The organism is Nostoc sp. 'Peltigera membranacea cyanobiont' 210A (assembly GCF_002246015.1).
Lineage (GTDB): Bacteria > Cyanobacteriota > Cyanobacteriia > Cyanobacteriales > Nostocaceae > Nostoc.
In genome coordinates this window covers 381,980-431,798 of record NZ_NOLJ01000007.1, presented here as the reverse complement: position 1 = coordinate 431,798, position 49,819 = coordinate 381,980, and the positions used below count along the sequence as shown (strand labels likewise).

The window sequence follows — 49,819 nt, the reverse complement described above, 5'->3', positions numbered from 1 at the left end:
TGGAGAGCAAAGGGGAGCAGGGAGCAGGGAGCAGGGGGAAGACAACAAAATATTATCTGAGTAAATTGGATAATTTATTTTCTGGAAGTCCCAAAAATAAAAGGTAAAAGAATGAATTTTGCCTTTTCCTTCATCCCTTTACCTTTTTTATGTACCTGATGCTTATTTCATGTTAGCCCTTGCGTCCTTAACTGCGGCAAAGAAAAATAATCCTGTGAGTGGAATGCTCAATACCAGGATAATTGCCGTGGCTGTGAAACCAAAATCTGGTTGTCCGTAACCGAGTTCAAAAATCGAACCGACGGCGGCGATCGCACTTACACAAGAACCACCGAGAAATAAACTGCTTTTTGGAGTTAAATACACTATTGCCCCCCTATGCTATTGGTTTCACCGCTTGATACGAGAAGCCATTCTTAGATAGCTCCTGGGCTAAAGTCAAGGAGTTTTCTACACGGTCTACAAATACCACGCCGTTAAGGTGATCCATCTCGTGCTGAATGCAGCGTCCCAGGAGGTCATTAGCTTTTAATGTCCGAGGACGACCATACTCGTCTTTATAGGCAATTTCTACGACTTCGGGGCGCTTCACGTCTAAATATACGTTGGGAATACTCAAGCATCCTTCTTGGGCAACAGAGAGGTCGCGGCTGACTTGTTTAATGGTGGGGTTAATCAACACCAAAGGCTGATTAGCTGCGTTCTCTGGTTCCAGGTCGATGACAATTAATTGTTTGTGAATTCCTACTTGGGGCGCAGCCAAACCAATGCCATCTTTGCTGTACATAGTTTGCAGCATTTCGCGCACTATTTGGCGAAGTTCGTCATCAACTTTAGAAATCCGCTTTGCAGCTTGACGCAGCACGCGATCGCCTAAATAATGAAGCTCCAAAGGTGGATTTTTTAACTTTTTTTTCTCGACAGCAATTTCAGAGGGCATGAGTCTCGATGGCTAGATGGTGAAAATTCCGTACTATTTTCATTCTATCAATCTCAGTTAGAGGATGTTTAAAAAGTCCTGGAGTATAGCAAAAACCCATCTGCCATTCCTCTTTTTGCTTGCCTAACGGCAGGCTGATGCCAAGAGTGAGAGGCTGTGAAACCCTTATTTATTATAAATAAAGCTTGCTAGGAGGGTTACGTCTCCGAGTTTGTATTGTTAGCAATAATACTTTTTAAACATCCCCTTAGACGTAGTACCAATCTCCAAAATAATTATTGTGAAGTCACGTTGCACCATACTTGGAGCGATCCTTTTATCGAGGCTGACATCATTAAACAGTACTTTTAAATGTGAAATTGATTGTCAGTCGTTCACCAGTCTATTTCTGATTTACATCTGATTGCAACTAGAATTTCTCTACAATTTTTCTTAGCAAAAAGATTTTTTCAATCTATTTTTTGATGTAAACCTATGTTTAACAATATTTTCTGGCATCCTCACCACATTCATTGACTAAATATAATAAACACTTAAAACGAAGACCAACTATCTGTTCATAAAGAGGGTTCAATTTACATAAAGGTGGAATGCGAAGCAGAGTCCGACCGAAAACTGTAACGGTTCTTTCAAAAGGGCAATTGGAAGGAATGATCTTGCACAATAGTCTGGCTAGATTAGAATTATGTATTTCTACGGACTCAAGCTGATAGCGGATCTGGTTTAAGAAGCTATTGTCCAAATTGGCTTTATTTAATAAGTTCATGGTTTAACTTTCCTTAAATCAATCTGTTTCTCCCTATCAAATTACTACGATCTCCAGAGAAAAACATCGTATAAATACCAAACTATTTCCCCACTTTTTGGAGGTCAGTTTAAAGAACAGTAGAATTGCTGAGAAACTAAAACAGCTAGCCAATTATTATCAATAACTGTTAGAGGCAATAGTGAATATATCTATGGCAAATGGCATGAAGAGCGAGTAAATGGTCAAGGCAGCAGGAGGACAGAAGAAGGAAGTAGCAATAAATAAAAGCTGAGATATTGGCAAACTTTGCACCATTGACTATAAATAGTGGTGTTATTGACGCAAAGACGCAAAAGCTGAACTTATTGCTTTGGCGTTAAGTTCAAATTCTGAGGTGATGTGTGTTTAAATCTTTCACGAAACTTGATTATCTGCTGAAAGAAACTTTCCTCGGTTTACTGCGGGGAGGTTGGATGAATTGGGCTGCTGTCAGCACTGTGACGGTGTTACTGTTTTTATTCGGCTTGAGTTTGCAAACCTCTTGGCAAGTTGAAAAACTTCTCTATCAGTTTGGTAGCCAGCTAGAAGTATCAGTTTATCTCGAACCGGATACGCAAATTGAAAGTATTGAGCCACTAATCGCTAAAATGCCAGAGGTGGCGGCGATAAAAACCATTACCAAAGAAGAAGCTTGGACTAAGTTAGTTAAGGAAATGAGAATTTCTGATATTGAGGGTGCTACCCAGCAGTTAGGTGAGAATCCTCTGGTTGATGAGATGAAGGTAAAAGCACGTAATTCTCAAGTTGTACCAACCTTAGCAACACAGTTGGCTAAATTACGAGGAGTTGAGACGGTGCAGTATGTCGATGAAGCCGTTAAACGCATTGCCCAGTTGCACCGGGGTCTGAACTGGATTACTTTAACAATTACGATGATTCTGACTTTAACAGCGATCGCAGTGACTACCACCACAATTAGGCTGATTGTCATGGCGCGTCGCCAGGAAATTGAAATTATGCAACTAGTGGGAGCGACTTCTGTTTGGATTTACCTCCCGTTCATTTTACAAGGAATTGTCTTTGGTTTGGTTGGTGGTGCGATCGCTTGGAGTTTCATTTCTGTAATTCAACAGTTTCTCGGTAAGTTGCTAGTCAATCAACCTGAGTTTATCCAAGTCATCACCAACAGAGTGCAACTCACGCCAGCAGAAATTTTATTATTGCCCCTGATTCTTTTGAGTTTCGGTGCAGGTGTAGGATTAATGGGGAGCTTATTTGCTGTCCGACGTTTTGCTAAAGGATAGTCATTGGTCATTAGTCCTTTGTCATTGGTCATTTGTCCTCTGAACTCGGAACTCCGACTTCTGAACTCGGAACTTCGACTTCTGAACTCGGAACTTCGACTTCTGAACTCGGAACTCCGACTTCTGAACTCAGAACTTTGACCTCTGAACTCGAAATTTTCAAAATTTTAAAAGAATAACTGAAGTTTTGCTTGAACGAATATGAAATTAAACCTATATATCAACTTAACAGGGCTAATCAAATGACAAATAACAAATGATATCATGTCCGCTTGATTACTTATCAAACCCGAAGAACCCCACCCCGCCAAAGCTACGCTTTGTCTCCCCTCCCCGCAAGCGGGGAGGGGATTAAGGGGTGGGGTGCAATGACTGTGGGAATCATAAACTAATTATGCGGACATGATATGACCAATGACCAATGACCAATGACAAATGACCAATGACAAATAACAAATGACAAAATCACTATGAAATCGCAATGGGAATGTTTTTTGCAGAATCTCGGTGTTTGGGAAGGTTCATTTACGAATTTTTCTCCCCAAGGAACACTTTTGAACGATACTCCTAGTCGTCTTTCCCTAGAAGGTTTGAACAATAACCAGACAGTGCGTTTAACTCTATGCCGTTCTGGACGAGATGATTTAGTTAAAGAATATAGTTCTCTGGGGCGGAGTCTACTATTTTTTGAAAATGGTTCCTTTTCAGAAGGTTTAATTCAGCTAGGGCCATTTTCCGAATTTGGTGGAGAACTTGCTTTTGTTCATGAAAATCGCCGCTTGCGTCTGGTACAACTGTTTGATACTACCGGTCAGCTAAAGGAATTAATTTTAATTCGAGAACATCTCGCTGGAACCCCAGCAACAGAACGTCCAACTTTACAGATAAATGATTTGTTGGGAGAATGGCAAGGTCAAGCAGTAACAATATATCCAGATTGGCGATCGCCTCATACTTACTCTACAACTTTAAAATTACAACTTGATGATGCTGGGCGATTAATTCAAAATACATCTTTTGCAGAACGCACAATTACCTCAACTGCTACCATCAAAGGCCCCATCGTTCTCTTTGACCAAGATCCAGAAAAGCAAGTGCAAGTATTATTTTTACCAGATGGCGCTTCTGCAACTTCACCTCTCAAGGTGCAGTTACGTCAACCATTTTTTATAGAAGCGGGTTGGTTAATCCAGCCAAACCTGCGCCAGAGGATGATTCGCAGCTACAACGATAAAGGTGAATGGGTTAGTCTGACATTAGTTATTGAAGAAAGAAAGCTTTGATATAGCGGTTTGCAGTTGAGTTAAATACAGACCTAACCCCCAACCCCTTCGCTACCTCTCCCTAACCCTCTCCTAAGAGGCTACGGTGTACACACAAGTCGAATTACCCCCCTTAATCACCCCAATAAACAGGGGGAAAAAGAAATCTAGTTCCCTCTCCTAAGAGGCTACGGTGTATACACAAGTCAAATTACCCCCCTTAATCCCCCCTTGGAAAGGGTGGAAACAGGAATCTAGTTCCCTCCCCAATACATACGGGGAGGGTTAGGGTGGGGTAAAACTGACGCGAAAAGCCAGGTGAGTAAACTATTTCAGACTTGTGTATACACCGTAGTCTCTAAAGGAGGGTTAGGGTGGGGTAAAATCCAGGTTTGCAAGCTATTTCAGCGATCGCATTTGTTACTTCGGGGTTCGCATTTGCTATTTCGGGGTTCGCATTTGCTATTTCGGGGTTCGCATTTGCTATTTCGGGGTTCGCATTTGCTATTTCGGGGTTCGCATTTGCTATTTCGGGGTTCGCATTTGCTATTTCGGCGACAGCATTTGTTATTTCGGCGGACTCATTTGTTATTTCGGCGTGTCCATTACGCACCCTACGAAACTACGAGAAGAGTTGAAACCTATGCTGGTCATACTTATGTGTATACCCTAGCCTAAGAGCAGAGGGAAGCAGAAAAACTTTTGTTGCTAGAAGGGGATTAAGACTCAAAACTGTACTGTACCGAATGGCACTAAGAAAAGCTGAAACCTCCTTGCTGGCAGGGTGTGGGAGGTGTGGGGGGTGTGGGAGGCAATGCAGCGTTCATTGATGTGCAGTTATTCAATTTCTCCTCTTTCTCCCCACCCTCCCCACACCTCCCACACTTCCCACTCTCCCCACACTCAAAAATCTTGTTATATCAGGGCTTTGCGATTAACTTAGTGCCATTCTGTACTGTACCCAAGCGAGAACCGCTATATCATGTCCGCATAATTTATTGTCTAACAGTATTTTTACTGGTTACACTTATTAAAGGTGTATATTGTTTGACAATTAGTTTGTTTTGCAAATAACCTGGATAATACAATTTAATTTTATAGCTATACTTACGCATTTAGAATAAATTAAGTTGTAATTACTACTTATTTCTGCTTAAAACTATTTGTTGATGGAGGTTATACTTGACTCAGAAGCAATGGAAATCTAGAACAGCATCTGTAATTATCGCTTTGGCTGCATTAGGAGCTATAAACTTACCTCAGTTAGCCGATACAAAAGCGATCGCTCAAACTCCATCAGTGGAACCTCTATGTAATGAAACAGACATTAAACAGTATATTCAGCAATTAAATGAATTTGAAAAATTTGAAAATGTTAATTTTAATGCCTTAGTCGCTTGCAACTCAAAAGCAGTTCCTGCTCTCATCAAAGCCCTAGAAAATCAGGATGAAGACTTTCGGATTATTACAATTGCTGCGCTCGGTGAAATTGGCACGAAAGCAGCACCAGCTGTACCTCTATTAACTAAATCATTAGAAGATACAAGTAAGGATGTTAGGGTAATGGCTGTCCATGCTCTTAAGCAAATTGGTCAAAACCCAGTTCGCCCTCTTGTTCAAGCTCTTAAAAGTAAAAATTTGATTATTCGTTACAGGGCTGCTAAAGCTCTAGGACAATTTGGTATAGAAGCAAGACATGCTGTTCCGGCTTTGTTGAAGACTGCTCTAAAAGATACAAGTGCCAAAGTAAGTTATGCAGCTGTGAATGCTCTTAGAGAGATTAACGCAGCTATAATAATTTACGAATCTATAGACATATTTGAACTTGACTTATGCACGACCTGTAGTGATTCTAGTCATATATCACGAACAGTAAAAAAGCGTCTAAGTGCTAACTCTCCTGTAATGTGCAGAATACCAGCAATCGGGGATCTACTAAGATGGAAATGCCCTAGAGTGCAACGGGTAAACAATAATGGTAGATGAATTTCACCGTGCTAGTTTACAGGGTGCAGATTTCCGGGGAAAAAACCTCGCAGCCGCGAACTTCAGCCACGCCGATATCCGAGGTGCAGACTTCCGTGATGCTATTTTAATTGGTGCTAACTTCCGCAATACCAAAGCAGGTTTACCAATTTTTTGGGCGATTGGCTTAGTTGTATTGTCACTAATTTTATCATTATTTGCAGGATTAATCTCAGCTTATGCTGGTGCTTTTATCGCTGATTTATTAAGTGATAATATTTATGAAAATTTATTTTTCGGTATTCTTTCCTTAATCACCTTAGCGATATTTTTGATTATTATTTTCTGGCAAGGATTAGGAGCAATACTAACAATACTAGCTGAAGTAGTAGCTGCTTGCTTAATCGCAGCACTGGCTTTTCTTCCAGAAAATGAAACGGGAAGAAATTTAGTAATTGGTGCAGTATTTACTACCCTAGCTTTAACTGGTGTGCTTGCCGGAATTGGCAATATGGCTGTAGCTGTAGCTGTAGCAAGAGTAATGACTTTACCAAAAGCGAGAACTTTAGCAGGAGTAATGGCTTTTATCGGTGCTGTACTTGGCGTTTTACTAGGAGTTAGGTCACAGGAGTCAGCTTACCTTATAGCGGGGTTGATTGGTTTAGCTGCGATCGCATCTGGTATTTATATTGGTTGGCAAGCCATAGCTGGAGAAAAAAAATATTCGCTAATTCGAGTGCTGGCAATTGGTATGGTTGCTCAAAAAGGAACCAATTTTCGGGGTGCAGATTTAACAGATGCTGACTTTACCCAAGCTACCCTCAAAAGTGTGGATTTGAGAAAAGCTACCCTTACCCGTACCTGTTGGTTTGGTGTACAAAAACTAGAACAAGCTCGTGTTGAAGGCACATATTTAGAACATCCAAAGGTGCAACAGTTGCTAATCACTAAAGATGGCCGAGAGCAAAAGTTTGATCGCCTAGATTTGCGAGAACTCAACCTTAAAGATGCTAATCTGCAAGATGCTAGCTTGATACGTGCTGATCTCAGCGCAGCTACTTTACAGAATGCTAATTTATCAGGGGCAAAACTTGCCCAAGCACAGCTATATGATACTAACTTAACGCAAGCTTGTTTAACTGGAGCCTATATTGAAAATTGGGGTATTTCCACTGACACCCAACTAGATGCGGTAAAGTGCGAGTACATTTATATGCAACTACCGACTAAGGACGACCCAGATCCTTGTCGTAAACCTGATAATCGACAGGAAACCTTTAATGAAGGAGATTTTGCTGATTTTATTGCCCCGATTCTTAAAACTCTTGACCTGTACCAAACTCAAAATGTTGATTTGCGCGACATAGGCAAGAAGTTCAAAACTCTTGACCTATTTCACTATGAAGGGATTGATCCAAGTGCTGCCGCTATTGCCATTACACAGTTAGCAGAGAATCACCCAGAAGCTGAGTTAGAAATAGTAGCACTGGAAGGTAGAGGTCAAGAAAAAGTTCGACTTCAAGCTAAAGTTGCTGGTAATGCAAATCGCTCTGAACTATACAAAGAATATTTTCAGAAATATAGTGAAATTCAATCTTTACCTTATAGTGATTTACAAGCACTTTTGTTAGGAGTCCAAGAAAAAGATGAAAGAATTAGGAGTTTGGAAAAACTCTTAGAGAGTGCCATTCATCAGCCCAAATTTTATGTAGAGACTTATCAAAATCAAGGAGAATTTATTATGTCAGAAAGTAAAGGTAATGTTAATATTAGCGGAGTTCAAGGAAGTGTTAGTGGTGTTGCAGTAGCAGGTGAAAACCAAACTATGACCGGAGTTGCAATTGGAGCAATTAGCGGCTCAGTCACCAATACTATTAGTCAATTACCAGACTCTTCTGAATCAGGCAAAGTTGGCATCAAAGAGTTGTTAACTGAACTACAAGCAGCTATTGAGGCAGAATCAGATTTACCTGATGAAGATAAAGTAGAAGCTTTAGAGCAAGTAAAAGCTTTAGCAGATGCAGGGCAAAAGCCTGAAGATGGTGCGCTTCAAAAGGCTGCGAAAACAGCCATGAAGATTTTGAAAGGTACTGTTTCTAGCTTGCCTGAAGCAGCAAAACTTGCAGAGGCATGTACTAAAATACTGCCGATAATTAGCAAAGTTTTGCTTCTAGTATAAACCTGTTTAAATAAACATTGTTTCTGAAAGTAAATGAATAACAAGATAAAACCTAAAAGTAGTTATCTTAATACTTCATCAATGTGCGATCTGCTCTATTTTTATAAGTGAGATACATGTATTCATGCTAAGTGAGTTGTAATGAATACGCATTTTTTTAATAAGTGTTTTTTGCAGGAGGTTGTTTTGATTGAGAATCAATGGAAATCTGGAACAGCAGCTATATTTATGACTTTGGCTGTGCTGGGAGCTATAACCTTACCCCAGTTTACGAATGCAACAGCACTCGCTCAAACTCCATCGGTTCAACCTCAATGTACGGAAGCAGACATTAAACAGCATATTCAGCAATTAAACAAAGGTGAAAGCACTGATATAAAACTGTTAGTAGCCTGCGACTCAAAAGCTGTTCCTGCTCTTATCAAAGCCCTCGACGAAAATAAAGACGAAAACTTTAACATCATCACAATTGCTGTACTTGGTGATATTGGTGCGTCAGCAGCACCAGCAGTTCCTGTATTAAATGGATTATTAAAGGATACAAGACAAAATATTCCTATTGTTGTTGTTTATGCTCTAGGACAAATAATTGGTAAAGACGCTGTTAAACCTCTAATTCAGGCTCTCAAAGATAAAAATGAGGATGTTCGTTCCAGTGCTGCTAACGCACTTGGACAAATTGGTAAAGATGCAGTTCCGGCTCTCATTATTGCTCTAAAAGATCCAGATAGTAATATCCGCGCTGGTGCTGCTAATGCTTTAGGGCAAATTGGCGCAAATGCAAAAGATGCAGTTCCCTATTTAAACACTGCTCGTATAGATAGAAATGGTAAGGTACGCTCTGCAATAACTAATGCCCTAAAAGAAATTAAAATAGCTATGAATGCCGTAGAAGATGTTAAAAGATATAATTCAAGATTAAACCTGGTATGCCGAGGTTTTCCCCTGCCTGGTGAACCCCAAACTCACTGTCAGCATTCGTATACTTTAAGAGAAGAAACAGTCCTTTATCTGAAAAAGAAACCCCCTGTAATGTGCAAAAATCCTGTAATCAAAGCTGTACTTAGATGGAAATGCTCCTGAGTGCAACTGGTAAAGAATAATGACAAATCAATGTCCGCGAAATCACCTGTAATAAGCAGTTTATAGTGCAATACAGTTCAGTTAAGCATTTCTTTCTTCTCTCAGTGTCCTCTGCGCCTCTGTGGTTCGTTAAAAAAATTGACTTTGACAAAGAGTTTTAGCCTTAACTGAACCGTATTGGTTTATAGTGGGGGCTTCATTCCCCAAAGCCAGGACTCAAGTCCTGACTACGAACGAATATTTTTTATTCAGCTTGATGAACCGGACATGATATTACGGGGTGCAGACTAGCTATTAGTGACAACTTAAAAGGATATTTTCAAGATAGTCCTGTCGTAATGGGACAATTTAACTGTTCCCAAAATGCGGGTAATGATAAAACTTTATTTATGCGTATTCAAATAGCTGTAGTTGCGATCGCAGTCATCTTAATAGCTGGAGAAAATCTAGAGGCCGTTGCAGACTCTCAATCTTCTACCGAAGATAGCACTAGTAGTATTGTGGCAACAAAACCAACATTAGAGATAGAAGGAGGGTATGCAAAATATGGTGATTATATCGGATTAACTCCAGTAGATACCCAGTCTGTGGAGTTTTCTCAGAGAATTGTCAAAGATATCCAGATTCGTTTTGTCAATAACAAAGATCAATTGATCGATGACAAAGGTCAGCCGATCAAAGGACGCACTCAAAAAGAGTTTATCATTGGTCTGCTGAAACTCAAACCTGGTGAGGTATTCCGTGAAGATTTACTGGAAACAGACTTGCAACGATTGCGGAGATTAGAGTCATTTAATGAAGTCAATGTTTATCGACAAGAAGATGCCAACAGCGTTAATCTCATCTATGAAATTAAAGAGCGTAACTTCCCTTCTCTAATCTTAGGAGGCGGTAGTAACGAAGATGTTGGATTATTCGGTCGGGTGGGTTATAAAGATGAAAATATCAGCGGTCTTAACGATAAATTAGATACGACTGTACAAATCAGCGGTAAAGATGTCCAATTTAATGGTCAGTTTACTAGTCGTTATCGTCCTGAAGAACCAAACCGCTTAGGCTACAGCATCAAAGCTTTTCGTAATCGTAATATATCGGGAACCTTCAATGAAGATATCAAATTGTCTAACGGTGACAAAGTACGCGAGGGAAGGCTTGGCGGTTCTGTAGGAGTTTTACGATCTTTTGATGAGTGGGATGCAGGTATAAGTTTGAATTATACCAGAATTAGCCTACGCGATCGCGACTATAAAGTTGTACAGGTCGATAGTTTAGGGAATCCTTTATCTGTCAGCGGTACTGGTATTGATGACTTATTTACAGTATTATTTTCTGTATCCAGAGATCAACGCGATCGCCGAGAAAATCCGACTCAAGGATCGATTCTGACTCTCAGCACAGAACAAGCAATTCCGATTGGATTGGGTAATATTTCTAGCAACCGTCTACAGGGAGATTATATTCAGTATTTACCAGTCAGTTGGATCGGTAATGGTAGACCAACTGACAATCCAGAAATGTTGGCGATTAATTTACAAATTGGTACGACTATTGGCGACTTTCCACCAGCTGATGCTTTTAATATTGGTGGACTAAATTCTGTCAGAGGTTACGGCTATGGAAAAGTTGCCAGTGGTCGGAGTTATGGTTTAGCTTCTGTGGAATATCGGTTCCCAATTTTTTACTCAATCGGAGGAGTTCTTTTTACTGACTTCGCCTCAGATTTTGGGTCTAGCGAAACCGTGCTAGGAGAACCAGGAGTGCTACGAGATAAACCTGGAAGTGGGTTTGGTTACGGCTTAGGATTGCGCGTCAAGTCATCCTTTGGGCTGATTCGAGGTGATTTAGGAATTAGCGATCGAGGAGAACTTAGATTTGAAGTGACTACAGGTCAGCGATTTTAACGGGTGGCGGAAAAGTTGTAAAAAACTACTGAGGATTGCTTAATAACACACTCAGGGCTATTTGAGTGTGTCTAGTCCAAAAGGACATAATTTAAGACATTAGGATTACTTGCACATTTCTAACGTGCGGCGATCGCTGCTAGCGATCGAATTTAACCGATAAAAGTCTTGCAGAGCCAGGGAGTAAGCATAAGAATTGGACTCATCCTCACCAACCTTGGGCAGTCTATTGCTTGTAGCTACCTGATTCGATTGTTCAGAACTGGCTTCATTTGACGAACTATTAACCGTCATCGCCAACTCTCCTGATGGGTTGATTGTACCCTGAAAACAATTCAACTCTGATTGGGGCATATACAGCGCACCCCTCACCTTATCCTGCTGCTTTTGAAATATGATATAACCTTGACCAAGCTGGTTTGGTTTTGGGGATTGACCATAGAGGTAAATCCCATCTTTTACAGGAAAACTTGCTTTTGGTAAAACTCCTGCGCTTTTTGTAGTTCCCCCATCGCCTGGAACCAGCGCTGTGATTGTAGTTACTGTTTTTCCGTCTCCAGAAGCCGCATTCAGTTGACTTCTTTGATCTCGAACTTTTCTCAGCTGCGACAAAAGAGAGTTTTCGGAGGTTTTGTGAATCCGAGCCGATGATAATCGAGAATCTGTAAATGATATTACTTGAGTCTGCTTGGCTAGAAAGCCCAAACCGAGAAGTAAGCCTAAGCCCGCGAGGGGAATTCCCCACTTTCGGGGAGATAATAACTGATGAAGGTTGTTAAGCACCCTACTTCTCCTGTTAAAAAACTAACTAAGTTCTCTAGAACTTACCTAAATCATAACCAAGTCTTAATTGTCAAAGACTTTATTCACGACTTATATTACTATTGTCCAAAAAAGAAAACTGTCAAAAACAAAAGTTTTTATTGGATTTCGTTCTACAATCTTAGATTACCATCAGTTAGAGTCTTTCTAACAGAGGGCAGAAGGCGGTGTTTCGACTACGCTCAACAACCAGGTAGGGGGTAGGAGGTTTGAATTTAGATGAGGCTTCTATATGAGACGATCTCGCGTTCAACCCTATCTAATTGCAGTCCACCAAATCGGAGATTTTGGTGGGGTACTTAAACCCTTACTGCCTCTCTTGTTAAAAATAAACTTTTTTTTAAGGCGCGGCAAAAATTGGTTACTCCGATCGCGAATAAGTTTAACCTAAAAGCATGGTTCTCTGTAATACATAACTCGCTGTCTAAACTTGGTTATCCCTATGTCATCTCCAAAAATGTTACTGATTCGCCGCGCTCGCATAATCTTACCCGATGGTGAACTGATGGTTGGGGATGTGTTGACGCGCGATCGCCAAATAGTTGAAGTTGCGCCAGAAATCTCCCAAACAGCACTAGTCACTGAAATTGACGCAGAAGGCTTAACTTTGTTGCCAGGAGTTATCGATCCGCAGGTGCATTTCCGGGAACCTGGACTAGAACACAAAGAAGATTTATTCACCGCCAGTTGTGCCTGTGCTAAAGGGGGAGTCACTTCTTTTTTAGAAATGCCCAATACGCGCCCCCTAACTACGACACAACAGGCTCTAGACGACAAGCTAGAACGGGCCTCACACAAATCCTTAGTTAATTATGGCTTTTTTATTGGGGCAACAGCAGAGAATTTACCAGATTTGCTTTTAGCAAAGCCAACACCGGGAATTAAGATTTTCATGGGGTCGATGCATGGTCAGTTGTTGATTGATGGTGAAACAGCATTAGAGGCGATATTTGCCAAAGGCGATCGCTTAATTGCCGTTCATGCCGAAGACCAAGCTAGAATCAACCAACGCCGCCAAGAATTTGCCAACATTCACGATCCAGCCGTTCACTCGCAAATTCAAGATAATCAAGCGGCGTTGCTGGCAACCCAACTAGCATTAAAACTTTCTCAAAAATATCAACGTCGGTTGCATATTCTCCACATGTCAACTGCCGAAGAAGCAGATTTGCTGCGTCAGGAGAAACCGAGTTGGGTGACAGCGGAGGTGACACCACAGCATTTGTTATTAAATACTAGTGCATATAAAACAATTGGCACATTAGCACAGATGAATCCACCTTTGCGATCGCCCCACGATAACGAAGTTCTCTGGCAAGCTTTGCGCGATGGCGTGATTGATTTCATCGCGACAGATCACGCGCCGCACACCTTAGAAGAAAAAGCTCAAGAATATCCCAATAGCCCTTCAGGAATGCCTGGGGTGGAAACTTCCCTCGCTTTGATGTTAACTGCGGCAATGGAGGGAAAGTGTACTGTGGCTCAAGTTGTGAACTGGATGTCTAAAGCTGTAGCTGTGGCTTATGGTATTCCTAATAAGGGAGCGATCGCACCTGGTTACGATGCCGATTTGGTGCTTGTAGATTTAAACACATACCGCCCAGTCCAGCGCGAGGAACTTTTAACCAAATGCCATTGGAGTCCTTTTGAAGGCTGGAACCTGACTGGCTGGGCTAAAACCACCATTGTCGGCGGTGAAATAGTTTATGACAAAGGCCAGGTAAATACGCAAGTGCGGGGTCAAGCTTTAACTTTCTTGTAGCAAATATTAGACCTCTTGCATAAATCAAAAATAAGAAAGAACCCCACCCCGCCAAAGCTATGCTTTGTCTCCCCTCCCGAAGAGCGGGGAGGGGTTGGGGGTGGGGTGTTAGGGACTTTTGCAAGAGGTCTATTTATTTAACCTTACTAAAACCCTGAATTTACAGCAACTACATGAGATATATTCCTCCCCAACCTTCACGCCAGATTGCGCGGGTGGGATATTTCTTTACCTCACAACGTGGAAATTTGCTGTATTTCTAAGTGTTTCAAGTTAAATCATTACAAAGACGCGATAAATCGCCGTCTCTACGAAAGATTGACTATTGTAGAGACGGCAATTCATCGCGTCTCTTGCCTTAACCGAACAGTGTTGAGGGAGGCGGAGCCTCTAGGACGGCATTCCCAGTCGAAGACTGGGAACGAGACAATATCTAAAAGCTGGTTTTAGAATGGCTTTCACGTTAAGTTGACACCAATACTACGCATACCCGTTCTACGCAAAAGCAAGCTATACGTAGTGTCTCGTAGAGAAGGCACTTCGTTAAAAAAAACTTAGGTATTCTTCCAGTCGGATAAGTCGGATAAGTCGGATAAGAGTAAACAAGCTAATGGAATCGTATTGTGATTCATCTCATGATGCTTGTCCACAGAAAATAATCAAAGAGAATTGCTATGTCCTTCAAGATTTTGGCTTTAGACGGTGGCGGTATTCGTGGAATTGTTGCAGCACGAATACTTCAACAAGTAGAACAAGAAATTAGAACTCAGGGAAAAGGAGAGTTTTTACACGAATATTTTGACATGGTTGCTGGTACTTCTACTGGTTCAATATTAGCAGGAGGAATTGCTCTCGGAAATGAGAGTGATGACCTCATTAAAATGTATAAAAATAGAGGTAAAGATATATTCCCTCTAGAGATAAAAGAGCGCTACAAAAACTTTCCATCCATCATCAAATCAATTATTGATGTATTTTCCCCATCTAAATATTCTCATGATGGAATTACTAGCGTACTCAAAGATGCCTATAAATCCACAAGAATCAAGGATATCGAAAACCCTATTCTTTTGATTCTTGCTTACGATACGCTATATCGCAACACAACCTTTTTTACAAATTGTCATCCCGATTTAGGAGACAGATGGTACGATGACTGTTATTTATGGGAAATATGTACCGCTTCTGCCTCAGCACCTACTTTTTTTCCACCATATAAATTAGAACCTGTAGATAAACAAAAATTTGGTGACTGGGAATTTCCACACATTGATGGAGGAGTTTCTGCTAATAACCCTTCTCTTGCAGCTTTGAGTTTAGCGATGAGGATTAGTCAGTCTTCAGTATCTCCAGAAATCAAGCAACAATATAAACTAGATAATCTGCGATTGGAAGATATTTCTATTCTTTCTATTGGCACAGGTCAAACTGGTGAACCATATCAATATAAGCAAATCAGCAAATGGAGAGGCTTAGACTGGATCAAAAATCTTACTAACATCTTCATGGAACCTACATCTGAGATTGATAGTACGATTTGCCGACAAATCATGGGTGGATATGAGTCTAAACGTTACTTACGTCTTCAGTTTGACTTAAATGAGACATTTAAACCCAAGCCAAAAGAGACTTATAAAGATCCTCGCATTGTATTACCTCCAGAAGAGCGGAAAAATAAATTTACAGGGGAAAAAGTCACTGAACAAATAGATGATACTAATTCCGAGATTCTTCAGCAGTTAATAGATACTACCTCTGCATTTATCGATCAAGGTCTTACTTACTATACCAGGGACGATTCCGGTTCTCCGATAAAGAAGGCGATCGCGTCTTTTATTAGAGATAACTAGCAAACTGTGTCATTATTTACAACTGTCTACAATTGGTTGGGGTTTGAATACCCATCCAATTGATCCCTACGCCCTGTTCAAGGCTTTTTTTGGCTCGTTCCATCAGCTTAGATAATCAAGGAGCGATGCCTACGGCGGTAAACTACGCACGTAAACTTTAGTAATAACTGCCTTCTTTGATAAATTCTAGAAAATGTATTTAATTTACTAATTAAAATTTGCTTTTCTGATAAAGTTTAGTAAAGTCAAGCTTTACCTCTTCTTTGTACTACTACTATCACATCGTAATAATACCTAAGTTTTTTAATTAGTAATTAACGAGGAGAAGATATAAAAAATCTTTTAGTAACAGAATAGAATGTGTAATCCAATACATTTTTATCAGCCCTGCTTTGTGTTGTTGCCGCAGTATTTCCCGAATGTTTTCCATGAGAACTGAGGCAGAGAAAATAATATGTTTTTAGACGTTTTAGCTAGCCTGCAACGGTTATTTGTTGGTTATATTCCAGCCGCTGTATTGGGTAGTTTTATCGGATATTTTATTGGGATAAATAGCATGATTTATCAGCTATTTCGGCTGATATTTCAGATACCACATAGTATCCCTCCTATAGCTTTGCTACCTATTGCCCTAATAGCGTTTCAAGAGAGTGACTCGGCTGCTATTGTAGTAGTTTTTCTAGGAACTCTTTGGACGATGATTATTAATACAGCAATAGGGATGCAGCATTTCAAGAGACAGAATAATAACTTTCGAGTAGCTATTTTTCATATATTTCATGCCTTGAAAGTTAGCATTTGGGTAGCTTGGTTTATCGTTATTGCCACAGAAATGTTAACAGGGCCAAGAGGACTTGGCTTCACTCTCTGGGATGCTTATAAAGCTGGCAATACTGATTATATAATCCAGGAAATCTTGTACATCGGTATCATTGGTTTTTTGCTGGATCAGTTACTAGATTTTGCAGCCTATATTCTCTCGCAAATGGTTTCAGATGGGAAAAAATCTTCTTAAACTTTATAAGAGAAGGCAGGAGGCAGGAGGCAGAGGGCAGGAGGCAGGAGCAAATAAGTATGAATGAGAACTTTACTTTTGGGTCAAAAAGAAGATACTGGTACGAGAGACGCTCTTGGATTATGTAAAGTATCTTTGCTTCAATCTCACATTTTTAAGCGTAGGTTACTCTTCCTACCTCCTACTTCCTACCTCCTGCCTCCTGCCTCCTGCCCCCTGCCTCTTGAACTAGGCTTGCGGATTGCACCCTGCCAGCTAATAGTTTGCTTGGCAGAACGTGTTCCTAAAGAACGAGTTGCTACGACTTCAATATCAACGTTGACACCAGGGCGTAAAGCTTCGTCAGGAATTTTGAGCTTGCCCAAAGCTAGAGTAAAACGATTATAGTCACGAGTCACAAGTTCTGTAGGAATATCCCCTTCAAATTCAGTTTTGTAGCCAGAAAAACCGTGCGAGCTATCTTGGGCACGGAATTTCACGCGAAACTGAGTATTAATGGCATCAGACTTGGCTGCCAAATCAACTATTTTTAAGTTGAGATTTTGTCCAGCATCGGCAAACTCTGCTACAGCTAACCGGGTGACATCTTTTTTGGGAATGGCATGGTTAACGGTAAATGTTGTGAAGTTAGCCTCACTTTTGCTGTTACCTTCAACCCATAATTCCTCAGCAAAAGTAATTTCTACTTGTTTGTTATCAGTTAAATTTAGTGTTACAGCTTGATTGCCAAAGCTGGTAATGGGTTGTCTTTCTTGCCAATCTATTTGAAAAGCCTCTTCTAGACGCTGTTCAAACTCTCGATAATCATCGGCGATCGCAGAACCGGGTGCAAGTAGAGAAACTGCGCCTATGCGTTGATTCCACTTATTCTTCGAGAGTTTGAACTGTTTGTTTATCAGTTCCGACATTGCTAGCTGCACAGTTGGAGTATCAGCTGCCAAAGGTTTCTTGCTATTAACAATACTCAAAGTTCCTAAGCGCCCTTGGCTACCATCGCTACCATCGCTGCCATCTCGCCCATCGCTACCATCGCTACATCGATAAACCTTTTCAGTACACTTGTAATCAGGGCTACCAGGAGTTCCCTTGCAGGTTTTTACTTCCCATCTCCGTCTGTGACAGTTACAACCCTCCGTACCCTTACCACCTCTACCACCGCGCCCGCCTTCCCCACCAGTTGCCCGGACAGAAATATTCCGTAAGTCTGCCATATTGCTGTAATAGACTGTGAGAGAACCACCATTTCCCCCATCTCCTCCTTTGCCACCATTACCGCCACTACCACCATCTGGTGCATTTATATCATGGCTGACGCGTAGGCGTAGCCCGCCGTAGGCATCGCCGCGTTGGGAACCACAGTCAGGTTGATAACCATGTTCACCGTCTTCCCCGTCTTCACCATCTTTACCAGACAAGTCAAGATTTACAGGTGAACCATTGACAAAAATATTTTGGTTTTCACCGCTGCTACCATCTCTACCCGATCGCCCATCGGTTCCTGCGCGTCCATCTCTGCCATAATCTCTGGCTATTTTATAGTATTCATCAGAGGCAACGGCTGGACATAAAACTGAACCAGAGGCAGGCAAAAAGCTAGTAAATAAGCAGAATGTCAGCAGTAGTGGCAGCTTACTCCTAAAACCATTGTGCATCTATTTACACCTAAAACTTTAGTTGAATTATCTACTCCTGACGCTGAATTTCAACAATTTGCTCCCTCTTGTCCAGTGAGATCGTGTTTGGTTAAAGACTTATCATTAAGATCGCAGAGGGGAAGGGTTTCTGTATAGAGTCGGAAATTAGGTGTTGCATAAAATACCCTACCTTGGTGACATTTTGCCTTTTCTCCGTGCCATTCGATCAATTACTTTTTTCAATCAAAATCAATCGCCATAGTCTCCCACAAGTGATTCTACCAATGTCCGAACTCGCGTGATATTTCCTTCATTGGTAAGGTTCACTTCAAAGAATCAAACTGTTTATCGCCAAAAATCTACTATCTAAAATAATCACCAACTTGAAATTTCTTACGAGTGATTAGAATGAGCAACCTTTCGTTTTGCTGTTTCAACCAGCACAGAAATTACTAGTGAACTGAAGCCAATTATTTTGAGCAAGGCATTTACTGCATGTGCATACTCCCATTGGTTACGATATCGTGTCCAGTTTGACGGAACGGGATTAGTCAGCCACGTTGCAAATTCCGCGTTCATGGGGGCTACAAATATTATCCAACTGACAAGAGCCAGCACAAAAAGAATCGCTCCTCCTAATGTCCAATAAAATGTTGAGCCACGTTTGCGGACGAGGAACGCCAACACAATTGCTGTGAAAACCGAGCCAATTTCAAATGCGGCACCAACTGAGCCAAAATACCGATAAACATTTTCAAAAACGGTCACTTTTACCCAGAGTTGTTGGTCAAATTGTATTCTTTGCGGTAGTTCTAGCAAATGAGCCATAGACAAGCTTAGACTAAAGGAAGCCAGCATCATTGTGATAAATCGCCACAATTGTATAAGTGTCATTTGGCTTTGCCTCACAGCAGTTGCTACCATATTTCACCATATAACCATATAATATTATATAGATGAAACTCCATACACCTATCAAGTGGCATAACTGCCTCCTAATTTTCTCTTCTTGATGGGCATTTTATTGCTTAACTATCTCACAGCGATCGCTCATAAGAGTAACTGGCAACTTGGGTTAAACTTGGCCATCTTAAAGCGAGGTAGTGAGCCTTGAAGTGTGACACACTTATGAAAAAGGATTAGCTTCTGTTATCACTTCTGGGAGTGGAATAAACTCTGTTTCATCTGGCACGCTAGCAAAACGAGAGTCGCGCCAATCAGCTTTAGCTTGCTCTATTCGCTCTGGTCGGCTAGAGACAAAATTCCACCATTTGTAGCGTGTACCTAACGGCTCACCGCCAATAACAATACATCGAGCAGCAGTTGTAGCAGAAACCTCAATCCGATCGCCTGGCTCTAGAATAGCGAGACGATATTGCTCCATCGGTTCATCGTTAATCCTCAATCCCTCGGTGACACTGTATACTGCCCTTTGTGAATAATCTGTAGGGATAGTGAAGTGGGTGTTGGCAGCCAACACTGCATCTAAATAGAGAATAGGTGAGAGAACTTTTACAGGTGAGCTATAGCCAAATGCTTGCCCAGCAATAAGTTTGATGATAACGCCATTCTCTTCCCAAGTGGGAAGGATTTCAGCCGGATAGTGAATGAACGTTGGCTCGGTTTCTTCGTGTTCAACAGGCAGGGCAACCCAGGTTTGAATGCCATGAATAGTAGTTTCTTGCTGACGGTCAAAGTCAGGTGAGCGTTCTGAATGGACAATCCCCTTTCCCGCTGTCATCCAGTTAACTGCACCTGGTTGGATTTCCTGCACAGTACCCAAACTATCGCGATGGATCAAAGCACCATCAAATAAATAAGTTACCGTTGCTAGATTAATATGAGGATGCGGTCGGACATCGATGCCTTGATTGGGCGGCATAACGGACGGGCCAAGATGATCGAAAAAGATAAACGGCCCAACCGTTTGGCGATTAGGATATGGCAAACTGCGGCGGGCACAAAAACCACCCAGATTTTTAACTTCGGGTTCAATCAGTTGAAGAATTGCCATAAATAATCGCAGGTGATTAGTAAATGCTGTAATTATTATAAGTATATTTACTTGCAAATAAGCTAATCTTGATGAGTTATCTGTTTGTTTTGTAGAGTTGAGTTTTTTACTATTAAATATTAAACACAGCCCCAGTTAGTATTGTTTCTTAACCAGAGAGTCTTTTGACAAGTGCGATCGCTCACGTTTAACTTTCTTAAACTTCTGATTAGATTTCAGTTTCCTACTGTTGAGGAAATTAATTGCAACCAATTAGCTCAATTACTATCAGATTCTGCAAAGCCCCATCCATTAGTACTAGATGCACGAAGTCAAACTGAGTATGCAGTAAGCCATATTGAAACAGCAGTACGCATAGATCCTCTCACAGATGACTTAACAGCAGTTGCAACAGCATCAAAAGATAGACCAATTGTTGTGTACTGTGCTGTTGGCTACCGGAGCGCAAAATTAGCCCAAAAACTGGATAAAGCCGGGATGAAGTGCATTTATAACTTGAGTGGTGGAATTTTTCAGTGGGCAAACGAAGGCAGACCAATCTTTCAAGACGATCGTCCGACACAGCTTGTACATCCTTACAATGCAATCTGGGGAAAATTACTAAAAGCTACTTACCATGCTCAGGAGTGTTGACCGAAGAGGCAGGGGGCAGGGGGGGGAAACCCCATAAATAAATTTAGGGCCTTGAAACAAGGACGCATTATTTCTCGTGCAATAATCTCGAAATAAATATTTTTGCTTTTGTGTATAAATAAATTTAGGGGCTTGAAACCCTTTTTGCAGGGGAATTTCAGTATCTTTTTCCCCNCCCTAAATTTATTTATACACAAAAGCAAAAATATTTATTTCGAGATTATTGCACGAGAAATAATGCGTCCTTGTTTCAAGGCCCTAAATTTATTTATGGGGTTTCCCCCCCCTGCCCCCTGCCTCTTGTTGACCTTTGGATTAAGAGCTTGTCAACATTCAGCAAGTAGAATAAAAGCAAGGATAAAACTACTTAAGCTGCATGTCTCAAGTTTCGATTGTCATTCCTACTTTAAACGAAGCAGTTAGCTTAGGGCGTACATTACGCCAATTGACTTTACTTAATCCACCTGCTTTTGAAGTGATAGTAGTAGATGGTGGCAGCGATGATGAGACAGTGGCAGTTGCAAAACAATGCTTTGGGTCATTCAATCAGTCGCTATGCGTACAAGTTTTAGTATCTGAGCGACGTGGGCGTTCTATTCAGATGAATTATGGAGCATCGGCTGCAACTGGAGATATTCTTTGCTTTCTTCATGCAGATACTTGGGTGCCGGATGACTTAATCACCGTAATACAGCAAACCCTAGCAGAACCAACCATTGCCTGTGGGGGGTTCATTTCTCTGATGAGTGGATCTCAAACGACTCGCTGGGGCATCTCTCTACATAATTATTTTAAAACCTACTACGCACCACTGCTATTTAAGCCTCACCTGTTTTTTCGAGGATTGCGCCTGTTGTTTGGAGATCAGGTAATGTTTTGTCGTCGCACTGACTTTTGGGATTGCAATGGATTTGACGAGGCATTACCGATTATGGAAGATGGAGATTTATGCCTGAAATTGGTTAAAAAAGGACGTATTTATCTGGTGAACCGCATTGTTCACTCTTCAGATCGCCGTGTCGCAAAATGGGGTAGCTGGAAAGCAAACGCAATCTACCTTTATATCGGTTTTTTGTGGGGAATTGGCGTTGATGCAAATTATCTCAAACAATTTTATCAAGATATTCGCTGATTCAGGCTCCAGTCATAGTAGAGATAGGAAATCGGCGTTGAGGCATTTATTGGCAGGTCTGTTTCTAGGTAAGAGCGGATATATTCTGGAATAGAGGATTTGACTTTAAGAAAATCTTGACGATACCATTTAAAGATTTTGCTACAGTAGAGCGTTTTACTATCTGAGTCATAACGGACTTTTTCAGGATTGTTAATGAAGCGACGGGTGTCTTCATCTAACTGCTGAGTAACTTGTTGAGGAAAATAAGCTCCAGCACGCAGTAACGGGCAACCAACCGAAGCGCAGACAATTGCAAAATGAATTCGTGGCTCCTGTAATTTATTCCGCAGAATTTGGTTCTCTATTTGGGCTAAACTGTAATGTTCGTCAAATATATAATAAGCACGACGTTGAAAGAACCACAAAAAAGCCAACCAGTTGGGAATGCCTAAGATTCGCGGACGGATTGACTCAAGCGGGTATCTCTCCAAAATTGTCGAAATGGTGAAGGCATTGTAAAGGTTAATCCACAATGCCAATTGCTCAAAAGTGTTGCTATTAGATGTAAAAGCCAGATTTTTTTGACTCGACAACCAATCTGCGATCGCTTGAGGTTGCTCAGTTTTCCAAGCAATATAGTTTACACGACCCTGTTGATCGACATACTGACGCAACAACCTGTCCCAAGGTTCAAAATCAATCATTATTGCTGTGTTTATATGTTGGCCGTTGTTTTTACTTATACCTGTACCAATTGAATCCTAAAAATAGAATAAAATTGCCCTGATTTAGAGCTAAGGGAATTCTTTGGTTTCGCGATCGCAACGTAGAGTTGAATTTGTACAAGTATTTATTTAACGAATTATAACAATACTATCTTTGGCAACTTGAAATCAGCGATACACTGAGGAAAATTCCTTGAGGAAGCGTTGATGGCACGGTCAAACGGGGTTATAAGTGAAACGTCTGTAGAGGAATTGCCTACAGTTTCAGACAAAGATACGATCGCAATTGAAAATCCGCCTGAGCTAGTGGAGGATGCCCAGGATATTGATGACATATTGAACTCACTAAAAACCTTACTGAGTTCTCTAGAAAAGCTCCAAAAAGTCCGGCAGGAAGTGGGCGATATCAAACCGTTGATTGGGCGGATGCTTGATGGAGAACTAGTTGCTGGTGAAGAACTTGAGCAACTCAAGACAGGTGTGAGCAGTCTTTCTCGCCTTGTTCGTGCTTATAATGACCATCAAGTAGCGTTGGCTAAAGCACAACCTGCTAGAAACCTGCTAGATCAAGTACTGAAAGAACGTAAAGCTAATTGAGTTGAGACTGGAGATTGGGGAAGAAATTCTTTGGATATTTGGTTGGAGTCCCAATCTCTAATTTAACAAGCGATCGCACTTTTTTAAAAGAATGCGATCGCCTCTACATTGCCTTGCTGTTAACTGATCGTCTAGACATCGCACCCCTGCTTGTAGTCAGATATCGCTGTAAACTGAAGGTATAACTCAAACTTGCGGCTATACTCATGAATTCTTTACAAGACTACACCACTGTTATCCGTCCCGATAACAATGGTACATTTGTCGCATATATACCAGCGATTTCCGGTTGTCATGCTTGGGGACAAACGCCAGATGAAGCTCGTGCTGAACTTGTCTATGTTTTTGAAATGATTCAGGAGGAATACAAAGAACAAGGACGTTCTCTACCCGAAGACGTTGAATTGGTAATTGCAAATGCCAGCTAAAGCCAGTGAATTAGAACGAGTAGCACGGAAACTCGGTTTTGAAAAAGTGCGGCAGAAAGGCAGTCATGCCCGTTGGCAACATCCAGATGGACGAGCAACTACAATTCCCATTCATAGCAACGCTGAAATTGGTAGTTGGTTGTTTTATGAAATTCTCAAGCAGTTGGGCATTACAGAAGAAGATTTTAACCAGCTAAAATAATTAGCGCGTAGGCGTTCGCTTAAGTTACGAGATAAGTTGTAATTAAGTGTTGTAATTAAGTAATGATGAACTTTGCACCTGCCATTGTAATACTGGGTCAAAATAGCGTGACAGTAGCACGCAAAATAATCAACGTCTTACCAGGAGCAACACTATACGGTTTAGAGGGTCGCACATCGGAAGTTGATGTCAGCTTCACAAATTTTGGCGAGACGCTACGCGAGTTATTTATGCAGGGAAGGCCGCTGATTGGCATTTGTGCCGCCGGCATTTTAATTAGGACGTTAGCTCCGGTAATCTCGGATAAACGACAGGAACCACCAGTGCTAGCTGTGGCTGAAGATGGTAGTGCTGTTGTCCCTCTCTTGGGCGGACTTGGTGGAGTAAACGATTTGGCTCGTCGCATTGCCGAAGCGCTGGATGTCAAAGCTGCAATTACGACCACAGGCAATTTACGTTTGGGTACAACGCTGTTGTCTCCTCCCCCTGGATACCATTTGGCCAACCCAGATGATGCGAAGAAATTTATCTCAGATGTGCTAGCTGGGGCGCAAGTTAATCTTGAAGGAATAGCACCTTGGTTGAGTGATAGTAAACTGCCGATAGATCCAAAGGGAGATTTGACCATCGAAGTTACAGAAGGTTTGGTGACTCCTAGAGCCAACTGTCTTGTCTATCATCCAGCAACGATCGCGATCGCAATTAGTGGCATCATTGATGATGCAGTCGTTTTAGTACAACAGCTACTAGCTGATGCCAAACTAGAAAAAGCATCAGTCGCCGGGATATTTGCACCCATCGCCGCCGCCGCCGATCCCGCAATCCACGCCGTAGCTAGCGCCTTAAAAGTGCCCACCCGCTTTTTTACCCCAAATCAGCTAGAAAGTCTACTTTCACAAGGTTATAGCCCTGCCCAAGCCGCAGCGATCGCCGCCACAGGTACATCCCCTTTATCTTCCCCTTCTGCTAACATTGCGATCGCTATTGCCCCTCAAGTAATTGACCCCAACACCATCGGTCAGCCACGGGGACGGTTAGCGATTATTGGTACGGGTCCTGGTGGTTCACTGTGGATGTCTCCAGAAGTGAAGGAGATTCTCAAGTCGGCAACTGATCTGGTGGGTTATAAAACTTATTTAGATTTAGTTGGTTCTCTGGCTGATGGTAAGCAACGGCATGAATCTGACAACCGCGAAGAAGAAGCACGCGCAAAGATGGCCCTTGATTTGGCTGCATCTGGGCGATATGTAGCTGTAGTTTCATCTGGCGATCCCGGTATCTATGCAATGGCAACAGCGGTTTTTGAGGTGTGCGATCGCTATGCTAAACCGGAATGGGACAGCATCGACATTCATGTGGCCCCAGGCATCTCTGCAATGCAGGCAGCAGCAGCAGCCATTGGTGCGCCCCTTGGACATGACTTCTGTGCTATTTCCCTCTCTGATATCTTGAAACCTTGGACTGCGATCGCCCAACGAATTACCGCTGCTGCTGAGGCTGATTTCGTCATTGCTTTCTACAATCCTGTTTCCAAAGAGCGTACCTGGCAACTGGCAGAAGCGAGAAATATTTTGCTGCGACATCGAACACCAGATACACCAGTAGTATTGGCCCGGAATCTTGGTCGCCCAGGACAAACGGTGAAAGCGATCGCACTTGAGCAGTTAACACCAGCAAGCGCTGATATGCGGACAATTATTCTTGTTGGTTCCACAAAAACCCGAACTATCAAGCGCCGCGATGGTAATATCTGGGTTTATACGCCGCGTCGCTATACCGAATAGTAGGCACGATTGGCGCTGTCACCGAAGAGAGCAAAAAAGGCAAGATAAGCACTTTTTTAAATCTACTTTCTAAGCGATCGCATCATAAAACCCCAAGATTAAAACTTAATTTCTGGGGATAAAGTAATTGTGTCTATTAAGATAGTTGAAATAGAAAATCACAGTAGAAATCTGTAGCCTAAATGATCTCCATCATCTACTCCGAAAAATTCCTTCAACATGAAACAGGGTATATGCACCCTGAGCAACCAGAACGACTGACTGCAATTGTAGATAGGTTAAGAAGCTCAACAGTAGCAGATCAAATTCAATGGTTAAATCCTGACACTTCTAGAAATGTAATCAAAGAAATTGAACGAGTTCATTCCACCAAATATATTGAGCAAGTTCGCTCCTATTCTGCAAGAGGTTGGGGTTGTTTTGAGTCAACACAGATTTCTCCCCAAAGCTTTGAAGTTGCTTGCCTTGCTGTGAATGCTTGGTTGGATGGGGTTGATACTGTTTTGCAGGTGGGAAAACCGAGCTTTGTTCTGGCCAGACCACCAGGACACCACGCACTTAAAGATGAAGGGATGGGATTTTGCATTTTCTGTAATGCTGCGATCGCTGCCCTTTATGCTTTAGAAATAGGACAAATCAAGCGAGTTGGAATTCTTGACTGGGATGTACATCACGGTAACGGAACACAAGCAGCCGTGGAAAATGTTCCCAACATTGCTTTTTGTTCAATTCATCAATCACCAGGCTATCCACACACAGGAAAATCTGACGAACATGGCAAATTTAACAACGTATTGAATCTTCCAATAGCTCCAGGTAGTTTAATACAAGACTACTGTAATTTATTTGAGCAGAGGGTTGTACCCTTTTTCAAAGATTTCCGTCCAGATATATTGATTGTGAGTGCAGGATATGATGCCAACCAGGTAGATTTACTTTCTAAAATAAATTTACAGCCTCATGATTACGCAATTTTGACTGATTATTGCTTAGATATTACACCGCGAATTATTTTTGGTTTAGAGGGAGGTTATGAACTAGAAAGTCTTTCTATCTCTGTCCTTGAAACAGTAAAACAGTGTTTAAAATTTTCCTTGTAGACGCATAAAAATTCGACTGACACAAACATTTATTATACGGGATTTTTTTAGTTAATTGAAAAAGTGACATGCTCCGATTAAAATATCACAAGCGTCATGAGTTACCCACAACTTCCAATTAATCATGTTCTATTTTCCAACCATAAGACTATTATAATACCTATTGCATAAGCAATGATATCCTTCCAATCAAATACACTTCCCAAGGCAACAGCCAGAATCTTATATTTTTGCAATCCTAAGTTATTTACAAAATTAAAATATTGAAGAATCTCAATAGTACAAGAAAATGCAAAAACTGATAAACCGACGATGGATGAGTGTATATTCCAAAAAGCTTTGACAAAGCAATAAATTAGTATAACTACTAAAACATCACCGATAAAAGGACGAATCAAACTATCATTGACAAAAACAGCAATACATATTTCTATGAAAAATAATACAAGTGTGAAGTAGAAATATCTTTTGTTGAAGATAAACATGGCAATCAATAGCGCTCAAAAAATACCTGATTTGACTATAAACCTCTTCAATTTTTTATAGCCAGCCTGTAGCAACTTCCGTCTTCCCTGTAAGAGCTTCTGCCTTCACGTTTCCGTGTTTCGCGCAGCCTGTAGCAACTTCCGTCTTCCCTGTAAGAGCTTCTGCCTTCACGTTTCCGTGTTTCGCGCAGCCTGTAGCAACATCCGTCTTCCCTGTAAGAGCTTCTGCTTTCACGTTTCCGTGTTTCGCGCAGTCTGTAGCAACTTCTGCTTTGACGTTATCAGAAACAGACTTGCGTTATATGACAATACGGTTCGGTTAAGGCTTTTTGATGAAAATTATAAATTGCAAAGACGCGATAAATCGCATCTCTACATCTGGATTTTGGGCTATTCCTGATACACATTTACTTGCACTGTAAGATTTAATCGGATAATCTGAGCAATCGAGACTGTTTTTCAAGAAAACCAATGAACAAATTCATACTGAGTTTGCTTTCTTCTCCTGTGCTGATTAGCTCTCTTCTCTCTATGGGAGTAATGCTGAATCACGCACAAGCTATGGAGCCAGAACCAGGAGCCAAAACCACAGATCGTCTATCTTGTATACGCAATAAACATAAGGTGGGTTTAGTATGTGCCAGAGCTTCCGTATTGGCTCAAATTCCTAACTATCAACGTGAAATAGAGTTTTCTCAAGAAGATGCTCCCATGCTGGAGTTCAATGATGAAGAAAGTAATGTGGCAATCGACTTATTTGGCTGTGATTGTCCTGCTTGTATAAATTCTTTACGTCAGATGCGCGGGGCGATACCCTTGGTATATTAGTAAATCATTGATCTTTGAAGACGCGATAAATCGCGTCTCTACATCAGGGTTTTGGGTTGATTTGAACTGTATTGATTTATAAACAACATCCGCAAACTTTTCTAAGGACATAACATTGTTATGCCCCGCCCCCACTGCGTGTTTTATTTAAAATCAAACTAACCTAAATTGCTAGTTAACGATCCTAACTGAATGATTAGCTCGATTTTTCGACTCGCAAACCAAAGTATGTCAAAACAAGTTCGGTTGAGCCATTATTGACAACTTCGTGTACTTCTCCCGGTTCGATGGCTACGCAGTTTCCCGGAAGCAAGGGGTATTCTGTACCATCAATGTGAATTACTCCTGAACCGGCTTCTACAAAAAATACTTCGCACATATCTTGATGCGCGTGTGCTGGTGCGGTTTGTCCAGGAGCAAAACGTGCTTGAGAAAAGTTAGTTAGGTGAGGTAAATCGCCGAAGCGTAACATCACCTTTTTCTTGATTTCGGCATTGTGAGAAACTGACTCTTCTGGCAAGTCTTTCAGGGAAGTGGTAATCATTCGGGTCTTAAATCATTAGATAATTCCACAATACCCCTAGACCCATCAATCCTGACTCGTTGACCATCTTGCAAGATCCATGTAGCACCGCGAACATCCATCACCGCGGGAATTCCATACTCACGAGCAACGATCGCACCGTGAGAAAGCCTTCCCCCAGCTTCGGCAATTAATCCTCCAGCCCTTAATAACAATGGTGCCCAGCCGGAATCTGTGTAAGGCACTACCAGAATCGTATCTCGATCGATGTCTGGAATGTCTTGTAAATTTCGCAACACTTTCACCCTACCTTCGGCTTGCCCATGACTGGCTCCAATACCTTGTAAAATTTGGTCAGAGTAAAGTTCAGAGGGAGCTAAGGGATGAGGAGGTGTATGGCCGTAGACTAAAAGAGGTATTTGAATAATCTCGCTATCTTGTACAAATTGCGATCGCCTAAATTCTACTAACTTATCTAACTGCTCTATGAAGTTGGAATCTTCATCCACAATTAGACGCCGCACTTCATCAAAGTTGAGAAAAAAGATATCGCCTGTTTGCCTAAGTAAACCAGACTTTAACCAAATCTTCTCTAAAGCCACAAAACTCCAACGCAATTCAGCTAAAAGTCGTGAATAAACTTCGGTGACTCGTCCTTTAATATCTACACGCCGTTGCACAAAAGAACGTTTGCGCTTGCCAGCAAAAATACTATTAATCGCGTCTTTAGCACCTGCTTGTGGTTCATTCCCCTGCATTAACTGCACAAACATCTGCTGAATCATCTGGGGATTTTCCCGCCAAGTGGGAACGGAGATATCGGTTCCTACTTCGCTTAAGTAGCCGTAATCTTGCAGCAATTCGTTAAATGCTTGGAGGATTTTCTCTCCTTCGGGGGTTTGTTTTAATTGTTCAAATACTTGCTGTGGCTCAAACTCCAGCAATACCTGCTTGGCATCTGTAGCGATCGCACTGAGCGATCGCAATGCCGCTACCTCTGGGGTGACGCTATGATCGATTTGCCCATCTTTTACCCGAAAAATCGCCTGTCTCAGGGCAGCACTTAAAGGAGCTAAAATGCTGTAATACGTCCCATGACGCAGCAACTCCAGAATAAAATCAATTCTTGCCAACAACTTGGCTGGTTCCAAGCTATCTATATCTTCCTGCGCCAACTGCGACAACCCAGGAATGAATCGGTTGTGATAATCTTCCTTGAAGTCCTTTTCTAAACTTAATTCCCGCTTCAGCAACTTCCCTAGTCCTGGCAAATTTTCCCAAGTTGACTGCAAGGAGGGTTTACTTAATTTAGCTCCTCTAGTTAAAAATTCCAGGCTTTCCGGCGGCAGTCCCATGCGGAGAAAAATATCTCCTAAGAGGGACGCATTAAAGTAAGCTCTTGAATAATGCAGAGTTGCTGTTTTGGCGAAATCTAACCCCAAGGCGCGATCGCCTAAAACTAAAGTAAAAAATTCTCCCCAAACTCCACAAGTTAAGGGACGATTAATTGACCATGTTAAGGGGTGAATTACTCCGGGAATCACTTCAGCAGCGATTTTACGTGTCCATATGGGCAACAGAGTAGTGATCGGTCGAGATTGCAACACCCAAAGCGTTTGACCATCATAACTCCACTCGATATCTTGAGGAGTGCCATGATAACGTTTTTCGAGTCGGTAAGCTAAGTATGCAACTTGCTTAATTAATGATTGTGGTACTCGTCCTTCACCCTCTAATTGTACAGAGTAAGAATTTTCTGTTTCAACGACAAAGGCGCGATATTGTTCTGGTGTGACTTTTCCCGAAACGACTTGCGTCGCGCTGCCTGGAAGGGCTTCAATGATGATCGCATCACCTTGCTGGGTAATGGGATCGCGGCTGAAAGCGACACCAGAATATACACTCTGGACTTGTTGCTGAATCAACACAGCCATTGCTGTATCATTTAAGCCGCGATCGCGCCGATATTGGATAGCAGATGGATGATTGTAGGAAGCTTGAACTTGAGCGATCGCTTCTTGTAATGCCTCTGAACTAGTAACATTTACAACTGTTTCATACTGTCCAGCAGCAGAAGCCTGTTCTGAGTCTTCTCCAATAGCGGAGGAACGCACCACCAAGGGGGATAATTCTGATGGCTGGAGAAATTCTGTTAACCCTTGTGGATCGTCGATGGGTGCTAGTACCCATCCCTTCGGCACTGGATAGCCCCAGCGCTTAATTTGAGATAATGTCGCCGCCTTTTCTCCGACTATGGCAGCATTCAACTCTTCATCTAAAGAAACCATTGTGCGTTGGCGTAGCCCGTCGTAGACATCGCCGCGTAAAAATTCCAACATCGCTTGCGATTCTGTTTGTGCCTCTTGGGCTGGCAGCTTCATATCATCAGGAATTTTGGTGTAAATCCAGCCCATTAAACCAGCTAAGGCTACAGCAGCAAGTATTCTGGGAATATCGCTCAGGTGGAGAAGTGCCACGAATAAAGGAAAAAGCAGCAAAACTCCAAATTTGACTAACTTTTTTGATTGCAGAATTGTAAAAGCAATACCTGCAAAGAAAGATACAAATATCGCAACCAGTGGATCGTGTACGACAAATCCCCAGACAACATTTGTCGTACCTGCTCCTTTGCCTATCCAGTATCTACCGATTACCAGAGCGATTAGGGCAAGCAATTCCCAAGACGATCCATCTGGGAAGAAAATGCGGGTGAGTAAGACTGCCGCAACTCCTTTAAATGCTTCTGACAAGACTGCCAGAATTCCGACAATTTTACCGCCATGATAAAAGGCAGCTGATACACTAATATTTCCTGTACCAACTTGTGATAACTGCTTCCGTTTGAGGGCGTAAGTTATCCATGCAATCAGGGGTAATCCGCCCAAAAGGGGGCAGACAATTAAAATAACTAAGATACCCCAAGGTTCAAACATTCTGGATTTTGGATTTTAGATTTAAATTTTCCATCTAAAACCTTAAATCTAAAATCTAAAGTTTTTCTGAAATTTTTGATGGTTATTAGGGGGGTTTTATTTAGTAGTTACTAAATGGACACTTGGCTAAGACGGAAACCGTTTAAGACAAGTGTCCTTCTAGACTACTAATGGTTTTAGTTTAGCGCATAGGCAGCTTGCAGCGCCCAGATTACGAGAGCAGCGATCGATCCCAGAAGCAACACGGTAGAGATAGTGACTACTTTTGGGGAATCTGCACCCTTAAATTTCATAATTCCGCGATTTAAGTCGGACACAGCTTTGTAATCCTCTGTTGTTGGAGCATGAAATATTTGTCCGTTTTGATTGTAGTCCTTCTATTTGCGGATGACGTTAAATTCACTTTAAAAATTTAGGACTGGGGGCTGGGGGCAAGGGGGACAATAGACCTCTTGCAAAAGTCCCTAACACCCCACCCCCAACCCCTCCCCGCTCTTCGGGAGGGGAGACAAAGCGTAGCTTTGGCGGGGTGGGGTTCTTTCNCCAATCCCCAATCCCCCAGTATCATTGAAAAGCAACTCAGTATAAGAAGGTGTGAGTAGGTGAAAATAGCACTGAGCGTAATTTTGGCGGTGGTTGTGGGATTGTTTGTGGTAATCGAGATTGGACTGCGATCGCTGTTTGGTTTTGGTAATCCCCTGATTTATATTGGCGATGAGCAAATTGGTTATTTGTTGGCTCCTAACCAACGTACCCGTCGTTTTGGTAATCGCATTGAAATTAATGAATATTCTATGCGAGGTAGTCCGATCAAAAAGCTACCAGCACCTACTGGGCTGCGAATTCTCCTCTTAGGTGATTCTATTGCTAATGGTGGCTGGTGGACAGATCAGACTAATACAATATCTAGTTTGATGATGCGTTCTCTAACATCATCCACTAATAGTAATTACCAGGAAGTAGAAGTGCTAAATGCTTCAGCTAACTCTTGGGGGCCAAGGAATGAATTAGCTTATTTAGAGAAGTTTGGCACTTTTAACGCGCAAGCAGTGGTGTTATTAATTAATACCGATGATTTGTTTGCAACTCCTCCTACTTCTTTACCGGTAGGACGCGATCGCAACTACCCCGATCGTAAACCTCCTCTGGCATTAGTGGAAGTGTGGCAGCGTTACATCGTCAAGCAAAAGCCAATTCCAGAACTACAAGCCGTGCAAAATGAATCGGGCGATCGCGTGGGGATTAATCTGGAGGCGATCGCTAAAATTCAAGCCTTGACTCGCCAATCCAACAGCAAATTTCTGCTGGTGATGACTCCCTTACTACGAGAAATTGGTCAACCAGGCCCCCGCGATTACGAAATTAAAGCACGTCAGCGCTTGAGTGATTTTACCAAAGCACAGCAAATTAACTATATAGACTTTTTACCGAACTTCAATTCAACTACCAACCCCCAAGGTTTGTTTCACGATCACATCCACCTCAACTTGCAAGGTAATAAATTTGTCAGTGAAGTTATGGAGCGATCGCTTTTGGAAATATTAGGAGATTCGTCACTTCGTCACTAATATTCGTGTTTTAGTTAAATTTTTGAGTATCTCTAACCAAATTATTTAACTCTTCCTGCATTTGACTTTGCACTATTTCATAACAAGTATTCACATAGTTACGATCTCTAGCTGCATCTTGACCATATCTTTCAAAAGTAATTGGATGACAGACGCGAGTGTGAATCTGCACAGGTAGAGGAATATTTGGCAGAGGGCCAATAGACAAGCCCCAAGGCAAACCTAAGTAAATTGGGAAAACTCCAGGATCAATTTGATATAACCACGGCAATCCCCACTGATGTAATTGTTTAACGAAATCATAGCAATCACATAAAACTATCAAGCTATCATGAGCGCCTACCGAGATTACAGGAATAATCGGAACTTCTTGTTTTAAAGCCAGCTTGATAAAGCCCTGATGATCGGCAAAATGTATTTTATGGCGTTGGCTATGAGGACGAAACATATCATATTGTCCTCCAGGATATACCAGAACGCTAGCACCTCGATCGAAAGCCGCACTAGCCGTTTTGGGATGTGCAACAATTGCTCCGAATTTCTGGGCTAATCCTGCTATTTCTGGACTCACTTTCCAAGCGGAAGGGTGCATTAGACCATACACCAAACGCTCGGTTCCAAATCTCGAAAACCAATCGTACATCATCATTATTAAATCTGGAGAAGCCATTCCCCCATTGTGAGAGCCAACAAGTAGTACTTTCCCTGTTGTTGGTATATGGTGCCATCCATCAGTTTTTACTTGAAAATAATAACGGTAAAACCATTCCCATACAGGCATCAGTAATTCAATAAACTGAGCATCTCGCTGTGTTAATGACTGATGAATCTTTTTCGAGAATTCTGATGTTAAGCAATTGTCAGCGCTGACAGAAATATTCTCTACCTGTTTTGGAAATTCCATAATTAGTCGCCATCTTCCATCACTCTTGCAAGTATCTCTGCAACTGCTCTAAATTTCAATGCCCAAAAGCTTTTTCACTTTCTCAACAAGATTGATACTAGTCTTGGTGGTTTATTTTTATCCTGTTCATGCCACCACTCCTTGAAGTCTTCAAGTAGGAAGCCATGAACTTTCGCTGTGTTAAAAAAGTCTGAAAAATGATGCACAAATGCAGGAATTTTAATGAACTCTTGCTGTCTTTGAAAATTAGCTTTTGTTCCTTGATATTGCTTGAATGGATGAAGCTCACAGATAAAAAAGTATCCTCCTTTGACTAATACACGAGATGCTTCTGAAAATATCAAGCTGAGGTCTTCGATGTGTTCTAGAACAAGATTACAAGTGACTAAATCGGCAGACTCATTATGAAAAGTCCATTGCTTGGTAATGTCTTCGGTAATAAACACCACATTAGCAGACCTCACTTTCTCTTTTGCCTTTTCGATCATCTGTGCTGAAAAATCGATCGCACAAACTTTCAGAGCAATTTGTGAAAGCAAAAGCGTATTTTTACCTGTGCCACAGCCAATTTCCACGACTGATTTAGACCTCAAACCCATCAAGGTTTCTCTGGTGACGGTTTGATCGAGATCGCGCGTCAGATTTTCGTCAGCATCGTATGTGGCTGACCAATTATCGTATGCTGCTTGAATACTCATATAGCTTTTGCCGAGCAAAGGGTATTATACGTATTTATCATTCCTATTTCACCATGCGATCGCCCAGTCCGATCATGAGTGCTGCCGCCAGTGCCGCTATTGTCCGAACGTGGTTCCAGAACGTCCAGTTGGTAAGGTATCTAGCCCATAGGTTCGCGCCTTCAGGGCTATCTGGTTTAGCGATCGCTAACGCATCATTTAGCGGCACATTGAAGGCGATCGTTACTAGAACGGTGCCAATGAGATAGAGCAAGCTACCGATAAGCAAATAGGCAGCGCCAGGTTGATGCCACTTTAACACCGAGGAAACCGCTAGAAAGATGCAAGCCGCAGCCGTTCCGAAGAGTGCCAACATGAACAACGGATTGATCGCGGTGATATTGATGGATTGCATGGCGATAATGCCCTCCTTTGGCTGGAGTCGTGCAAGGGCATTCATCACGAAAGTCGAGAAGGCAAAGAAGACGCCAGCCACCAATCCGCAGCCTAGTGCTGTGAACAGCGTCAAAGGGAAGCGCAAATTGTCAATAATTACCATTAAAGCCTCCTGTTAAGAGCTAATTTATAAACTACAGTAAAGTCTCTGTCTCGTAAGCGTTTCAGGAATTTGAGCCAATCAAGCGTTTATTCTCTGAAAGTCATGCCCAGCAATGAATTGGGTATCCTTAAGATTTTCTTTACGAATCAGCTCTAATACTGCCCAACGCCTTGTTCGCAGATGGTGTTATGTCACAATACGCTTGGGTTAAGGGTTATTGGTGTAGATGATTAGTCTTTCAAGACGTTAATTGTCATCAATACCTAAATATTATTAATTAGGTGTGTAGAGTTGGATGTAATTAAGAAAAAAATTAATAAATCAAATTTATCTAATCACTCAAAAGCTTTATCAGTAAAGATTTAAAGCAGGTATGATCGCGAAAGGTGATTGCGAAGTCGGGGTTATCTCATTAAACTTTGAAGCTAGTGGTACGTGAAAGTATAAAGTGAATGAATTTAGATATCCGAAAGTCTGTAGTTAGACAATTTTACTCAACAGAACTTAATAAACTTTACGATTTATCAGACTCGTTCTGTAATTTTTTTCCTGCGTGTCGAATTGCAAGTGTTCAACTATTAACTCTATCTACTGATATGGCTTTCAATTGTGTAGAGATTGAAAAAATTGAGCAAGATATTCCTCAGTCTGTAGTTAAAACTTATAATCGCCATCTTTGGTACTCTCAATACAGCCTCAGCGATCTGTACTTGGTAAAAATTCCTGTTGAATCTGAGAATTCGTTTGCTCTTCTAATACAGGGATATGTTGATGATGGATGGGACAATAGCGGTCGGTTTATAGAAATTTTCGATAAGCAAGGTGATTTTCTAGGAGCAGGTCGTTGTCGCTATGAAGGTGTAGAGTGGCTTTCTCGACAACTTGACGGCAAAGACTTCTATACTCCGGCTCCTCCTTGGGTTGGTGATGAGCCTGGAGTTCAACCTGCATCCGAGCCTAGATGGTCTACTGAATTTCTCTTACAGTACGCTGTTAATATTGAGCATAAAGGTTCAGTTACCCGCTATATGCTTCCTGGCGAAGATTAGCAAAATTTTCAACTGTACCAAGGCATGGCTTCATAATAAGTAGAGCGATCGCACTGCTTGCGACAATGTATTTACAACCTTTTGACACCTACGATCCACAGACTACATTACTGTAAATCTGAAACAAATATCTTAGCTGTATAGCTTGGCAAGTCAGTCACGAAACCATCCTCTCCAGATTTTACTTCTTGATTACTAACCCAATCTCGCCAATACTCAGCAGTTGGGAAGCCTAAAATTTTATATTGATTTAGATTTTGATCGGAGAAATTTACCACGACAACGACATGAGAATTCTGCTCATCCCAACGGGTGTAAGCCAGCACTTTCTCAGCTGCATTTTCGTAGAAAAACTTAATATTGTCACTTTGCAAAGCTGGATTTTGCTGGCGTAGAGCAATCAGCTTTTGATAATACTCAAATAAATCATGATTCTGGTCGTTTGACAACAAAGACCAATTAATCTTGCGCGGCTTAGTCACATCTTCGCTTTTTTGCTGATATTCGCCAAACTCTTCTCCCATCCACAGCATCGGTATACCCATCGCTGTCATTAACACAGCAGCAGCTAACTTAGCTCGTTCAAATGCGGGTGTGTCAAAGATGCCGCAATTGCCTAATTCTCGTAATACACGTTCGCGATCGTGGGTTGCCAAATAATTAATTACATTGGTTGCGATCGCATAACCCTGTTGTTTGGGATCTAAAATCTGCTTGAGTTGTTCTAATTCAAATGATTGACCACAAATATACGGAACTATAAAGTACCGAAAACTCTCATGCCAACAAGCATCTAATGGGCCATCTGGCTTGACTACAGTGTTTGTATCGGGAATGTGTTCAGCAATGTTGTAAAACTGTTTGGGCGCAGCATGGTTTTTCGCTTCCTTAGTCAGCCAGTTGAGAAATTCAAAGTTAGCCAATTGCCGCACTGCATCAAAGCGAATTCCATCAATGTGATACTCCTGAATCCAAAATTTTACCACATCGCCGATGTATTCCCATGCAGGTTTAATATTTAAGTTTTTGTCGTAATTATCATAGTTAAACTCTGGCCCCCAGTAATTATCTGGGTCTTCAGGATAATGTTTATGTTCGTAGTACCAGTAATTTCGGTCAATTAGTATTAAAGGGCATTCTTCATCTGTATGGTTATAAATTCCATCCATAAAGACGCGGATGCCTCTACCATGACACTCGTCAATCAACCGCTTTAAATCTTCTGTTGAACCGTAACTAGATTCTGTAGCAAAGAAGTGGCGAACTTTATAGCCCCAGTTATAATCACCAGGGTACTCATTAACTGGCATTAATTCAATTGCATTAATTCCCAATTCGCAAAGATAATCTAACTTAGCAATTATCCCTAAATATTTGCCTCGCTCGTGAGAGTCAACTTCATCACCAGTAAAATCGGCAACGTGCATTTCGTATATGACTAATTCCCGATTGTCAGGCAACGGTATCTCATCGTGTTGCCAAATGTAAGTATCAACAACGCGTTGACCATCTTGAATGCGTACTATGCTGTATTTTTCTGTTTCATTAACATCTGTTGCTTTGGGATCAATGACATCTATCCATTCATCAAGTGCAAAATTTGGGCTTTTGGTTTGAATGCGAAATTTATATTGATAAACGCCATCTTCCAGTTTAATTTTAGTGCGAAAATAACCATCTTCACTTTTTGACATGGGAATTTCTTTCCAATCTGAAAAAGACCCAATTAAAGATGCTCCTTTGTTACGAGGAGCAAATAATGTAAATTCAGTTAGATTTAACATTTTCACACGTTTAAATTTTAGCTAGTTCTAGTCACTAAAATTATTGTGTAATATAAAAGAGTTTGCAGCTTCTTTCTTAAGTATTATCAATATTTTCCTAATGTGCTGGACTTCAACCAGATATTGCGATCGCTATGATTGTAGCGATGCAATGACTATTTACCGATATCTTCATTCCAAAGTTCGGGGTTAGTTTCAATAAACTCACTCATCATTTGTTCGCACTCATCAAGATTAAGATCAATTACGTCTACACCGTGAGATACCATAAATTCTTTAGCACCAGGAAAAGTTCTAGATTCTCCAGCGATGACTTTTTTAATGCCAAATTGTACCACTGCCCCAGCGCACAGGTAACATGGCATTAAAGTTGAATAGAGTGTAGTACCTCTATAACTGCCAACTCTTCCAGCATTGCGGAGACAATCGATTTCGGCGTGGGTAACAGGATCGCTGTCTTGCACGCGTTTATTGTGTCCTCTGCCAAGAATTTTGCCATTCTTGACGAGAACCGAACCAATGGGAATTCCACCTTCTTGTCTGCCTTGTTTTGCTTCTTGAATTGCAGCTTCCATAAACTCATCCATATAATTCTCCTTTTATGACAAAACAACTGGTATTAATGGATCACGATGGCGGTGTAGATGATTATCTGGCAACTATGCTGCTGTTGACAATGGATCGTATTGAACTCCTTGGTGTTGTCGTCACTCCAGCAGATTGCTACGTTCAGCCGGCTGTTAGCGCCACACGTAAAATTATCGATTTGATGGGATTTTCTCATATCCCGGTAGCAGAAAGCACTGTGCGCGGTATCAATCCATTTCCTACTCTCTATCGCCGTGATTCGTTTATCGTTGACCATCTTCCCATTCTCAATCAAAGCGAAACCATCACTACGCCTCTGGTTGCCGAAACAGGTCAAGATTTCATGATTAAGGTGTTGCGCGAGGCATCAGACCCCGTAACGTTGATGGTAACTGGCCCGTTGACGACGGTAGCAGTGGCTTTGGACAAAGCACCAGACATTGAAGCCAAGATTCACAAAATTGTGTGGATGGGGGGTGCGTTGAATGTTGGTGGCAATGTGGAAAAAAGTCTGGAAGCAGGACAAGATGGTTCCGCCGAATGGAATGTTTATTGGGACGCAATTTCAGCAGCACGGGTATGGCAAACCCAAATTGAAATTATTATGTGTCCTTTAGATTTAACTAACAATGTCCCAGTTACATCGGAGTTAGTATACAAAATGGGACGACAACGCCACTATCCCATCTCTGATTTGGCTGGACAATGTTATGCACTAGTTATTCCCCAAGATTATTATTTTTGGGATGTGTTGGCAACAGCCTATTTGGGACATCCAGAATTTTATCAATTGCGCGAATGGGAAACAGAAATTATCACTACTGGTCTTAGTCAGGGGCGTACTAAAGTAGTTCCTGGCGGGCGGAAGATTTATGCAATGGATAAGGTAGATAAAGAGGCTTTTTATGCTTATATTTTGCAGCAATGGGCAAGATAAAAAACTAAAAAATTAGGTGGCGTGCATACTCAAACTCGCTACTGAAAACTAACGGCAAAGCTCACCGGACGCAGATAATCTCTGCAACTCAACTGACCATATTGCAGCATTCCGGTGCAGAGACTTTTTTGGGTACGATACCATTTCAGACTAACAATTACTCATAGCGTGCCTTTTTAGATTTAATAACCTCAATGACATCATCGTGTCTTTGCCCTTCAATAATATCCTTGAGATGAATTTGCCCATTAATGTATTGAACATGGATGCGCCAACCTGAGACTTTATCGATATCAGCACGATAAATTGCCTGCTTCACACCTTTTACTTTGTGCAGCCTCGTTTTTGGAAATTTTCTTGTTCTATGACACTCATTATCTTCAAGCTCTGCCAAGGCTTCAAGAAAAGCAATCTTTAGCTCGTCATCTGGCAAAATCTTCATGGCTTGATAAATAATGCCGTATTCATCACACAGAGTAAGGGTTTGTGCCATAAACCAACTTACGAGAACCGGGCAGTTTCTCGATTGTGATGGAGTAATCCTTGATACAAAGACTCTGCCACACCTTTATACGCTTTATCAAGATTATCGTGTTTGACCACTCGAAAAAGAGTAAAAATAACTTGCCCAAAAATTGGATCTTCGTCAACTGTCAAAATCACCCTTAGTTTCTGCGAAACCCTTAGCGTGTAAAGCGAAGATTCATAGCCATTAATATCTGACGGTAGTGGAAGACGACGCAACTTACGATAAACGTCAGCTTTTTGAGTTGGAAAGAGGCTGGCACAATCATTAATTTTTTGAACCGCTGCGGCTTTCTCATCTTCACTCAGGCTGCCAAGATCCTTTTCAAAGCTCCTTGTTGACTCAATTAGAACATCCACGTTACGAACCGCCAATCTGAATTTAGCTACTTGTCTTCTCTCCTTAACATAATAACAGTTATCTACAGAAAAATTTTGTATATCATCCTTATAAGGACGTTATATGGAAAATTTATTAATATTATTCTATGCTAAAAATTTAACAATTGGCTATAAAAGCTTTCAGATACAATTCGTCTGAAGTACTATTTTTACAAAGCGGAAAAGAGAGATAAGGATTATTAATAATTAATAAAATTTAAACCTAAGAAGAGAGCTGCAATAGTTCCCGCCACAGAAATTTTACCTTGAATAATTTTATCTAAAACTGATTCTACGGGAATTAATACAACTTCAATTTCTTCTGTAATATCTAGTTGCTGCTCTCCAACTTTACTTACATCCTCTGCTAAAAATAAATGTATTTGATTCGTATCTTTACTCGGCTTATCGTATAGAGTTCCGATTTTTCTAAATTCTTGGGAAATATAACCAGTCTCTTCTCTCAGTTCTCTAATTGCTGCTACTTCTGCACTCTCTTTTGTGGGATCGAAATTACCTGCCGGCAATTCCAAGAAAAATTCACCTACGGCGTGTCTATATTGCCGGACAAAAATAATTTCTCTATTACTAGTGATAGGTAAAACCATCGCAACGTCAGGCTTAATACTGACAAAATAATCATCTATAATTTTACCATTTGGTAATTCTATAGGACTCCTATTTGATTTTTGAACGGATTTTAGAGATAAATCCTTGCTGGATATGCATTTAAGTCTCAGTATGTTTTCAAAATTCAAACCGGATTCCTATATTTCATCTTGCCTTACCTGACACCAAGGATTATCTAAAACCATTTTTGATTTTAAAATCTTCCATTTATTTAAGTTGTTCATAAACTAAGTAAAAATAAAATGTATGTATAAAAACTTTGTAATGAATGTAAAAAAGTATAACAGATGCATCCGATAATCTAAACTTTCAACTTACACTAGCTTTTGCAATTAGCATAATATGTATAATAAGTATGCAAATAAATGTAAATTTATTTACAGTAAATAAGAGATTTCCGTTGACCATTAGTCGGGGCACAACGGCACAGACAACTAATGTATGGGTGAGTATCTCACACGATCGCATCGAAGGTTGGGGGGAAGCATCGCCCTTTGGTGTAGGTAATCATCGGCAATCAACTGATGCAATCAAAAATGCTTTAGAGGAAGTTGTGCCGCTGTTGCAAACATTCAGCCCTTTACAACGTCAGGAAATTGAGCAAGTTTTAACACAAAACCAAGTTCCTTCTGCTGCAAGAGCTGCGTTGGATATGGCAATGCATGACTGGTTGGGTAAGCGCGTAGGTTTACCTTTGTGGCAACTTTGGGGACTCGATCGCAATCAAATAGTCCCGACTTCAGTCACAATTGGAATTAATTCACCTGAAGGCGCTAGGGCGAGAGCGCGAGACTGGTTAAAGTTTACAGATGTCCGTCTTTTTAAGGTGAAGCTAGGTAGCCCAGATGGCATAGATGCAGATAAAAAAATGCTCTTAGCGGTGCGAGAAGAAGCACCTGAACTAGAATTTTTTGTTGATGCTAACGGCGGCTGGAGTTTAGAAGATGCGATCGCAATGTGCAATTGGCTGGCAGATTTAGGTATAAAGTATGTAGAACAGCCATTGCCACGAGGGGAGGAAGCAAGTTTAGCAAAACTCAAAGAACACTCTCCCCTCCCCATCTTTGTCGATGAAAGTTGTTTCACCAGCGGCGATATTCCCGATTTGGCAAATTACGTGGATGGCATTAATATCAAACTAATGAAATCAGGGGGACTAACTGAGGCAATGCGAATGGTACATACAGCGCGAGCGTATCGGTTGCAAGTAATGTTCGGTTGCTATTCTGACAGTTCCCTAGCTAATACAGCAGCATTGCAGCTAGCACCACTAGCTGATTATTTAGATTTAGATAGTCACCTTAACTTAATTGATGACCCTTTTACAGGTGCATTGCTAAAACAAGGAAGAGTTTTGCCAAACGATTTACCAGGTTTGGGAGTACAACACAGTGCGTCTACCACTTAATCAACGAGTAGCTATCTTGCTACATGATGGAATTACTGGGACTCAGGGCAAAACAGGGTTAGCAATTTTACGTTACAGTGAAGCCCCAATCGTAGCCGTAATCGATCGCGAGTGTGCTGGTAAATCCTTACCAGAATTAACAGGTATCAAGCGTGATGTGCCGATTGTGGCATCGGTAGCCGCAGCCCTAGAGTACAAGCCGGAAGTTTTAGTAATTGGCATTGCCCCTGGAGGTGGCGCTGTACCAGATGATTACTGGCTGGAAATCAAAGATGCTTTAGAAGCGGGAATGTCTTTGGTGAATGGTTTACATACACCAATGGCAAGTATCCCAGAATTAAATGCACTGCTTAAACCAGGGCAACTAATTTGGGATGTCCGAAAAGAACCGTCTAATATTAGTGTTGCTAGTGGAATGGCACGCACCCTTCCATGTCGGCGGGTGTTGACAGTGGGAACCGACATGGCAATTGGTAAAATGTCAACTAGTCTAGAGTTACATTGGGCGTCAAAACTACGGGGCTGGCGTTCTAAATTCCTCGCCACGGGGCAAACTGGGGTGATGTTAGAAGGGGATGGTGTGGCTTTAGATGCCGTGCGGGTAGATTTTGCCGCCGGTGCTGTGGAACAAATAGTTATGCGCTATGGCAAAAACTACGACATCTTGCATATTGAAGGACAAGGTTCACTGCTACACCCTGGTTCAACAGCAACTCTACCCCTAATCCGTGGTTCGCAACCAACCCAACTAGTTTTGGTACATCGGGCGGGACAAGTTCATGTACGCAATCATCCCCATGTAATCATTCCACCTTTACCAGAGGTGATTCGGCTGTATGAAGCTGTTGCTAATGCTGGTGGTGCTTTTGGAAGTGTTTCTGTAGTGGGTATAGCGCTGAACACAGCCCATTTAGATGAGTCTGCGGCTCAGGAAAGCATCGCTCAAACAATAGCAGAAACGGGGCTACCTTGCACTGATGTAGTCCGCTTTGATGCCAATGTGCTGCTAGATGCGGTGATGAAGAATTAGCGACTGTAGAATACCTTAACCCTGACCAGTTTTAAATTTTGAATTCTCCGAACGCGAACAGCGTCTCTAAGAATTGGGGCTGACTGCTACGCTAAACTTATAGCACTGAGACACTTGCTGCCATGTCTGTCGCCCAAGATTTAGAAACCTCAGAAAATGTTATATTTCCCCCAGGGGATTTATATAGTAACGAACCGCCTTTGGAAACTGACTTGCATCGGTTGCAAATGACACTACTCATCCAATGTTTGGAGTGGTTGTGGCAAAATCGCCAAGACTTTTACGCATCGGGTAATCTCACCATCTACTACAGTCCACGCCAGCGCAAATCAGAAAATTTTCGGGGGCCAGATTTTTTTGTCGTACTGGGAACTGAACGCAAACCCCGCAAAAGTTGGGTTGTCTGGGAAGAAGATGGCAAATATCCCAATGTAATTATAGAAATTATCTCGGATAGCACAGGTGACACTGATAAAGGCTTAAAAAAACAAATTTACCAAGATATATTTCGCACACCAGATTACTTCTGGTTTGACCCGGAAACGTTAGAGTTTTCAGGGTTCCATTTGCTGGATGGTGAATATCAACCGCTAGAACAAAATCCCCAAGGCTGGTTATGGAGCCAACAGCTAGGTTTATATTTAGGGGTTGCTCAAGAAAAGTTACGCTTTTACACTCCTGAAGGAGAACTGCTTCCCACACCCGAAGAAGTGGCACAACAAGAGAAGCAACGCAGCGATCGCTTGGCAGTAAAACTGCGAGAATTAAATATAGATCCAAATACTATTTAACTTCCACGCTGCTTGCTTGTGCCTGTTGGCTCAAATGTTATGGATCTTCAGGAAAAACCCATTTTGGCGGTTCCGTCATTTTTTTCCGCAGACGTTCTTGTGCCAACTCCAGCATTTTGTCTAAGGGAGTCTCTTCAATAAATTTTGCGGTTGCCTCTCTAAACTCGATATTGGGGCATTTATCCCCTAAAACACACCCGTTAACACAGGCTACAGCGCAGTCAATTTTTTGCTCCACAGTAAATTCCTCTCTCTAAAAGTTATGAGTTATAAATTGTGAGTTATGATTTTCACCCCTAACTCTTCACTGTTAACTCTTTACTATCAGGCATTACCCTCAAGGTAAATTTTACCTTGCCAGCTGCCATCCCATTAGTCTGAATACTTACCATTTAGAAAGTTATGAGTTATGAGTTATGAGTTATGAGTTATGATTTTTACTCCTAACTCCTCACTCCTCACTCTTATAAAGGGCGCTCATGTCGGAACTCTTTGCTACTACTGGAACTATAGCCGCGATCGCCACTGCTGTTGTCCCCCAACAGGGTAGTGTTGGCATTGTGCGGGTGTCCGGTTCTCAAGCAATGACAATCGCCCAAAGTCTCTTTCATGCACCAGGGCGACAAGTTTGGGAAAGTCACCGGATTCTCTACGGTTACATTCGCCATCCCCAGACGCAACAAATAGTGGATGAAGCCCTGTTGCTGATTATGAAAGCACCCCGTTCTTACACCCGTGAAGATATTGTAGAATTCCATTGCCACGGGGGAATTATGGCAGTGCAGCAGGTGTTGCAACTGTGTTTAGAAAATGGAAGTAGACTAGCGCAACCTGGAGAATTTACTCTCCGCGCCTTTTTGAATGGACGATTGGATTTAACTCAAGCCGAAGGTATTGCTGATTTAGTGGGAGCTAAATCGCCCCAAGCAGCTCAAAGTGCCTTAGCTGGTTTACAAGGAAAATTAGCTCATCCGATTCGGCAGTTACGCGCTAACTGTTTGGATATTTTGGCAGAAATTGAAGCTCGGATTGATTTTGAGGAAGACCTTCCTCCGCTGGATGATAAAGCGATCGTATCAGAAATCGATAAAATTGCCGCAGAAATAACTAGGTTATTGGAAACCAAAGATCAAGGTGAGTTGCTACGCACTGGTTTAAAAGTGGCAATTGTTGGGCGTCCGAATGTGGGTAAGTCGAGTTTATTGAACGCTTGGAGCCGGAGCGATCGCGCCATTGTGACTGACTTACCCGGTACAACCCGCGATGTGGTCGAATCTCAGTTAGTAGTCGGGGGAATTCCCGTACAAGTGCTTGATACAGCAGGGATTCGGGAAACAACAGACCAAGTGGAAAAAATTGGCGTCGAGCGATCGCGTCGTGCCGCAAATGCAGCTGATTTAGTTTTGCTTACCATCGATGCTTCCGCAGGTTGGACAGAAGGCGATGAAGAAATTTATGAAACAGTACAACACCGTCCGTTGATTCTAGTTATTAACAAAATCGATTTAGTAGAAGAAAGCAAAAGAACAACTCTGCAATCCAAAATCCCAAATCGTTCGACTGAGCGTAGCCGAAGTCCAAAATCTACAATTGTCACAGCCGCAGCCCAAAATCAAGGTATTGATGCTTTAGAAACAGCAATTTTAGAAATAGTTCAATCGGGAAAAGTGCAAGCTGCTGATATGGATTTAGCCATTAACCAAAGGCAGGCAGCGGCCTTAACTCAAGCTAAAATGTCTTTGGAACAGGTACAAGCAACAATTGTTCAGGAGTTACCTCTTGATTTTTGGACAATTGACTTACGAGGTGCGATTCAAGCTTTAGGAGAAATTACTGGAGAGGAAGTAACAGAATCAGTTTTAGAGAGGATTTTTAGTAAGTTCTGTATTGGTAAATAAACTATAGCGTTTCCTAATCATACAAGGTACATCTTAGCCCCCTCCTTGCTTGCGGGGAGGGGGTTGGGGGTGGGGTTCTTGTACATCACTTGGGCCGAGAACCGCTATATAAAATTTTTTGTTGAATTTTACTGTCGTTAAACTCAACCTCCGATTGATAACTAAATGTACATCTCAATTCGTCAAGCAACCATAGAAGATACGGCGATCGTTTCGGATGTTCTATTAGAAGCAGCTTTGTGGCTCCAGCAGAGTGGTAGGACTCTGTGGCATGAGAGTGAGGTTTCGCGAGAAAGTATCTCTAAAGATGTTGCTAACGGCTTGTTTTTTATTGCTGAGTGGGCAGGTGAACCAGCTGGTACAATCAAGTTTCAACTAGAAGATTTACTGTTCTGGCCCGACATTTCTCAGGAAGAGTCAGCATTTGTACATCGCCTTGCAGTTCGACGGCATTACTCTGGCGGTAAAGTCTCTTCAGCACTTCTAGCTTGGGCTGTTGAACAAGCACAAACACTTGGCAGACATTATTTACGTCTAGATTGCGATGCTTCACGTCCACGTCTCAGAGCAATATACGAACGTTTTGGTTTCCGTCATCACAGTGACAAACAAGTTGGTGCTTATTTTGTCTCTCGCTACGAATATGAAATACCTTCAATGTGTAAAGTGCATAAGTCCTAACAACAATGTCTGATGAGCTAGCCAGTACTTCATTTTAAAATCAAAGTAAACTTCTTGTCTAATTGGTAGAAAAAAGGCTAAATAAGGATTATGACCGTAACTACCTATAAATGGACAATTCAACGTTATCACAGAGCAATAGAGGCAGGCATCTTTGACGACCAGCCCATTGAACTATTGCGCGGCGACCTAATTGTTATGCCCCCAGAACGAGAACCTCACGCCTACTACAACACAGAAGCAGCTGATTATCTTCGCACACTGCTCGGTGAACGGGTAAAAATCCGCGATGCCAAACCCGTTACCTTGCCCAACGATTCAGAACCGGCCCCCGATGTTGCGATTGTCAAACCATTAGGTGAGGTCTACCTAGAACACCATCCTTATCCAGAAGATATCTTCTGGCTTATTGAATTTTCCAAAGCCACCCTGAGCAAAGATTTAGGTGACAAAAAAGACATCTACGCTGAGGCTGGTATTGTTGAATACTGGGTTGTCAACCTGAAGACTCCGCAGTTAAAGGTATTTCGTGACCTAAAAAATGGAGAATACAAAATTGAACTGACACTAACTACAGGTACTATTTCACCCCTAGCCTTTCCTGATATATCCATCCGAGTTGAGCGCCTTATAAGTAAGACGTAGTAAAGCTTATAGGATTCCTATTTGATTTTTGAATAAAACTCAGTACATCTTTATTTTTTCTTCCCTGTTCCCTGTTCCCGTTCGGCTACGCTCACGGCAAGCCTGTTCCCTTTCTCTACGAGTGATTCAGGAATAAAAGACGCTCGATGACTCGCTACCGCTTCGCTATCGGATTGCTATATTTTGTTTATCGCTAGGAATATGAAACACCTCCACAATTTATTTCTAATTTTTGAAGCAATTAAATAAGAGTTATGAGTGATGAGTTATGAATTTTTAACTCATCACTTATAACTCATAATTCATAACTCATTTTCTGTAGCGATCGCTCTTGGGATATTGCTAACAGTTGCCAGTTGTACTGTAAAGGTAGAACCTTCAGATAATTTACTTTTTACAGAAATAGAACCACCACAGCGCAGCAGCAATTGCTGTACTATCGTTAACCCTAACCCAGCACCACCATAATCTTCGGTTGCTGTTGTACGCACGCGATAAAACCGATCGAAGATTTTGGGAATTTCGTTTTCGGCAATACCAATACCTGTGTCGCGGAATTCTAATTGGACATAATCGCCTTGACTACGGGCACGCACCCATACTTGACCTCCATTAGGGGTAAACTTAAGGCTGTTGTGCAGCAGATTAATCACAATTTGCCTCAGCTTACCACTCACGCACCAAACAGATGGGAGTTCAGTCGGTACGGTGTAGGCTAGCATAATTCCTTTTTCTTGGGCTACAGGTTGGTAGGTACTGACTACTCCAGGTACTATATCTGAGAGACGCACCAACTCCAAAGTCGTCCCCTCCAAATTCTGTTCTAGCTGCACCAGTTCCAAGAAACCAGTAATCAGGGAGTTTTGCTGATCGCACTGGGTATTTAACATCTGTAAATAACGTTGTCGTTGTGGGGGTTTAAGATTAGGGGAATTTAATAACGAAAGTGCTGTTTTCATGTGCGTCAAGGGTATGCGTAGTTCCTGACAGACATTTTTCAGGTATTCATCTTTGAGTTGCTCTTTGTTGTGCAGTTCTTGATTTTGCTGCTCCAACTTATTAGTGCGTACTGTGATGATTTGACGATTAATTTCATCTTGTCGGAGGAGTTGTTTTGCCAACAATTGATTCATAAGTGCGCCTTGGGGCACGGTTGGACAAATAAAACTAGCAGGTAAAATTGAGGATGATTCTGGCGCAATCGCTTGTTGGATACCTGTTAAGACTTGCTGAATTACTCTCCCTTCAACAGTAGTTATAATCAGTAACGGCTGGTTTTTATTAGTATTTATCTTCCCCGATGTCTGATTTTTGCTTTTTTTAAGTGGTCGATGAGCCAAAATTAAACTGCAAAACTGGGGCGATAACGCCATCAGAAAGTTTTCCCGTCGCATTTGGCTATCTGGTGGTAGGTGAACGGGGACATAATCAGAAGATGATGGGGATGATGGGGGCGAGGGAGATAAGGAAATATTTAATCTTTCCTCTCCCTTGTCTTCCCCTCCTTCCTCTGCTTCCCCTTTGCTACTCTCTTCAATCTGGCAAGTATAAATGAGACTAGACGCACCTACCGAGGATTGATAACGCGCTAATTCTGATTGCCAAATTTTATCTGGTGGTAGCTTCACCCAGAGAGTGGCTGCAATTTGCTGCTCAATGAGTAAGTCAATTTGCGCTCTCACCAGTGATAGCAGAGTAGCAGGACTGAGGGACAATGGTTTAGGAGGCGTTTGCACTCCCATAACCAGTTGATAAACAGACAGATCCTTAACCAGAGAAACATTCATGAGTCAAGCACAACTTGGATGAAGCAAGAAATAATTCTGTCTTCGATTTTCACCTTTATGTGTGCATTTTTTTCAAAATCCCCACGGAAAGAAATATTAACTATAAAAAACTCTATCTACAAGGGGAGTGGGGAGCAGGGGAGCAG

Annotated in this window: 51 protein-coding genes; 28 read left to right on the top strand and 23 right to left on the bottom strand. The window is 41.7% G+C overall.

The window, feature by feature from the left end:
- Nucleotides 1-162: 162 nt before the first annotated feature.
- From CDG76_RS23950 to CDG76_RS23940, 3 genes are all read right to left on the bottom strand, one after another.
- On the bottom strand, nucleotides 163-366 hold the full coding sequence (locus CDG76_RS23950; RefSeq protein WP_094351396.1) for a hypothetical protein: 204 nt from the start codon (nucleotides 364-366) through the stop codon (nucleotides 163-165).
- A 10-nt stretch (nucleotides 367-376) separates the two neighbouring features.
- Nucleotides 377-940 (bottom strand): peptide deformylase, encoded by a 564-nt coding sequence (gene def / locus CDG76_RS23945; RefSeq protein WP_094351395.1) that lies wholly within the window; start codon nucleotides 938-940, stop codon nucleotides 377-379.
- A gap of 478 nt (nucleotides 941-1,418) precedes the next feature.
- Nucleotides 1,419-1,706, bottom strand: coding sequence for a Mo-dependent nitrogenase C-terminal domain-containing protein (locus CDG76_RS23940; protein ID WP_094351394.1), 288 nt, complete (start codon nucleotides 1,704-1,706; stop codon nucleotides 1,419-1,421).
- Between the two features lie 383 nt (nucleotides 1,707-2,089).
- Here CDG76_RS23940 and CDG76_RS23935 point away from each other — a divergent pair, with 383 nt between their 5' ends.
- Nucleotides 2,090-2,992 carry a cell division protein FtsX gene (locus tag CDG76_RS23935; RefSeq protein WP_094351393.1) on the top strand — a complete coding sequence of 301 codons (903 nt, stop codon included), beginning with the start codon at nucleotides 2,090-2,092 and terminating at the stop codon, nucleotides 2,990-2,992.
- A 28-nt stretch (nucleotides 2,993-3,020) separates the two neighbouring features.
- Here CDG76_RS23935 and CDG76_RS39185 read toward each other — a convergent pair whose 3' ends face one another.
- Nucleotides 3,021-3,155, bottom strand: coding sequence for a hypothetical protein (locus tag CDG76_RS39185; protein ID WP_262984355.1), 135 nt, complete (start codon nucleotides 3,153-3,155; stop codon nucleotides 3,021-3,023).
- A 307-nt stretch (nucleotides 3,156-3,462) separates the two neighbouring features.
- Between CDG76_RS39185 and CDG76_RS23930 the strand changes: the two genes are divergently transcribed.
- From CDG76_RS23930 to CDG76_RS23905, 6 genes are all read left to right on the top strand, one after another.
- A complete protein-coding gene (locus CDG76_RS23930) occupies nucleotides 3,463-4,275 on the top strand; it encodes a DUF3598 family protein (protein ID WP_094351392.1) in 813 nt (270 codons plus the stop codon).
- Nucleotides 4,276-4,572: 297 nt separating this feature from the next.
- Nucleotides 4,573-4,932 (top strand): hypothetical protein, encoded by a 360-nt coding sequence (locus CDG76_RS23925; RefSeq protein WP_190240961.1) that lies wholly within the window; start codon nucleotides 4,573-4,575, stop codon nucleotides 4,930-4,932.
- Nucleotides 4,933-5,436: 504 nt separating this feature from the next.
- Complete coding sequence (locus tag CDG76_RS23920) at nucleotides 5,437-6,240, top strand: HEAT repeat domain-containing protein (protein ID WP_094351390.1); 804 nt, start codon at nucleotides 5,437-5,439, stop codon at nucleotides 6,238-6,240.
- Nucleotides 6,230-8,398 carry a pentapeptide repeat-containing protein gene (locus CDG76_RS23915; RefSeq protein ID WP_094351389.1) on the top strand — a complete coding sequence of 723 codons (2,169 nt, stop codon included), beginning with the start codon at nucleotides 6,230-6,232 and terminating at the stop codon, nucleotides 8,396-8,398. Before CDG76_RS23920 ends, CDG76_RS23915 begins: the two co-directional genes overlap by 11 nt.
- Nucleotides 8,399-8,584: 186 nt before the next feature.
- Nucleotides 8,585-9,481, top strand: coding sequence for a HEAT repeat domain-containing protein (locus tag CDG76_RS23910; protein WP_190240960.1), 897 nt, complete (start codon nucleotides 8,585-8,587; stop codon nucleotides 9,479-9,481).
- A gap of 389 nt (nucleotides 9,482-9,870) precedes the next feature.
- On the top strand, nucleotides 9,871-11,382 hold the full coding sequence (locus tag CDG76_RS23905) for a BamA/TamA family outer membrane protein (RefSeq protein ID WP_094351505.1): 1,512 nt from the start codon (nucleotides 9,871-9,873) through the stop codon (nucleotides 11,380-11,382).
- A gap of 105 nt (nucleotides 11,383-11,487) precedes the next feature.
- Here CDG76_RS23905 and CDG76_RS23900 read toward each other — a convergent pair whose 3' ends face one another.
- Nucleotides 11,488-12,165, bottom strand: a complete 678-nt coding sequence (locus CDG76_RS23900; RefSeq protein WP_094351387.1) for a hypothetical protein — start codon at nucleotides 12,163-12,165, stop codon at nucleotides 11,488-11,490.
- A 481-nt stretch (nucleotides 12,166-12,646) separates the two neighbouring features.
- Between CDG76_RS23900 and CDG76_RS23895 the strand changes: the two genes are divergently transcribed.
- The 3 genes from CDG76_RS23895 to CDG76_RS23885 all read left to right on the top strand — a co-directional run bounded on the left by CDG76_RS23895 (nucleotide 12,647) and on the right by CDG76_RS23885 (nucleotide 16,831).
- Nucleotides 12,647-13,966, top strand: coding sequence for a dihydroorotase (locus CDG76_RS23895; protein WP_094351386.1), 1,320 nt, complete (start codon nucleotides 12,647-12,649; stop codon nucleotides 13,964-13,966).
- A gap of 674 nt (nucleotides 13,967-14,640) precedes the next feature.
- Nucleotides 14,641-15,816: a patatin-like phospholipase family protein gene (locus tag CDG76_RS23890; protein WP_094351385.1), complete on the top strand. Its 1,176-nt coding sequence runs from the start codon at nucleotides 14,641-14,643 to the stop codon at nucleotides 15,814-15,816.
- A 454-nt stretch (nucleotides 15,817-16,270) separates the two neighbouring features.
- Nucleotides 16,271-16,831 (top strand): nitrate transporter, encoded by a 561-nt coding sequence (locus tag CDG76_RS23885; RefSeq protein WP_094351384.1) that lies wholly within the window; start codon nucleotides 16,271-16,273, stop codon nucleotides 16,829-16,831.
- 188 nt (nucleotides 16,832-17,019) lie between these two features.
- On the opposite strand, the gene CDG76_RS23880 is transcribed toward CDG76_RS23885, so the two are convergent.
- The 3 genes from CDG76_RS23880 to CDG76_RS23870 all read right to left on the bottom strand — a co-directional run bounded on the left by CDG76_RS23880 (nucleotide 17,020) and on the right by CDG76_RS23870 (nucleotide 20,479).
- On the bottom strand, nucleotides 17,020-18,483 hold the full coding sequence (locus CDG76_RS23880; RefSeq protein ID WP_094351383.1) for a hypothetical protein: 1,464 nt from the start codon (nucleotides 18,481-18,483) through the stop codon (nucleotides 17,020-17,022).
- A gap of 375 nt (nucleotides 18,484-18,858) precedes the next feature.
- Nucleotides 18,859-19,359, bottom strand: coding sequence for a DUF1772 domain-containing protein (locus tag CDG76_RS23875; protein WP_094351504.1), 501 nt, complete (start codon nucleotides 19,357-19,359; stop codon nucleotides 18,859-18,861).
- Between the two features lie 232 nt (nucleotides 19,360-19,591).
- Nucleotides 19,592-20,479, bottom strand: a complete 888-nt coding sequence (locus tag CDG76_RS23870) for a pirin family protein (RefSeq protein WP_094351382.1) — start codon at nucleotides 20,477-20,479, stop codon at nucleotides 19,592-19,594.
- 171 nt (nucleotides 20,480-20,650) lie between these two features.
- On the opposite strand from CDG76_RS23870, the gene CDG76_RS23865 reads away from it, so the two are divergent.
- Both CDG76_RS23865 and CDG76_RS23860 read left to right on the top strand, forming a co-directional pair.
- The gene (locus CDG76_RS23865) at nucleotides 20,651-21,112 is read left to right on the top strand and encodes a rhodanese-like domain-containing protein (protein WP_094351381.1); all 462 of its coding nucleotides are present in this window, start codon (nucleotides 20,651-20,653) and stop codon (nucleotides 21,110-21,112) included.
- A 376-nt stretch (nucleotides 21,113-21,488) separates the two neighbouring features.
- Nucleotides 21,489-22,244 carry a TIGR04283 family arsenosugar biosynthesis glycosyltransferase gene (locus CDG76_RS23860; protein WP_094351380.1) on the top strand — a complete coding sequence of 252 codons (756 nt, stop codon included), beginning with the start codon at nucleotides 21,489-21,491 and terminating at the stop codon, nucleotides 22,242-22,244.
- Here the strand turns inward: CDG76_RS23860 and CDG76_RS23855 are convergent.
- Nucleotides 22,229-22,930, bottom strand: a complete 702-nt coding sequence (locus CDG76_RS23855) for a DUF547 domain-containing protein (RefSeq protein ID WP_094351379.1) — start codon at nucleotides 22,928-22,930, stop codon at nucleotides 22,229-22,231. The genes CDG76_RS23860 and CDG76_RS23855 overlap by 16 nt on opposite strands.
- 228 nt (nucleotides 22,931-23,158) lie before the next feature.
- On the opposite strand from CDG76_RS23855, the gene CDG76_RS23850 reads away from it, so the two are divergent.
- From CDG76_RS23850 to CDG76_RS23830, 6 genes are all read left to right on the top strand, one after another.
- Entirely contained in the window at nucleotides 23,159-23,548 is a 390-nt protein-coding gene (locus CDG76_RS23850; RefSeq protein ID WP_094351378.1) for a hypothetical protein, read from the top strand.
- A gap of 38 nt (nucleotides 23,549-23,586) precedes the next feature.
- Nucleotides 23,587-23,733 carry a hypothetical protein gene (locus CDG76_RS37615; RefSeq protein WP_190240959.1) on the top strand — a complete coding sequence of 49 codons (147 nt, stop codon included), beginning with the start codon at nucleotides 23,587-23,589 and terminating at the stop codon, nucleotides 23,731-23,733.
- 21 nt (nucleotides 23,734-23,754) lie between these two features.
- Nucleotides 23,755-23,976 carry a type II toxin-antitoxin system HicB family antitoxin gene (locus tag CDG76_RS23845; RefSeq protein ID WP_094351377.1) on the top strand — a complete coding sequence of 74 codons (222 nt, stop codon included), beginning with the start codon at nucleotides 23,755-23,757 and terminating at the stop codon, nucleotides 23,974-23,976.
- Nucleotides 23,966-24,178 (top strand): type II toxin-antitoxin system HicA family toxin, encoded by a 213-nt coding sequence (locus tag CDG76_RS23840; protein WP_094351376.1) that lies wholly within the window; start codon nucleotides 23,966-23,968, stop codon nucleotides 24,176-24,178. The genes CDG76_RS23845 and CDG76_RS23840 overlap by 11 nt, the downstream gene beginning before the upstream one ends.
- A 62-nt stretch (nucleotides 24,179-24,240) precedes the next feature.
- Entirely contained in the window at nucleotides 24,241-25,962 is a 1,722-nt protein-coding gene (gene cobJ / locus CDG76_RS23835; RefSeq protein ID WP_094351375.1) for a precorrin-3B C(17)-methyltransferase, read from the top strand.
- Nucleotides 25,963-26,144: 182 nt separating this feature from the next.
- A complete protein-coding gene (locus tag CDG76_RS23830; protein WP_094351374.1) occupies nucleotides 26,145-27,062 on the top strand; it encodes a histone deacetylase family protein in 918 nt (305 codons plus the stop codon).
- A gap of 122 nt (nucleotides 27,063-27,184) precedes the next feature.
- On the opposite strand, the gene CDG76_RS23825 is transcribed toward CDG76_RS23830, so the two are convergent.
- Nucleotides 27,185-27,547: a ribosomal maturation YjgA family protein gene (locus CDG76_RS23825; RefSeq protein ID WP_094351373.1), complete on the bottom strand. Its 363-nt coding sequence runs from the start codon at nucleotides 27,545-27,547 to the stop codon at nucleotides 27,185-27,187.
- A gap of 471 nt (nucleotides 27,548-28,018) precedes the next feature.
- Between CDG76_RS23825 and CDG76_RS23815 the strand changes: the two genes are divergently transcribed.
- Nucleotides 28,019-28,375, top strand: coding sequence for a hypothetical protein (locus tag CDG76_RS23815; RefSeq protein ID WP_094351372.1), 357 nt, complete (start codon nucleotides 28,019-28,021; stop codon nucleotides 28,373-28,375).
- A 196-nt stretch (nucleotides 28,376-28,571) separates the two neighbouring features.
- Here the strand turns inward: CDG76_RS23815 and CDG76_RS23810 are convergent, their stop codons facing one another.
- From CDG76_RS23810 to CDG76_RS37610, 3 genes are all read right to left on the bottom strand, one after another.
- On the bottom strand, nucleotides 28,572-28,919 hold the full coding sequence (locus tag CDG76_RS23810; RefSeq protein WP_094351371.1) for a cupin domain-containing protein: 348 nt from the start codon (nucleotides 28,917-28,919) through the stop codon (nucleotides 28,572-28,574).
- Nucleotides 28,916-31,831 (bottom strand): glycerol-3-phosphate acyltransferase, encoded by a 2,916-nt coding sequence (locus CDG76_RS23805; RefSeq protein WP_094351370.1) that lies wholly within the window; start codon nucleotides 31,829-31,831, stop codon nucleotides 28,916-28,918. The genes CDG76_RS23810 and CDG76_RS23805 overlap by 4 nt, the downstream gene beginning before the upstream one ends.
- A gap of 176 nt (nucleotides 31,832-32,007) precedes the next feature.
- Nucleotides 32,008-32,148, bottom strand: a complete 141-nt coding sequence (locus CDG76_RS37610) for a hypothetical protein (protein WP_190240958.1) — start codon at nucleotides 32,146-32,148, stop codon at nucleotides 32,008-32,010.
- A 285-nt stretch (nucleotides 32,149-32,433) separates the two neighbouring features.
- On the opposite strand from CDG76_RS37610, the gene CDG76_RS23800 reads away from it, so the two are divergent.
- Nucleotides 32,434-33,399: an SGNH/GDSL hydrolase family protein gene (locus tag CDG76_RS23800; protein WP_094351369.1), complete on the top strand. Its 966-nt coding sequence runs from the start codon at nucleotides 32,434-32,436 to the stop codon at nucleotides 33,397-33,399.
- Between the two features lie 10 nt (nucleotides 33,400-33,409).
- Here CDG76_RS23800 and CDG76_RS23795 read toward each other — a convergent pair whose 3' ends face one another.
- The 3 genes from CDG76_RS23795 to CDG76_RS39430 form a co-directional block, all read right to left on the bottom strand.
- Nucleotides 33,410-34,303: a lysophospholipid acyltransferase family protein gene (locus tag CDG76_RS23795; RefSeq protein WP_143854157.1), complete on the bottom strand. Its 894-nt coding sequence runs from the start codon at nucleotides 34,301-34,303 to the stop codon at nucleotides 33,410-33,412.
- Between the two features lie 74 nt (nucleotides 34,304-34,377).
- Nucleotides 34,378-35,001: a class I SAM-dependent methyltransferase gene (locus tag CDG76_RS23790; protein WP_094351368.1), complete on the bottom strand. Its 624-nt coding sequence runs from the start codon at nucleotides 34,999-35,001 to the stop codon at nucleotides 34,378-34,380.
- 43 nt (nucleotides 35,002-35,044) lie between these two features.
- A complete protein-coding gene (locus CDG76_RS39430; protein WP_317616136.1) occupies nucleotides 35,045-35,356 on the bottom strand; it encodes an anthrone oxygenase family protein in 312 nt (103 codons plus the stop codon).
- A 635-nt stretch (nucleotides 35,357-35,991) separates the two neighbouring features.
- Here CDG76_RS39430 and CDG76_RS23780 point away from each other — a divergent pair.
- Nucleotides 35,992-36,588, top strand: a complete 597-nt coding sequence (locus CDG76_RS23780) for a hypothetical protein (RefSeq protein WP_094351366.1) — start codon at nucleotides 35,992-35,994, stop codon at nucleotides 36,586-36,588.
- Between the two features lie 107 nt (nucleotides 36,589-36,695).
- On the opposite strand, the gene CDG76_RS23775 is transcribed toward CDG76_RS23780, so the two are convergent.
- A complete protein-coding gene (locus CDG76_RS23775) occupies nucleotides 36,696-38,372 on the bottom strand; it encodes an alpha-amylase family glycosyl hydrolase (protein WP_094351365.1) in 1,677 nt (558 codons plus the stop codon).
- A 155-nt stretch (nucleotides 38,373-38,527) separates the two neighbouring features.
- Nucleotides 38,528-38,959 (bottom strand): nucleoside deaminase, encoded by a 432-nt coding sequence (locus tag CDG76_RS23770; RefSeq protein WP_094351364.1) that lies wholly within the window; start codon nucleotides 38,957-38,959, stop codon nucleotides 38,528-38,530.
- A gap of 14 nt (nucleotides 38,960-38,973) precedes the next feature.
- Between CDG76_RS23770 and CDG76_RS23765 the strand changes: the two genes are divergently transcribed.
- On the top strand, nucleotides 38,974-39,897 hold the full coding sequence (locus CDG76_RS23765; RefSeq protein ID WP_094351363.1) for a nucleoside hydrolase: 924 nt from the start codon (nucleotides 38,974-38,976) through the stop codon (nucleotides 39,895-39,897).
- 157 nt (nucleotides 39,898-40,054) lie between these two features.
- On the opposite strand, the gene CDG76_RS23760 is transcribed toward CDG76_RS23765, so the two are convergent.
- From CDG76_RS23760 to CDG76_RS23750, 3 genes are all read right to left on the bottom strand, one after another.
- Nucleotides 40,055-40,390: a hypothetical protein gene (locus tag CDG76_RS23760; RefSeq protein ID WP_094351362.1), complete on the bottom strand. Its 336-nt coding sequence runs from the start codon at nucleotides 40,388-40,390 to the stop codon at nucleotides 40,055-40,057.
- 8 nt (nucleotides 40,391-40,398) lie between these two features.
- Nucleotides 40,399-40,797: a hypothetical protein gene (locus CDG76_RS23755; protein WP_223265348.1), complete on the bottom strand. Its 399-nt coding sequence runs from the start codon at nucleotides 40,795-40,797 to the stop codon at nucleotides 40,399-40,401.
- 206 nt (nucleotides 40,798-41,003) lie between these two features.
- The gene (locus tag CDG76_RS23750) at nucleotides 41,004-41,528 is read right to left on the bottom strand and encodes an NUDIX hydrolase (RefSeq protein ID WP_223265363.1); all 525 of its coding nucleotides are present in this window, start codon (nucleotides 41,526-41,528) and stop codon (nucleotides 41,004-41,006) included.
- A 260-nt stretch (nucleotides 41,529-41,788) separates the two neighbouring features.
- Here CDG76_RS23750 and CDG76_RS23745 point away from each other — a divergent pair, with 260 nt between their 5' ends.
- From CDG76_RS23745 to CDG76_RS23735, 3 genes are all read left to right on the top strand, one after another.
- On the top strand, nucleotides 41,789-42,841 hold the full coding sequence (locus CDG76_RS23745; RefSeq protein WP_094351360.1) for a dipeptide epimerase: 1,053 nt from the start codon (nucleotides 41,789-41,791) through the stop codon (nucleotides 42,839-42,841).
- Nucleotides 42,825-43,871, top strand: a complete 1,047-nt coding sequence (locus CDG76_RS23740; RefSeq protein ID WP_094351359.1) for a DUF1611 domain-containing protein — start codon at nucleotides 42,825-42,827, stop codon at nucleotides 43,869-43,871. Before CDG76_RS23745 ends, CDG76_RS23740 begins: the two co-directional genes overlap by 17 nt.
- Before the next feature lie 122 nt (nucleotides 43,872-43,993).
- Nucleotides 43,994-44,662 (top strand): Uma2 family endonuclease, encoded by a 669-nt coding sequence (locus CDG76_RS23735; RefSeq protein ID WP_094351358.1) that lies wholly within the window; start codon nucleotides 43,994-43,996, stop codon nucleotides 44,660-44,662.
- 37 nt (nucleotides 44,663-44,699) lie between these two features.
- Here CDG76_RS23735 and CDG76_RS23730 read toward each other — a convergent pair whose 3' ends face one another.
- Entirely contained in the window at nucleotides 44,700-44,900 is a 201-nt protein-coding gene (locus tag CDG76_RS23730) for a hypothetical protein (protein WP_094351357.1), read from the bottom strand.
- Between the two features lie 241 nt (nucleotides 44,901-45,141).
- Here CDG76_RS23730 and mnmE point away from each other — a divergent pair, with 241 nt between their 5' ends.
- From mnmE to CDG76_RS23715, 3 genes are all read left to right on the top strand, one after another.
- Entirely contained in the window at nucleotides 45,142-46,560 is a 1,419-nt protein-coding gene (gene mnmE / locus CDG76_RS23725; RefSeq protein ID WP_094351356.1) for a tRNA uridine-5-carboxymethylaminomethyl(34) synthesis GTPase MnmE, read from the top strand.
- 165 nt (nucleotides 46,561-46,725) lie between these two features.
- Nucleotides 46,726-47,241, top strand: coding sequence for a GNAT family N-acetyltransferase (locus CDG76_RS23720; protein ID WP_094351355.1), 516 nt, complete (start codon nucleotides 46,726-46,728; stop codon nucleotides 47,239-47,241).
- 90 nt (nucleotides 47,242-47,331) lie between these two features.
- Nucleotides 47,332-47,886: a Uma2 family endonuclease gene (locus CDG76_RS23715; protein ID WP_094351354.1), complete on the top strand. Its 555-nt coding sequence runs from the start codon at nucleotides 47,332-47,334 to the stop codon at nucleotides 47,884-47,886.
- Between the two features lie 302 nt (nucleotides 47,887-48,188).
- On the opposite strand, the gene CDG76_RS23710 is transcribed toward CDG76_RS23715, so the two are convergent.
- On the bottom strand, nucleotides 48,189-49,673 hold the full coding sequence (locus CDG76_RS23710; RefSeq protein ID WP_094351353.1) for a DICT sensory domain-containing protein: 1,485 nt from the start codon (nucleotides 49,671-49,673) through the stop codon (nucleotides 48,189-48,191).
- Nucleotides 49,674-49,819 lie beyond the last annotated feature (146 nt).

Coding starts and splice junctions, on each gene's coding strand:
- def (WP_094351395.1), bottom strand. CDS start 940: ATGCCCTCTGAAATTGCTGTCGAGAAAAAAAAGTTAAAAAATCCACCT.
- CDG76_RS23940 (WP_094351394.1), bottom strand. CDS start 1,706: ATGAACTTATTAAATAAAGCCAATTTGGACAATAGCTTCTTAAACCAG.
- CDG76_RS23930 (WP_094351392.1), top strand. CDS start 3,463: ATGAAATCGCAATGGGAATGTTTTTTGCAGAATCTCGGTGTTTGGGAA.
- CDG76_RS23915 (WP_094351389.1), top strand. CDS start 6,230: ATGGTAGATGAATTTCACCGTGCTAGTTTACAGGGTGCAGATTTCCGG.
- CDG76_RS23905 (WP_094351505.1), top strand. CDS start 9,871: ATGCGTATTCAAATAGCTGTAGTTGCGATCGCAGTCATCTTAATAGCT.
- CDG76_RS23895 (WP_094351386.1), top strand. CDS start 12,647: ATGTCATCTCCAAAAATGTTACTGATTCGCCGCGCTCGCATAATCTTA.
- CDG76_RS23890 (WP_094351385.1), top strand. CDS start 14,641: ATGTCCTTCAAGATTTTGGCTTTAGACGGTGGCGGTATTCGTGGAATT.
- CDG76_RS23885 (WP_094351384.1), top strand. CDS start 16,271: ATGTTTTTAGACGTTTTAGCTAGCCTGCAACGGTTATTTGTTGGTTAT.
- CDG76_RS23880 (WP_094351383.1), bottom strand. CDS start 18,483: ATGCACAATGGTTTTAGGAGTAAGCTGCCACTACTGCTGACATTCTGC.
- CDG76_RS23875 (WP_094351504.1), bottom strand. CDS start 19,359: ATGACACTTATACAATTGTGGCGATTTATCACAATGATGCTGGCTTCC.
- CDG76_RS23870 (WP_094351382.1), bottom strand. CDS start 20,479: ATGGCAATTCTTCAACTGATTGAACCCGAAGTTAAAAATCTGGGTGGT.
- CDG76_RS23860 (WP_094351380.1), top strand. CDS start 21,489: ATGTCTCAAGTTTCGATTGTCATTCCTACTTTAAACGAAGCAGTTAGC.
- CDG76_RS23855 (WP_094351379.1), bottom strand. CDS start 22,930: ATGATTGATTTTGAACCTTGGGACAGGTTGTTGCGTCAGTATGTCGAT.
- CDG76_RS23850 (WP_094351378.1), top strand. CDS start 23,159: ATGGCACGGTCAAACGGGGTTATAAGTGAAACGTCTGTAGAGGAATTG.
- CDG76_RS23845 (WP_094351377.1), top strand. CDS start 23,755: ATGAATTCTTTACAAGACTACACCACTGTTATCCGTCCCGATAACAAT.
- CDG76_RS23840 (WP_094351376.1), top strand. CDS start 23,966: ATGCCAGCTAAAGCCAGTGAATTAGAACGAGTAGCACGGAAACTCGGT.
- cobJ (WP_094351375.1), top strand. CDS start 24,241: ATGATGAACTTTGCACCTGCCATTGTAATACTGGGTCAAAATAGCGTG.
- CDG76_RS23830 (WP_094351374.1), top strand. CDS start 26,145: ATGATCTCCATCATCTACTCCGAAAAATTCCTTCAACATGAAACAGGG.
- CDG76_RS23825 (WP_094351373.1), bottom strand. CDS start 27,547: ATGTTTATCTTCAACAAAAGATATTTCTACTTCACACTTGTATTATTT.
- CDG76_RS23815 (WP_094351372.1), top strand. CDS start 28,019: ATGAACAAATTCATACTGAGTTTGCTTTCTTCTCCTGTGCTGATTAGC.
- CDG76_RS23810 (WP_094351371.1), bottom strand. CDS start 28,919: ATGATTACCACTTCCCTGAAAGACTTGCCAGAAGAGTCAGTTTCTCAC.
- CDG76_RS23805 (WP_094351370.1), bottom strand. CDS start 31,831: ATGTTTGAACCTTGGGGTATCTTAGTTATTTTAATTGTCTGCCCCCTT.
- CDG76_RS23795 (WP_143854157.1), bottom strand. CDS start 34,303: ATGGAATTTCCAAAACAGGTAGAGAATATTTCTGTCAGCGCTGACAAT.
- CDG76_RS23790 (WP_094351368.1), bottom strand. CDS start 35,001: ATGAGTATTCAAGCAGCATACGATAATTGGTCAGCCACATACGATGCT.
- CDG76_RS39430 (WP_317616136.1), bottom strand. CDS start 35,356: ATGTTGGCACTCTTCGGAACGGCTGCGGCTTGCATCTTTCTAGCGGTT.
- CDG76_RS23780 (WP_094351366.1), top strand. CDS start 35,992: ATGAATTTAGATATCCGAAAGTCTGTAGTTAGACAATTTTACTCAACA.
- CDG76_RS23775 (WP_094351365.1), bottom strand. CDS start 38,372: ATGTTAAATCTAACTGAATTTACATTATTTGCTCCTCGTAACAAAGGA.
- CDG76_RS23770 (WP_094351364.1), bottom strand. CDS start 38,959: ATGGATGAGTTTATGGAAGCTGCAATTCAAGAAGCAAAACAAGGCAGA.
- CDG76_RS23765 (WP_094351363.1), top strand. CDS start 38,974: ATGACAAAACAACTGGTATTAATGGATCACGATGGCGGTGTAGATGAT.
- CDG76_RS23760 (WP_094351362.1), bottom strand. CDS start 40,390: ATGGCACAAACCCTTACTCTGTGTGATGAATACGGCATTATTTATCAA.
- CDG76_RS23745 (WP_094351360.1), top strand. CDS start 41,789: ATGCAAATAAATGTAAATTTATTTACAGTAAATAAGAGATTTCCGTTG.
- CDG76_RS23735 (WP_094351358.1), top strand. CDS start 43,994: ATGTCTGTCGCCCAAGATTTAGAAACCTCAGAAAATGTTATATTTCCC.
- mnmE (WP_094351356.1), top strand. CDS start 45,142: ATGTCGGAACTCTTTGCTACTACTGGAACTATAGCCGCGATCGCCACT.
- CDG76_RS23720 (WP_094351355.1), top strand. CDS start 46,726: ATGTACATCTCAATTCGTCAAGCAACCATAGAAGATACGGCGATCGTT.
- CDG76_RS23715 (WP_094351354.1), top strand. CDS start 47,332: ATGACCGTAACTACCTATAAATGGACAATTCAACGTTATCACAGAGCA.
- CDG76_RS23710 (WP_094351353.1), bottom strand. CDS start 49,673: ATGAATGTTTCTCTGGTTAAGGATCTGTCTGTTTATCAACTGGTTATG.